Here is a 55,819-nt window from a genome sequence, read left to right as displayed (position 1 = left end):
AAGGAAGACGGTTCTCTTGTTGCATGGGGATGGGATGAATATGGCCAGTGCAGCGATGTCCCGGCAGGAACGGATTTTACACAGATTTCTGCAGGCTATTCTCACAGCTTTGCGATGAAGGGAGCTGCACCTTCGCCGGTTGCCTCCATAAAAGCCGAAAATTCCTGTTGTGAAGGATCCGATATCAGCTTCGATGCATCTGGTTCCTCCAACACACTATCTGATACCAGATATGAATGGGACTTTGGCGACGGAGGAACAGATTCCGGTATACTCGTTGATCACATGTATAAGGACAATGGCGAATATCGGATCACCCTGATAGTCACCAACCCTGACGGTCAGGCTGCTACTGCAACATCATCAGTTACCGTCTCAAATGTTGCACCTGTTATTATTTCAGTGTCAGTTCCCGGGTCGGTATCTGTTGATACAACTGTTTTGGCTTCGGCACTATTCTCAGATCCCGGCTTTGATACTCACGAAGCCTCGTGGGACTGGGGTGACCTGGCGGGAGGAGATATGACCGGCATCGTTGATGAAGGAACCGGGACTGTCTCAGGTTGTCATGTCTATACGAGAGAGGGAGATTGCGAGGTGAAACTGACGATAACTGATGATGATGGAGGGTCTGCAACCGAGTGTGTCATAATTACCGTAACGACGTCTGCACCACCACCCTCTACCCCTGAACCACCGGTAGTCCCTGAATTTCCAACTCTTTTTGTACCTTTTATGCTGATTTTAGGCCTTGCAGGAGTTGTTCTGCTGGAACGGCAGAAACACTAATTTTCAGACATTTTTCAGAGCTGGCCCTAACGGCGTCCCTCGACCCGCCCAGTTCAAAGATGGCATTTTGCTCTTTAATCTCCCTTCCAGCCTGATTTTCCTTTTACCCACTCCCAAAGCTTTAACCGAACGGGCAATACCCGATTACCGCATACCGCATCGGAAACCGGTTCGGCACGAACACGTATGACGTCACATGGCAGGCAAAGACCGGATTGAAACCTGAAACCGGCCTTTCAGGTACGGTGATCCGGGTCTGCCCATGTGGATACGGGTTATTGGCAGGGCGTCCTCAGGTCCAGAGATCGCGGCCGCGGTCCAGATCCGCGGGATCGAGCTCCATCAGCCGGTCCGGGTAGGTGGCGAAGAATGTCTGGTGATCGAGGCGATCTTCGCCGAACCTCACGATCCATGATTTGAGGATGTTTTTCGGTGCACAGATGGAGATCCTCCCTTCCCGGTATTTCTCCACCGCGTCAAGGAAGAATGCTTTCTCCTCGCGGGTCAGCCGGTCCCGGAAATGGCCGCCGGCATGGAGCAGCGCATTGACGTTTGCGGTGTACCGCGGTGCCGTGGCGAGTGCACGGGCGAGCTGCTCTCCGTAGCGCTCCATTAGCAGAGCGGGTGCGAGCCCGTCGTGATTTGCGACCGTTCTGCCCATCTCCCGTTCCTGTCTCTGATTATGTGCCAGGAGCAGCAGTTTGTTCTCCGAATGAAACCTGACAAGGGCACCCACGCTCCCCGATGCCCGCACCGTCCGGAACTCCGAAAAGGTGTAGAGCCTCGTGAGGAAATGATCCCGGATACGCATGTTCCGGAGCCTGCCTTCGTCCTCGACGGGCATTCCGGGGAACCTCTTGAGCACAGAACGGGCAAAGAACCCGTCCGTTTTGCCGATGCTGGCCCCCTTGTCCGTTTCCGCATAGACCCTTACCTCTTTCATCCCGCAGGAGGGAGACTTGTTCTTGAGGATGAATCCGTCGATATGGGGAAGCGTGTCGAGGAACGACTCGGCAAAACGGGCCATCTCGTCCGAAACGTCCCGTCCGGTTGCAGGCTGCACAAGGTACTGTGCCCCGCCTTTCCGGACAATGCGAATGGGATCACGCGGCACGCCGAGCCCTATCTCCACCTCCGGGCAGACCGGGATGAAGTCGACGAACTCCTTCAGCCGGTCCACGATATGGCTCCTGATCATGTCGCCGTTACAGCGACAGTGATCGAATTCGATACACCTGCTCACCACCGCAGTCGGGGTAACAAATTTCCTCGCCATGGCTTTCCTCTCCCTGTTTCTTAACGAGACGAAGTGACGACACGATCGTTACTAAGACTATTGAACGATTTGCCCGCCCTCATCGTATGGGGACCACAAACAGTGGTGGACACTTCGTTACTATTATACCACCGGAAGGGCAACATTAATCCGCACCTTTTTCACGTGCCGAGATAGTCTAGCCCGGGAAGGCGGGGGCCTCGAAAGCCTCTGGTGCTTGGCACCACGGGAGTTCAAATCTCCCTCTCGGCGTTTTAATGAAATTGAATACGGAATAGAGAGAAACTTCAGTCTTTCAAATGTTTATCCTTTCGCCGGGAAATTCAACGTATCGGATCTGTTACAGGTGAATGCCGACTACGGAGCGTATCAAGAGCCCGACGGCAAAGGAGAGTGCGGCGAAACTTATGCTGATCGCGGCCATTTCCACGAATCGTTTTGTGAAACTGAGGTCTTTGGAGACGGAAAGGTAAAAGGTAAAGACCGTGATGATGCCGAGCGCGATGGCAACCGTCATCAGCAGCGCCAGAACATACGATTGCACGAGCAGAAACGGAAGCACCAGCAGGATCACGGTCAGCACATACGCGCTCCCCGTGTAAAATGAAGCCCGAAGGGGGTCACGCGATCCTTCATCCGCCTTCTCGGAGAGATACGCCGATGCAGCCATCGAAAAAGAGGCTGCCACTCCCGTAATAAGCCCTGCAACGGCAATGATCCGGGTGTTCTGGAGCGCAAAGGAGAGGGCCGCAAGCGTGCCGGTCAGTTCCACCCGTGCGTCGTTCAGGTCAAGCACCACTGAACCGGCATAGCGCAGGCGGTCTTCGTCAAGGAGATCAAGAAGGGAGCGTTCGTGGGCCTCCTCATCCTCCCGGATGCTTCGTGTTTCGGGAATGACAGATTCCAAATCGGTATACAGTCGCTGCGCTCTTTTTTCCCCGTTTTCCATCAGTTTCAGGGCAAAAGTCAGCCCGAACAGGCGGGCAATCAGGGAATACAGCAGCACTTTAACGCGGTCGGGGCGGATGTCCCTGCCAGACTGCCGCATGCCGCTGCTCTTTCGCTGCTATCGCCTCGAGCACCTGCCGGTTGTGCGGGTTGCTGCTGGATGCCGCAAGGTGCGTGTAAATGCGGTTATTTCATTTTCCTGCAGGGAAAGAAGGCGTTCCATAACTCCAGCATCGGTCCGATCCATGAGCGCACCTTTGTTCATTCAACCATGTGAAGAGAGGCTTAAAGACTGTTGTGGCGGGATCCCCGTCCGGACAATAGGGGAAAAACTTTTCCGGTTCCGGAATCGAAGCACTCCTTATGAAACTGACCGAGAGGACTGCTGTCCCGGAGAGAGTCGGGCCCGACCAGTCTGTCAAGAGCCCCGGGAAGATCCCGCACCGCTGGATGAACGGGAGCGACACCCCATTCCGGTTATTCGTCGTCACGGTGCCGCTGCCGACACGCGAGATAAAACCGCTGTGATTACCATGGTCATCGAATCCGCCCCGAAGGCAATCGGTATCGTCTATGCTCTGCTTGCCGTTGTCGTCCTCGCCTCCCTCTGGTATTCCGGACGATTCTCCCGGCGTCGTGCCGCAAGTTTTCTTCTCGTCTCCGCCGCACTCGGATTTCTGATCTTCTCACCCGTTTTCCCTTATATGCTGCAGCTCCTTATCCTCCGGAATACCGGAGCGCTCGGCGTTCCGCTGCCCGCAGCGGCTGGCGGACTGCTTTTCTTCATCATCATCACCCTGCTCTGCGGGCGGATCATCTGCGGACATATCTGCCCGGTCGGGGCCGTGCAGGAGCTGATGTACCTGATCCCCCTCCCCCAAAACGGCCGGACTCTCACACCGCAGTCGATGGTCGTCCGCTTCGGGGCCTTCATCGTCATCCTCATAACCGGCGTGGGGTTCTCCGCAAACATCCTCGTCGCCCTCGGAATGAAGGATTTCTTCTATCTCACCCCGACGGGCGCGGGCTTCGTCATCTTCCTCGCGATCGTCCTGCTTTCGGCCACCGTGTACCGGCCGTTTTGCCGGTTCGTCTGCCCGTACGGTCTGTTGCTGGCCCTCGCCGCCGCACGGAGCCGGTGGAAGATCCGGCGGACGGATGCCTGCATCCGGTGCGGGAAGTGCGAGCGGGCCTGCCCCGTCAATGTCGCGGCAGAAGGCAACAGCCGTGCGGAGTGCTACCTGTGCGGCCGCTGCATGGAGGTCTGTCCCGTAGAGGGGGCGCTCGTGTACGGCCGCGAACCCTGACCAGCGAGCATAAAGCAGGGGGTGCCCACACGGTGAGAGATGACAGGGTACCGGGCCTGCCCGGACCCGCTGCGGCTGCGAGGGAATGAGCGGCGGGAGAAAAGCGCGTGATCGCCTCTCGTCAGATGCCGGCATCCCAAAGACTTCGCCATCGTAATATCCCGTGTGCTCTCACCGGGAGTGCATGACATTCCAGAAGAGAAGAACGCACGGGGCTCCGTGAGAGACCGTTTACGTCAGGGAACCGGCTGTGGATCAGGAGTCATTATCCGGGGTGACAAACCGATAATGCCCGTTCGGGATCGTCATCTCAAAGCAGGCGCCCGTTCCTTCGGTACCGGTCTCCCGGATTGTAATACCCGTAATTCCCAGGATATCCCGTGACAGGAAAAGCCCAAATCCGGTATTTTTTCCGAAATTCCGAGAGAAAATGCGGCCTTTAATATCGGCGGGCACGCCCACTCCGTCATCCTCGAAAAGCAGCCGGCCGTCCTCGCCGCTGGTAGTAAACGATACCGTAAAGCGGGTCACCTGTTCGCCATGCCGCAGGGAATTGTCCATTAAATTGAAAAAAACACGCTCAAGGAGCGGATCCGCATACACCTCAAGACCGTCCGCTGAGAGCTCAAGGGGGACATCGGCCGACGGCAGCTGCTCCCATGCCGTGCGCATGACGGTTTCGATGTGCTGCCACCGGGGAGCGGCTATGCCGATTTCCTCGTACATCCGGGTGAACATGATCTGCCGGGATACCGTATCGACGCATTCCATAACACGGTTGATCGAGGGGACGATCGCAGCATTCCCGGCAACCGATTCCCGTATCAGCTCAATATACCAGCGTATTGCCGTTATCTGGTTAAGGATATCATGCCGGGTGATGCCGGAGAGTATGCTGAGTTTTTTGTTTGCTTCCTGCAAAGCATCGAAAAATCGTTGTCTTTCGGTTATATCGAGGAGCGAGACGACATATCGTTCTGTGCCGGGGATGTGAGCAACGGTCACAGAGCAGTAAAGCTGATCGCCGCCCCGGCGCACAAACTGCATCTCGTAATTACGGGGGGCGTCTCGCGGATCGGCCTGCCTGCGCTGATGATAGGACCGGACCCGATCCCGATCTACCGCAGCCACGCAATCGGTCATTTTCATGCCCGTCATTGAATCCTGCGGATAATCGAGCAGTAAAGAAAATTCATGGTTGGCAAGGAGGATTCTGCCGTTATCCCCGACAATGGCGGTGGCTGCCCCGGTATTGTCAAATATCGTACGGTACAGTGCCTCACTTTCCCGGATCACCTGCTGGGTGTTGCGTTCTTCCGTGACATCAATGGCAATGCCCCGTATCCCGAGGATCTCAGTGCCATTCCGGATCGAGCTGGCGTGAATGACTACCGGAAACCTTTTTCCGCTTTTCGTAAGCGCCGTATATTCTCTTACCACCATATGGTCCCGATACACGTGTACAAGATTTTCCCGCACCCGATCGCGATCCTGTGGCACGATCAGATCCAGCATGCCAATACCCTCCGTTAATGCCTCTACAGGGTAGCCGTATGTTTCAAATGCCGCCAGATTAGCAAAGGTGATGCGCCCTTCCGTATCCGCCTCAAAAACAGGAAGCGGAAGAAGTTCCGTCAGCTCACGAAACCGCCGTTCGCTCTGTCGCAGTGCCAGCTCAATCGCCTTTTTTTCACTGATATCCGTCAGTGACATGACGGCGATGCCATCCGCGAGCATGGCAGCCGAAAGCAGAACATACATCACCCGGTCGTTTCGCCCGATGCGGATTTCCCTGCCGCTTACCGACGTATTCCGCTGTACTTCTTCTAAAAATGCCGTGCGTTCGGCAGTGTCCGGCCAGAGATACGCCAGGGAACACTGATTGGATCGGTCAGCACACCCGGCCACCATATCGGCGCAGATGCGGTTCGCGTCAAGTATCTCACCGGTAGTGACGTTCACAAGAAGGGTGCAGTCGGCGGAATTATTGAATATGGAGTGATATTTCATCTCGTTTTGCTGCAGGTCAGAGGCCAGCGACGAAACAATGACCCCGATAATCACATACACATAAAACTGCATGATACCCGCAATGAGATCGGGATCCGGATACGTCAGCAGGCCGAGAAGAGCAAGATAGCCAAGACCGGTGATGGTGGCAATCAGGGCGCCGCGACGAGGGTACCGGAACGCAAGAATAACAACCGGAAAATAACACAGGTGGGTGAGAACAACGGTAAGGCCGCCTGAGATCTGATGGAGGGCCACTTCGGAGAGGAGGATACTGAACAGCATGGATCCCACCAGCATGTAGCGAAGCCATTCCTGTTTCACCCGTAATCCTCCGGCACGATCCCTTGAGGCGTATGAGGAAATAAAAATTATTAATTATGCACGAAAAATACGAGAATTACTAAACTCATTCGGTCCCGCTTCACCGGATGAGGGGATCTGCCGTTCTTATCAAGAAGATCGGGCGGGGTGCTCCGGGTCCCGCCGCACCTCCGGGGAAGGCGGCGGTCAGGATTCTTTTCCGCTCTCCCGTGCCTCTGCAACCCGATATTCGTTCCCGGGAAACTATGGTGCTTTCGGATCCCGGCTGCCGACTACCCCTTGTTGGTCAAGAACAGGCTGAGTGACATCCCCGTAATCAATGCGACGAGCGCCTCCGAACGGAAATAATCCATCGAAAGCAGCGTTTCACCGGGTATGCCTCCCCAGAAATGTCCGAGTATCAGGGAGAAGATAAATCCGAGAATGCAGACGATGGCCAAATGCCTGACGCCGGTGCGGTAATCGGCGTACCTGATTCTGATGAAGATAAGAGCGGCAAGAATAAAGATCAGGAAAAATGACAGTCCCGCTTCGGCGGTGGCTGCTGCGATCGTCCTGGAAGAAAAAATCCCGAACTCCGCGATCACCAGGTACAGAATCACCATGCCGAGCGAATTTTCCCGGGTGAGATATTTCAACCGGTATGCGGCGGCGACAAGGGATGATGCTTCTGCCATGCCCGTACCGGGGGTGGCTGGCGTACCTGCCGCCTCCCCGCCGGGTATCGGTGGAGATTCTGGTACCAGCCTTTCCTGTTTGCGATGAGCCCATACGGCCGTTGCTGCCCGATACAGTGCGATTGAAACCGCGAATATGGCAATCAGCAGTCCCAGCGCACCAAAAAAAGCGACTTTCAGGGTGAACCCGGCTGCGAGACTCCTCCGGATAAAATCCAGCAGGAAGATGTGGGCAGAGATGGCGATTATCGCGAAAATGACGGTTTTTTTGGCGATCTCCAGGATGAGGGGGGTGACTTTCGAGAGAAGGACGGCACCGCCGTAGAGGAGCAGCAGCGTGATCAGGATAGCGATGAGATCGCCCGACCGGACGTGTGCCGGGAGGTTGAGGAGATACTCCATCCCCCAATCACGAACAAGCTGAAGAACCATTCTGCATCCGACCTGATACAGGAAACCCTGGGGAACCAAAAGGGATTAAGATATCTTCCACCATTGTTTACCGCCGAGAACCGGGACCCGGCCGGATTCAGGATATTCTCCGGTTCATCGGGGATGCTCCGGGTCCGATCGTACCAGGGATCAAACACGGTGATGGATTATCATAATACGGATCAGGCTCCAACGCTGAAATCAGTACGTGAACCCGAAACATCCTGTTCCGGGACGGAAAGGAGTGGCGATGGCGGGCGCACAATCCATCACGAGACAAAACCATGATGAAACCACCGGACGGAGAAGATAATTGTGTCAGCAGCAAAGCTCGGTGACGTTGCCTCCACGTCGCTCGTAACCCTGTACTGCCATGCAGTGGAGACGCAGTCTGAAAACCCGATTCTTTCCGATCCGAGGGCCGTTTTCATCGCCGGGGAGCTGGACGGGCGGCTCGCCGGATCGGACGACCGCCTGCACCGGGATCTCGTCGGCCGCTCGCTCGATCCCCGGCTTGTGGTGCACATCAGCCTCCGTGCGAAACGGTACGATGATTTTGTTCGGGAATTCCTCGCGAAATCGCCTGCAGGCGTCGTCGTCAACATCGGCTGCGGGCTCGACTCCCGGTTCCTGAGGACCGATAACGGGCAGGCGATCTTCTACGACCTCGATCTCCCTGAGGTAATTGCGCTCAAAGCGGAGTTCTTCGACGAAACCGACAGATACCGCTTCATCGCGTCGTCGGTCCTTGACGAGGGCTGGTTCGACCGCGTGAAGGCACATGACGGCCCGTTCCTGTTCGTTGCCGAGGGAGTCTTCATGTACCTGGACGCGGATGACGTAAAGGCGCTCTTCGTGAAGCTTGTGAAAGAGTTCCCCGGGTCCGAACTCGTCTGTGAAGTCTTCAATTCGCTGTGGCTGCGGGAGCCGATGCACGCGATGATGCGGGTCAAGATGCGGCGGGAGCTTCATCTCGGGCCGGACGCCGACTTTCGGTTCGGAATCCGCACAAGCCGGGAGCCGGAAGACTGGAATCCCAAAATCCGGTTCGTAGACGATTGGTCGTACTTCGACTCGGACGAACCGAAACTCGGATGGCTCAGGATCTTCCGGCATACGGAATTTTTACGGAAGATTCAGTGGACGGTCCGTTACCGGCTTGGCTAATGCGGATGCCTTCCGGGACCCGAAAACCCCGGGACATGATGCAGAAAGATGCCCGTTACCGGGAAGACTAATAACTCCCGTGGGTGATAGTCTGCCGGTGTTAGTGTGCACACGGAATCTGTTCCCCTGAAACATTCCGACGGCACGGGCATTGTCATTCCGGCAGGCCCGGTGAATCTTGTCGCGGTTATCGCCGCACACGGTATGGTCGGCTGCGGAGCGTTCGACATCGAAGCGCTCGGGAAATACCGGTACCCGGCAGCCCGTGTCCGGCCAACCCGGGGGCCGCTGATCGAATCGGTCGCTGATCTCCTCGCGGCGGAGGTGAAGGAGGCGAACGAGGCTGCCCGTGCCCTCGGCATCCGCCCGGAAATGAGCGGGAAGGATGCCCTCGACCTGTTGTCGTAGGGCTGATCGGCAGGAGTTCACATGAAACCGGAGGACCTCTTACCCGTTCTCACCTTCTCGGGTGCGGAGAAGCAGCTTGCCCGGAAGTTCGGTATCCCCGCCGATGCGATGATTCCCCTGTTTTTCTCATTCCGGTTCGGCGGGGGCTGGTGTTACGGGACAGAAGCCATCCGGACGATCTCCGTCGTGAAGCGAACGACCGTCTACGATGAAACAGCCCGGACGGGATTTTCCCGGGAAGAGATTTTTCTCTTCCTGAATCCCGTGTGCACTGCCCGGGAGGGAAACGTCCTGCGCCTGGAAAAGTGCGGTGAGGAAAAGACGCGCCTTCTCGTCGAGAGGCCGTTTTGGATACGGATACGCGCCGACAGGATACTGAAAGCAACGGTGAACCCTGTTGTGCGGGAGATCGCAACGGAAGAACTGGCCGTGCATGAGATGGATTTCGAGGGCTCCACTGCCGCGAACGCCGCTCATGAGCTTGAACACCTCGCCGACCGGGCAATTTCCGGAGTACACCTCTGGGAATTTCATTTCACATGAAATGCGGCACACCCCCGGATCCCGTTGCGGCATACAGGCGGCACACACTGATGGCGGAAGTAATATATTCTATGTTTTATAATAACGTGCTGCGGCGAATATCCCTAAAGGGGGAATTTGGGCTGCATAATCAGTGTGGAGAAGAGGGAGATCCGGTCCGGCACGGCAGTTCTCGGGAGCGGTGCAACTCTCCCCCTTCTTCATACCGGCGAGGTAAAGCGTATGGATTACGTGAAGGAAATTCCGGCAGGAAAACGGTGGGCGATCGCAACCCGTTCGGCCACAGCATTTCCATTCGTCTATGACAAGGCATTCCGTGAACTTGCCGGAGAGGAAATGTCCGGAGCAATCGACAGGATCGAGCGCCGGATATGGAAGGAAGCAGGAGAAGAACAGGCGGCAATAGCACGGGAGCTCGGGTGCCCGCGGAATAACGCCGCCAACGTAGCGTATACATTCAGCGCCCTCTCAACAGTCATTCTCGGTCCTGATCTGCAGGGATACGTAGAGGAAGGAGAGGGGGATACGGCTCGGATGATCACCACAAGCTGCCCGATGGAAAAAAACGGAAGAATCTTTCAGACCAATATGGAACAGGTCTGCAAGGACTGCTATACCTACACGGGCGCTGCCGTGAAGAGCCTGAATCCTGCCTACCGTGTCAGGTTTGAAAAGAGCATGTGTTCCGGCGATTCCGCGTGCGATATGTCCCTCGTGCCGCGGGAGCCCCGGTGACGGTACCACATATCAGGTGCGGGAAGAGGGAAGAGTATCCGCAACCCCGCTATCTACCGCCGGATCGACATACCTGCCGGTGTGATTGGTACTCCCTCACGCACCTGCAATAACCAGTGATTTTTTTTATTTCATTCCCGTATCTTCCCGAGCAGCCATGCCATATTCCGGCCGAGAATGCGCATCGTCCTGATGCCCTCCTCGTCCGTGTCGACGTCGCCGGGTTCAAGCCCGGTGCCGATGTTCCAGTAGGTCGAGCCGACGGTGATCATGCCCGAAATCCCGAAGAAATGGTTGATTGTATCGAAGACATGGATACCTCCCGCCCGGCGGACCGCGACAACTGCAGCACCTGCCTTCCGGGAGAAGGGGGAGTCGTTCGCCATCGCGACAAAACCGGCGCGATCGATGAGGGCCTTGGTCTCTGTCGAGACGTCGGCGAAATATGTCGGCGAACCGATAAGGATGCCATCCGCCTCTGCCATCTTTTCGATGCACTCATTCACGAAATCGGCATCAATCACGCAGCGCATATCCCTTGTCTCGAAGTACTTCCCGCACGCTGTGCAGCCGTGTACCGGCTTTCCGCCAATCTGCACAAGTTCCGTTCTGATCCCATCCCTCTCAAGCTCCGCAAGAACATACCGGAGCAGCCGTGCGGTGTTGCCGTCCTGCCGGGGGCTCCCGTTGAATGCGACCACCATCATACAGCTTTTCCATTTCCGCACCGGATGGTTTATACCTGCCGGGAAACCGGGAGCTGTTTTTCAGGAAAAAGGAGGGGCGGAGTGTCCGTCGGCTGTCTGCTCAGGAAAGGACGCGCTTCAGGCAATGGCGGTAATATCCCGGCGAAAAACATGGCATCATTCACCCTCCTCCGTTGCGGCGGGGAGCGTGAACCGTATCGCGACACCACGCGAGGGATCGCCTGAAATGCGGTCTTCCGCCCAGATTTTTCCTCCGTAACGAGAGACGAGCATCTGGGAAATGTGAAGGCCGAGGCCCCGTTTGCTGGATTTGCGGGCGACCGGATCAAAGCAGGTGAAGATTCGATGCTTATCCGCATCAAGAATCCCGGGGCCGGTGTCCTCCACAGATACACAGACGACGGAATCCCGCTGCTCTGTCCTGATGCAGATCTCCACCGCAGGACCCCCGAACTGAATACTGTTCGTAATCAGGTTGAAAAAGAGCTCAAAGAGCAACTCATCGGCGTATACAAAAAGCCCGGTTTTTTCCGCATCAATCCGCACGTCCGGAAACGCAGCGACCGCCTCCCTTATCCTGTCATCCAGCGAAATAACCCTGATCTTATCAGGCAACTCATTTATACGCCGGATAGTGGCGATATTATTGATTAGCTCGCTGCTCTGCCGGAGTGATTGCGCGATGATCTCCGCGAGCGAATCCGTCGGGCATCCGACATCATGTGCCGCCCGCACGTAGGCGAGCAGGGCATCGTTTGACCTGCGGATGCTTTTTTCAATGATATCAAGATACGAGCTTGTCTCTTCGTACGCCCGTTCGAGGGAGTCCTGGAGCATCCCCCGGAGAATCGTACCGCCAATCTCCTTCCCGATAGACTCAAGGGTTGCTTTCTCGTCCTCGGTAAAATGGTCGCTGGACCGGCGGGCGATATAGAGGGCACCTACAACAACCGAGTCGGTAATGAGGGGAATACCGGCAAGTGCATAGGCATCGACATCCTCCAGCATCCTCGACTCGATCAGGCCGGGAGGATACCCCGGGCAATTTTCTATATAGCGGGACTGGCCGGCTAAAAAGACGAGATTGTACGGCCAGTCCCTGATATTCACGGATTTCTCTTCACTGCAAAACATTTCGGGAAGCCCTTTCATGACGATCAGGTCGGCGGTCTTTCCATTCCGGTTTTTCAGGTATACACCGCCCGCATCGAAATCAAGCAGGAGAACGGTGTTTTCCAGGATGATTTCGAGCATCTCGTCTAGGTTTAAGGATGAATTGGCGAGCTGGATGATCTTATTGATCACTGTGATCTGGTTATTCCATGTGCGGATCTGCGCCTCCGCCTTCTTCCTGAGCGAGATATCGCGTATGATTGCCTGTGTCGCGGGCACACCGTCAAATTCTGAGGGCACGCTTGTGATCTCGCAATCGATGATTTTCCCGTCGCAACAGATGACCTGCAGTTCGGTTACCGGTCCCTTCCCCCCTTCATACCCCTCCCGGATCCGCTCGCGGGCGATCTCCCGGCATTCGGAAGTGATGTAGTCGAGAACGGGTCGCCCGATCAACTCCTCCGGATGGGAGGCCCCAAAGAGTACGACGGCAGCAGGATTTACGTAGGCAACAACCCAATTTGCATGGATTAACAGCGGATCAGGGAGATATTCGACAAAATGGCGGTATTGAGCCTCGCTCCGGATGAGCGACTCTTCGAGTTCGCGATGGAGTGTCAGGTCTCTCCCCGTAACCAGGCTGCGCTTTGTTCCGGGAATCAGGGTTGAGTTAATGAGAATATTATGAGTATCCCCTTTTTTATCGATGAACCGGACTTCATAGGTGCGGGGAAGCACATCGGGATCCTTCCGCCTGAGATCGTGGTTGTGCATCACAAACGTCCGATCGCCGGGATGGATGAATTCCGCGAGCGTCGAGACGCCCTCGATCTCGTCGAGGCTGCATTCCATCAGCTGCGCAAACGTGGAATTGGCATAAAGAATCGTCGCATTCTTATCAAGGACGAATGCGATGTTCCCGGTCGTTTCGAAGATATTCCAGTAGGGATCTTCCGGAGTGAAGAAACGAGTACCCACTCCAGCCACATTTTCGATTCGTTCGCCCCCTCCTGCCATCGCACCACCCGGCATCAGCTCACTTCCGCTTCACGCTGATGCCCGGATTGCAGAAAATTACTGATTACATGAAAATTCCTTTTCTGCACCTTAAATATATCCCATTGCGTTTTCCCTGCGATGAAACCGTAAAAGAAGCGAATCACCCCTCTTTTCGTGAGAGTTTCATTTCGGCAAACGGAATGATTTCATAATTCGCAATGCTCCCGTCCTGCGCATACCCGATGATCAGAAACAACTCGAGGTTTGTATGCTCGAGGGTTTTCGCCGCGATATTGCCCCCTTTTTGAACAAAACCAAGCGATGCCAGCTCTCCCATCAACAACCCGGAGTTGCCGCCGTACGTGGCGAAGAGGTTATCGATACGCTCTTTCATCTTCTTCTGGAGATCCCTGTTCACCGTCATGGGGAGACATTCATGAGGTATTCATATGAAGATTATGCTCCCGCCCGGAGGCGGCTACAGCAAGCCGCACAGGGGCCGGATCAGGTCCTCATCCTCGTGCCCGGGATCATTTATCCGTTCAGAGACAGGATACCCCTCCATGCGGTCCGACGGGCAGGGGGCAAGGATCTCATCCAGAGGGAGGACGTCCGCCATCCCGGAAAGCCAGCGTTCCTCGTCGGTTCGCCGGAGAATTGCAGGCATCCGGTCGTGCACGGCCGATACGAGTGAATTTGCAGGGGTCGTTATGATGGTGTAGGTCCGGCGGGCGGCGCCGTCCTCGCCCGGCAGGACACTGTACACACCGGCAAATCCGAACAGATTTTCATTGCGAAGCCGGTAGTAGAAGGGAATGCGCCGCCTGCCCTCCGCTTTCCATTCGAAGAAACCGCTTGCCGGGACGATACACCGGCATCCGATAAATGCGCGACGAAATGACGGCAGTTTGGCAACCGTCTCTGCCCGGGCATTGATCAGGCGGCGCGGGTGTGCATCGTCACGGGCAGAGACGGGAACAAATCCCCAGGTCATGGCTGTACACCGGCGCTCGCCTGCCCCGCATATCACCGGCATTACCTGACCCGGCACCACATTGAACCGTGAACGAAGGCCCATCGCCGGGATATGCACCCTGAATCTCTTCCCGAAATCACCGTCAACTACGAGAGAATACCGTCCGCACATAGTGTTTCCCGAAAAAAGACGTTGGCGCCAGAGATATATGACCTGTTCCCCTGAGAAACCTATTTTTAATCATGCCGCGACATCCCTGATATGCTATACTGCGCCCTGTTTTACTCCGGTGTCCGCCGGGTGTTTCCGGCGATATCAACGATACAGGGATGCATCGAAAGATATCCCGGTCTCCCCGCCCGGGCGGCATTCGGTGGCGACACCGCGGTACATGCCGCCGGCGGGAGGAAAGAATCCGGGAATGTACGAAGCGGAGCCTCTCTTACCGGGAAGAGGGCCGGGATGATAACCGGCGCTCGCATTCATCCGGAACCGGACAGTGGTGAAGCGTGAACGCCACGATGATTGATGTCCGGAATCTCGTCTATCGCTACGGTACGTTCACCGCAGTGGACGGCATCTCATTCCAGGTTCAAAAAGGCGAAATTTTTTCATTCCTTGGTCCCAACGGCGCAGGGAAAAGCACGGTGATCAATATCCTCATCACGCTTCTCACCCTGCAGGAGGGTGAAGTCAGGATTGCGGGCTATGATCTCGCCCGCGAACCGGAGAAGGTCCGGGAATCGATAGGGATAGTCTTTCAGGAGGTGACCCTCGACCGCGATATGACGGTCCGGGAGATCCTCGAGTTCCACGGCAGACTGTACAATCTCGAAAAATCGGAACGGAGACGGCGTATCGACGAACTCCTCTCCCTCGTCGAGCTCGAAGAAAAACAGGACGCCCTCACGAAAGAACTCTCCGGCGGCATGAAACGCAGGCTTGAAATCGCACGCGGGCTGATGACCCGGCCAAAGGTGCTGTTTCTCGACGAACCGACCCTTGGCCTCGATCCCCAGACCCGCATCAGGATGTGGGAGTACCTCACCCGGGTCAACCGGGAGGGGACGACGATATTTCTGACCACCCATTACATGGATGAAGCCGACCATCTCAGCAATCGGATCAGCATTATCGACCACGGAAAGATCATCGCGACCGGCACGACGTGGCAGCTGAAAAACGCGCTTGGCCGGGACAGTATCTACATAGAAACATCGGATAACGATGCGGCGCATACGATGCTGTCAACCGACAGCCGCGTCACATCAATCCGGAGGAAGAAGAAAGGGCTTTTCATCATGGTGGATGGTGACGGAACCCTGCTGCTTCCGGTCTTCATGGATACGCTGCGAGCCGGCGGATTGCATATTTCGGCTGTAAACCTGAAAAAACCCTCAATGGACGATGTGTTTGTCCATTATACCGGCAGGGAGCTGCGGGAAGGGGGAGTCGGGACGCCATACCGGGGGCGGCGGCCATGAATACGGGATTTCTGACGGTGTACTGGCGGGATATGCTCAGGTTCTTCAGGTTCAGGACACTCCTCATCTCATCGCTTGTCCAGCCCGCACTCTGGATGGCATTCTTCGGCATCGCCATGTCCAGCAGTTTCGACCGGATCAGCATGAGCGTCCCCGCCGTTCCGGGTGTGGAGGCGGTCGGGTACCTGACGTTCATGGCTGCCGGCATCATTGCGATGACGACCCTTTTTACCAGCCTTTTCGGGGGTATCGTGCTTCTGTTCGATAAAAACTGGGGCCTCATGCGCGAAATCCTTGCCAGCCCGCTCCCGCGGAGTCATATCATCATCGGCATCGCCCTCTCCGGCATGACAAAGTCGTTCATCCAGGCGATCATCATCATGCTCTTCGGCCTCGTGCTGGGCGTGGAATTTTTCCGTGGCCTGTCACCTGCAGGAATACTGGTGGCGGTTGCAGGCATCCTCGTATTTGTCGGGATGTTTTCCCTCGGCTTCCTCTTCCTGTCGGCAACGATCTCCATCTCCATGGAGAGCCCCGAGGGGCTGCAGGGGGTCATCACCCTCCTGACGATGCCGATCTTCTTTGCAAGCAACGCCCTCTACCCGACCGATGCATTCCCCCAAATCCTGCGCGACATTTCGGTTATCAATCCCTTAACCCACCTCATCACCGGGATCCGGTACTTTGCAATCGGAGAGAATTTTACCGCAATCGGACTCCATTTTACCACCACGCCCGGTGATATCCTGGTATCGTTTCTCGTGCTGATCGTATTTGCCGGCGTGATGTTTTCTCTTGCATGGTGGCGTTTTCAGAAAGCGGTCATAACATGAAAGACTGATATCCGGAACAAACCACTCTCCTGTATGGAGCGATGATTATGGTGCCGGATGTGACAATCAGGACGATGGAGAGGAATGATGTTGACGTGGCAATCCGCTAGGCAGGGAGGGAGGGGTGGAATCCCGGTGTCCACGACGCAGAGTGCTTCTACGCGATCGATCCCGCTGGTTTTTTCATCGCCGAATCAGAGGGAGAGCCTGTTGCCTCGGCTGCGGGAGGATATGCGGGGACAGGGCATCGGCGGAGAGAGCATCGGCACCGCCATCGCGCATGCGGGCGACAGGATTGTCGGTATCGACGGAGTGGCGGCCATGCAGCAGAAGTACAGGGACAGGAGCGGCTTTATGTTCGCGTTCCGGAGTATCCGTTTCGAAGGAACAGGGGGGTGTATTGATGCTGAAGGTCCCGTATAGGCAGCCTCCGTGCCTTTTGCGGAGATCGCGGCATATGACCTCCTGCACTTCCCGGCACCGCGTGAAACGTTCCTGCACTGCTGGCTGTCACGTCCCGGCTGCCATGCGTTCGTCGATCCCGGCGACGACGGAGGGGTTCTGGGGTACGGCGTTGCCCGACGATGTGAAAAAGGCCATAAAATCGGCCCTTTATGCGCAGATACGCCGGGAGGTGCCGACAGATTGTTCCGCGCCCTTGCCGCGGCTGCCCCGGGCCCCGTCTTTTTGGACGTCCCCGAACGCAACAGGGACGGCCTCCGCCTTGCAAAACGATTCGGGATGACGCCGGTGTTCGAGACCGTGAGAATGTACACACGGGCAATTCCATCGCTGCCTCTCGACAGGATCTATGGAATTACCTCGTTTGAGATGGAATAAAAACGTCGTACCCCGGGGTCTGTGGCATAGGCAACCGCCCACAAGGGAGGACAAATTCCTGTTTTCAGGAAGATTTCAGTCCAGTTCGTCGCGTTCCGCGATGAAGATGCGCAGGTCCGGATCATCGATCCGTATGCAGTCGTCGTACCCGTCACCCGTTGAATCCATGAGGAGGGAGATTTCTTCCCGCTCTTCAAGATCCGGCACGTCGAGGGGTTTAAACAGGAAACCTGAGCCGATTGTGCGTATACTCATTGCTCTACACAGTGGTTACGGGGAACATTTTATATAGTTTCTGGTAGGGGAAACCCCCGCTCCCTCTACATCAGGTGCTGTTTTGGAGAGATTGTATGATTTAAAGGGCATTCGCGTTCGGTTTACAATGTTTCCTTATTGTATCAACGCGACATCCGCCCGGCAGGAGGGAACCGGATAAACAGGGGACAGAGCTCTCTTTATTGACGTATCTGGAAATATTAAGGCCACAATTCAGGCGATTGCTTCCTGCCGGCCGAACAATGCCGCGCATATCACTTTCAGAACGCTGCGATGCCGAAGATCGCGATGAGCATGATCCCGTTTCTCAGGAGCGTGGAATAGAACATCACTTCCGTACCGATACGGAGCCCGAAAATACCGACATATGCCGGGCCGAACCACCGGGCCGTCCGGGTGACGCTCGAGAGCACGTTTCCCACAAGCATGGTGAGCACAAGATCGCGGGTGGAGATGACACCGCGTACATAGAGAGGTGAGGCAATACCGGCAGCGGCGATATAGTTGGCAAACTGGGCTGCGATGATGCCCACACCCTCCACCGGAACCGGAAAAAATCCGGACACCCCGCTCAGGGACTCCCCGAGGCGGTCGAACACCCCCGCCTCAATCAGCACGGCAATAATGATGATGGTCGGTATGGTGACGGCAAGAATCCGTGCCAGCGGTTTTTTTGCCGACTGCCGGACATTCGCGATCAGATCGCGCAGTTCCGGTCGTGGCTTCGCTTCGGGAATCCTGAATATGCCGTCCTGCTCCGGAAGAAGCGCCCGTCCCGCAACCATGACGATACAACTTTTCACCAGCCCGACAGCGGTGAGAATGAGGAAGTACAGTGCGCCCGCGACCCCGAGCAGCGGGATGTACACGGGCAGGAGAATACGCCAGTGCATCACGATTGCCGGAAACGAATTCAGGAGGGATGCGATGACAAGTTCCTTCCGCTCGATCCTCCCGTGATGGTAATGGTCCGCGAGCATGGCGTTTGCCGCGGTCGCGGAGACGAATGCCATGAGAAAACAGGCCCCACATTCCTGCGACAGATGGGAAAAACGTGTTACCGGGAGTACGAGTGCTGCAATCCGGTCCGTGATGCGGAGCGCGACGAGCAATTCTGCGAGAAGCACACCGGCCACCATAACAGGCACGCTCCGCAGGAGCAGCCCCCCCGCGAGCAGTGCCGCCTCTACAAACAGTCCGCCCTCCATTTCCGTTCTCCGTGACGCAATATGTGCCGAACGGGTGATTTATGCCTGTTCATCCGTATGAACACCGGAATCGGGGGATCCGTTTTCTTTTTTTACTCCCCTGCAATAGTGATTGCATGGAATTGGCATCAATGGAATGTACCCCGGATCAGGAAGGGCTCGCTCCGCTGACACGCCGTGAAATTGCCGATCTGAAATCGCAGGTACCGGACTGGAGGATAGAGGAGGGGCGCCTGATACGCCGGTTCGAAACGGCGCACTTCATGGATTCCATAGCACTCGTCACTGAAATAGCCCGCATCGCAAAAGAGCAGGAGCATTACCCGGACATCCGGATCACGGAGTACCGGCATGTCGATGTGATCTGGTACAGCTACCGATACGGTGGAATCACCCAAAACGACCTTATCATGGCTGCAAAAGTCTCGGCATTTGCACAATCCCGCAGTCTCTGATCAGGTTATTCCGAACGCCCGCTGCATGCGAGCCCGGATCGATTCCTTCGGGTGGGCACCGATAATCCGGTCCACGAGCTGTCCGTTCGAGAAGAGCATGAGTGTCGGGATTGCCGTTATCATAAACCGGCGTGATGTCAGCGGATTATCATCCGTATTGCATGTGCCTACCAGCACACTGCCCGCATAGTCGGCGGCGAGCTCTTCGACGACGGGGCTGACCATCCGGCATGGCCCGCACCATTCCGCCCAGAAATCAACGAGGACATGGGGGTTCCCGCTGATTATGGCCGGCAGTGTTTCATCCGTGACGACGACGACCCCATGCGTTTTCGTCCGGCCGAGAGAGGCCTGCATCCTGCGGAGTTTTTCCTCCCTGATGCGCTGGAGCTCGTCATCATACTCCTCGTCTCCTCCCATGGACGAGTACTTTTCAGCCGGAGATATTTATGCATGTAGGGTAGTGTCCCGGCCGACGGCGGACGATGCAAAGCTATATGAGCACAAAATCCAATGTAATAGAGTGCCCGGAGCGAGGTGGGGTAGTCAGGAAATCCCGACGGGCTCATAACCCGTAGACCGATGGTTCAAATCCATCCCTCGCTATTTTTCTATTTTTACGAACGTTTCTCAGTTTATTTTCTGGCTGTGTCAGACCTGACACCTAAAAAAAGCGGGAAAATCCCTTTAACGGTCAATAAACGTCGAAAGACCGGACTGATAGGTACCGGAGACAAAATCAACCCTGCGTTCGGAGCATCGCTCACAGCCGATGGGGAGCGGATATTCTCCGGTCAGACAGCCCAGACAGAGATCGGGGGCATCGATTCCCGTTGCCTTAATGAGCGCGTCGATCGAGACGTGGCGAAGTGACGATGCCCCGATGCGCTCCCGCACGGCCTCATTTTCCCGATCGCCCGCAATCAGTTCCTCGCGGGTGGGCATATCGACACCCAGGTAACAGGGTGCCTTGATGGGAGGGGAACCGATACGCATGTGAACCTCCGCCGCTCCCGCATCGCGCACGATACCGATGATCCGCCGTGATGTCGTCCCGCGTACGATGCTGTCGTCCACCAGCGCAACGGACTTGTCCTTGATATGACCTTTTACCGGATTGAGCTTGATGCGTACGGCGTTCTCCCGCGCTTCCTGAGAGGGCATGATAAAAGTCCGTCCCATATAACGGTTCTTCATCAGACCTTCGCGGTACGGGATCCCCGACTGTTCCGAGTACCCGATCGCATGTGCAATGCCCGAATCGGGAACAGGAGAGACAAGATCCGGACGAATATCATCCGCATCGGCAAGCGCCTGCCCGATCCGCCTGCGCACATCATAGACCAGACGACCGTCCACGACCGAATCGGCACGTGCAAAATAGATATATTCAAAGACGCAGTGCGCCGGATGGCGGCACAGGGCTATCTGCCGGCAGGAAATTCCGTCCGCATCGAGACGGACCAGTTCGCCGGGTTTGACATCGCGGATAAATGTCCCGTTCAGGGCGTCAATGGCCACGCTCTCGGAACAGACGACATATCCTGTCTCCGTCTTCCCGATGCAGAGAGGACGAATCCCCAGCGGATCCCGGAACGCATAGAGGACACCCTCGACAAGGATGACAACAGAATACGAACCGCGAAGAATACGCATGCAGTGAAGCACGGCATCTTCCATACGCCCCGATTTCCGGAGCTCGTCGACGATCAGGTTGCCGATCACTTCCGTATCAGTCGTCGAGCAGAAGATCTGACCCCGCTCCTCGAAGGCATCCCTCAGCTCTCCGGTATTCACCAGATTGCCGTTGTGGGTGATGGCGATGCGCTGTCCCCCGAATGTAAAACAGAACGGCTGGATATTTTCCGGTATCTTCTCTCCCGTCGTCGGGTACCGGACATGGCCGACACCTACCGGACCGAGAAGGCCGGAAAGGATTGATTCGTCAAATACTTCGGCAACAAGTCCGTGCCCCCGGTACTTGAAGAGGGTGGTGCCGTCGAACGTGGAAATTCCCGCACTTTCCTGTCCCCTGTGCTGGAGTGCATACAGCGCATAATACAGGGAAAAGGAGACACCGCCAGCATCCGCGATGCCAACGATACCACACATAATGTAAACCTTAGTGGGTGGGTATTCGCGATTTTTTGGATACCCAGGAGTATTTTCGTATCCGGCTGCTCTTTCCAAAACCACACGCCGAACAGATTTTATGCCGGGCGTGGAATGACGCTCTTCCGCAGCGTCTGCATACAATATGAACGGTCTTTTGCCGTTTTCCCATCGATGGTGTGCCTTTTGACATGTATAATCACTTCCTTACTCTACTGAGGGAGAGAGATAAATCACGTTGTCCCCGCGGACGATGAGGGTTCCATGTTTCTGAATCTTTCCGTTGATCTCTTCTTCAGCATTATCGAGGACGAGATTCATGTGGACATCATACCCCTGCAGAATTCCACGAATTTCCCTGCCGCCTTTCAGGCTGACAATGACAGGTTGCCGGTTGAGCGCCTGATCCAAAATTTCCAACGGTCTTCTGGTCATATGATTCACATAATTTCCTTGAGGAGTACTATAATTGGAGTCGGGTAACAGATAAAGATAGTGACGGAATGACTGCAGGGACCGGGGTCATGCACGACTGACACAGAGGTGAGAGAGAATTGGCTGGACTTTCCATAAAAAAACGCCACACAATACGAAAATCTGATGTTACGAAGCTTTACAAACGTCTCGAAGACGAGATCGGCGATGCGGCCTCCCTCTTCCGCTCGGAACGGGTCGAGATGGTCGAGACAGCGTCTGCGTTCACCCTGTACCTGATCGACCGGAAACCCCTTCTCATGGAGTACGGCGGGTGGGTTTTTCCGACGCTCCGGGGCGCGATCGACCGCCCGTTTTCCGAGCGCCATATCGAGGTCGACATGGGAGCCGTCGCATTCATGGTGAAGGGTGCGGATGTCATGCGGCCCGGGATCGTCGCCTTCTCCGATGACATTATAGCCGGTTCTCCGGTCGTAATCACCGAAGAACGCCATAAAAAACCGCTTTCGATCGGCATCGCACTGTACGATTCCGCCGCATTACGCGGTATGGACAGGGGAAAAGCGGTGCAGAATCTTCATTACGTTGGCGATGACATCTGGAGCCTCGAACTCTAGTCCGGTTTGCTGAAACAATACAATTAAATAAAATTCATTCTACACCTCTTTTCATGGCGAAATTCCTTGACAGCATCCTCGGCAAAGGTTCACCCGCATCCGAAAACGAATACATGGAACTTGATCTTGCCGCCTACGAGGCGGCGAATGACGAAGAGCCGGCCTCAATGTACGTCAAGATCGCAAGCATTGCCGATTTGAAAGAGACGCCCCGTATCAAAGACGAAATCTATAACGGAAACGTCGTCATCGTCGATGTCGGCAGGCTGAAGATGGACAAGATCACGTACGAGCGGGTCCTGAAAGATCTCCGTGAAGTGGCGAAAGACGTGAACGGCGATATCGTCGGGCTTGGCGACCAGAAATACGTTATCATCACCCCGATGTCCGTCAAGATCTCCCGCGAGAAGATCGGCGGAGGACTGTAGTGCGGCGTTCCATTCCCGGTCCCTGCCCGCAATGCAGAAAGGAGATTATGTTTGTTTACCAGACCGAAGAAATTCCGTTTTTTTCCGATATTCTCCTTATTTCAGCAGCCTGTGACTGCGGATATCGTTTTGTCGATACGATGATCCTCGGAGAGGGGGAGCCTGTCCGGTGGACGTACCGCGTGGATCAGCCGAAAGACATGGAAACCCGGGTCGTCCGCAGTACAACCGGTTCGATTGAGATCCCTGAACTCGGCATCTGCATCGAACCGGGGCCGGCATGCGAGGCATTCATATCCAATGTCGAAGGGGTGCTCGCCCGGATTGACGGTGTGCTCGATACCGTCCTTACATGGGCGGAGGGCGAAGAGCGTGAAACAACGCTCGCTCTTAAAGAACGCGTCGCGGCGGCCCGCGAGACGGCATTCCCCTTCACTCTCATCGTGCGCGATCCGGATGGAAACAGTGCGATTCTGAGCAGGCAGGCCGTGCAGGAGCCACTCGAACCCGGTGCGGAACACTGCACCGAGCACACCTGAATACGTGAGAGATAAACCGAAATATTTTTATACCGCTTTTCGCCACATACGCCGTACCGGAAGGTGACATCATGGCCTATCGATGGAAAAACAAGGTGGATGTGGACGAAGCGGTCGTTGTACTCATGAACTCCCTCGACGAAGAGGGCGGACTGGCGGACTGGCTCAAGCGCACGATTCAGCAGTCAATTAACGACTCGGAAGCGGAGCATGTGCGGTATTTTTTTGCGGAGATCAAAAAGCACGCCCCGGCATCGCTGAAGTATTTCGAAGACCCCCTGTCCTCGGGGTCAGACTAAACCCCTTCATTTTCAGTCGACATTAAAAATGGCGTATTAAATCTCTGTTCCCTGCAGCCGGACACCGGGTGATCCGCCTACGCTGCCGACGACGCGGGCATCCGGAATTTCCCGGAGCACGCAGGAGATGCTCGATTCAGGCACAATATACACGTATCCCATGCCCATATTGAACGTGCGGAACATCTCATCCTCATCGATCGAACCCACTTCCCGCATCCAAGTAAATATCGGCGGAACATCAAGCGGTGTTTCGATTGAAAAACCAAATTCCCCCAGCCTTTTCAGGTTCAGGAGCCCGCCGCCCGTGATGTGGCACATCCCGTGCACGTCGCACGCCGCCGCCACCCTGAGCGCCTCCGAGTAAATCCGTGTCGGTGTGAGGAGTGCCTGTCCGAGGGTCGTGCCGAACGGCATCCGGTCGTGGTAATCCGCATACAGTTCCACGAGTCGCCGGGCGAGCGTAAGACCGTTGCTGTGCACGCCGCTCGACGGCACGCCCACGATGAGATCGCCGTTCTGAATGCGGTCGCCGGTGACGACCCGCGATTTCTCCTGGATGCCGAGACAGGTGCCGGCCAGATCAAGACCGTTGACAAGGCCCGTGAGCGTGGCCGTTTCACCGCCGACAAGGCTCAGGTTCGCCATTTCCGCACCGGCGTTGAGGCCGGTACCTATCTGCTCCATTTTTTCAACGGAGAGCACGTCGGTGGCAATATAATCCACAAATGCGACGGGCTCGACATTCATCACATAGAGATCATTGACATTCATCGCAATACAGTCGATCCCGACGGTGGTCCAGTCGCCGAGAGCATCGGCAATGAGCATCTTCGTGCCGACACCGTCCGTTGCCAGTGCGAGAACATGGTCCCCGAATTCGATAAGGCCAGCAAAGTGCCCGACGGCGCTGTACATGGGGTAGTCTCCGCGCCGCCGGTACGTCAGCCGATCCACAAGGGCACGGACTGCAGCCGCCTCGAGGGTTATGTCGACGCCGGCCTCACGATAGGTATGGTTCATCGTCATGCTCCTCAGAAAGCCTGAATTCATCGTGCAGGACACGCAGGGCAACCGGCCCGTCGCCCGAACGGACGACAAACGAGACATTGACCTCGGAAGAACCCTGCGAAATCATCATCACATTCACGCCGGCTTTCCCGAGCGCCGTAAATATCCTGCCTGAAATGCCGGGTGTTCCTGCCATTCCCGAGCCGACGACGGCGACGGCAATGACGTTCCGGTCATAGAACACATCCCGCACATACCCGTTCTTCTGCACGCCGGACAGCGCTTCCATTGCGGTTATGAGGTGATCATCGTCAACGATAAGGGAGATATTTGCTTCCGACGAACCCTGTGAGATGAGCATGACATTCACATTGCTGTCCGCGAGAGCGGTGAAGATCGCTTTTGCGACGCCCGGCCTGCCGATCATCTGGGCTCCGCTGATGTTGATTAAGGATACCTTTTCGATGTACGAAATGGCCTTTACCACCCTGCGGTCACAGTGTTCCGTCCGAAACACACAGCTCCCCTCATGCGAGGGATTAAAGGTGTTTTTGACCCGGACAAGGATGTCCTTCTGCATTGCGGGCTCGATAGACCGGGGATGAAGCACCTTCGCGCCGAAATATGAGAGTTCCATCGCCTCGAGGTACGATACGCCGGGAAGGACACGGGCATCGGAGATGATGCGCGGATCTGCGGTCATCACGCCGTCGACATCCGTCCAGATCCATATCTCGTCCGCATCAATCGCCGCACCGACAACAGCGGCAGAGTAGTCGGAGCCGCTTCGTCCGAGAGTCGTGACAATCCCCTCCTTGGTGCATCCCATATATCCCATGATCACAGGCATCGAATCGACAAGCAGCGGTGCTATCCGGCTCCTGATATGCTGTTCGCTCTCCGTGAGAGCCTGGGCGCAGCCGTGCTGCGGGGTCGTGACAATCCCTGCCTCGCAGCCGTTGAATGCCATGGACGCGATACCCCGTTCGCGAATCGCGGCACTGACGATGAGGGCGGAGAGCCGCTCTCCGAAGGAGACAATGTAGTCCTTCGACCGCGGCGTCAGCTCCCGGAGCGTATGCACGGCATTGAGGATATTCCGGAGGTTTGACAGCCTTTCGTCAATGACCGCCAGTACGTCATCCGCCTGGCTCGGTGCGACGGCACTGACCACCTTCCGGTGCCTGCTCCGAAACGACTGGATGAAGGGATCGATCGGCGGTTCACCCTGTGACTCGATGACCTCCGCTGCAATCGCTATCAGTTCATCCGTAACACCGGACATTGCCGATACGACAACGGCAATTTCGTTGCCTGCCTTATGATAATGGTCCAGTATATCAACAACCCGGCTGATGCAGGTTTCATCGGCAACCGAAGTGCCGCCAAATTTCATTAAAAACCTCATTTTGGCTCACATCGCCCCTTACCATTTATTTATGTACCTATACAACGCACGTTATATTAAGATGCATGCAGATGACGTGGTAAACTGCCATGTGCTCGTCATCGGAAGCGGCGGTGCAGGAGCACGTGCCGCCCTCGAAGCGTCGCGCTATGGCGAAACAGTGCTGGTATCGAGAACGTTGACCGGGAAGGGGGGATGCACCACCATGGCAGAGGGCGGATACAATGCGGTGCTCCGGGAACTCGATTCCTGCCCGATGCATGTTGAGGATACGCTTCGCGGCGGAGCGTTCCTCAACGATCCTCTCCTTGTTGACGTCCTCGTACAGGAGGCTCCCGACCGGATGGCGGACCTGATCGCGTGGGGCGCCGTCTTCGACGTGACAGATGATCGCGAGATTGCCCAGAGGCCCTTCGGCGGGCAGCGGTTTCCCCGGACATGCTACGCGGGCGACCGGACGGGCCATGAAATGATAGCAACACTTGTCGAACGCCTCAGGGGATCCGGTGTCAGACAGCTGCAGGATACGGCGGTCATCGAGCTCCTGAAGGACGGGGATCGCGTGGCGGGTGCGGCGATGCTCGACAGGAACGGCGACCTTCTCATCTGCCGGGCCGATGCAGTTGTGCTCGCCACGGGCGGCGGGACACGTGTTTACGACATCTCCACCAACTGTGCCGCCGGAACAGGCGACGGATTCGCCCTCGGTTACCGGGCTGGTGCCGAACTGATCGATATGGAAATGGTGCAGTTCCACCCGACCGGTGCGGTCTACCCGTATGATGCCCGGGGCCGCCTGATCACCGAAGCGGTACGGGGCGAGGGCGGGGTGCTCCTGAACCGGGACGGAGAACGTTTCATGGCGCGGTACGATCCCGAACGGATGGAGCTTTCCACCCGCGACGTCGTCTCCCGATCCATCGCGACCGAGATCCTGGAGGGCCGCGGTACCCCGCATGGCGGAGTCTATCTGGATGTGAGCCACCTGCCGGCCCGCACAATCGAGGAGCGCCTTCCCGTCATGCTCGAGCAGTTCCTTGCGTTCGGGGTGGATATCAGGAAAGAACCGATGGAAGTGGCGCCGACCGCTCATCATATCATGGGCGGCCTCCGCATCTCGCCGGAGGGGCACACGACCCTGCCGGGACTGTATGCCTGCGGGGAAGTGACCGGCGGCGTCCACGGGGCAAACCGCCTTGGCGGGAACGCCCTTGCAGACACCCAGGTATTCGGAAAAAGGGCCGGAGAGAGTGCAGGAAAGGAAGCGATCCGGAGCGGGACCGTCGACCGGGCCCGGGTAGAGGAGCTCCGGGCACACCTCGATGGTTATTACGGGGGAACAGCTGCACCGGCCGTGATTGTCGCGCGGCTGCGGCAGGCAATGTGGGAAGGGGCCGGTATCTTCAGGACGGAAAAATCGCTTGCAGAGACCGGGCGGGTGATCGACGAACTGGCGGCCCTCACTCCCCGAGCTGCGGGTGCGCAAAACACCCTCGAGTGCCGGACCGTTGAAAACATGCTCGTGCTCTCCCGCCTGATTGTGCAGGGGGCGCTCCTCCGGCCGGAATCCCGCGGAGCCCACCTCCGAAAAGATATCGTTCAGGACTGGACGCCCGAACAATCGCCCTATGTGCACACCTACCAGTCGCTCTCCCGTGCCGGCATTGAAACCCGCGAGGTGGCGGCATGAAAAAGATGACGGTGCGGGTGTCCCGGTTCGATCCTGCAACCGACCGAAAACCGCATTTCGAGACCTATACCGTATCAGTGCACGAGGGTGCGCGGGTGCTGCATGTCCTGCACGCCATCCACGACACAATCGATCCGGGCCTGTCGTACCGGTACTGCTGCGAGGCCGGCCAGTGCGGCAGCTGTTCGCTCCGCGTCAACGGAGAGCCGGTACTCGCATGCATGCAGGAGGCGGAAGACGGCATGACAATCGAACCGCTGAACCTGCCGGTCATCAGGGACCTGACCGTCGAAATGGAGGATGTACTCGCCCGTCTCGCCCCCTTCCCGGCACGGGAGGATGCGGGACTTCCCACGAAAGGGGAGATCGAGGCGGTGAAACCGTTTCGCGACTGTATCGAATGCCTCAGTTGCGTCTCGGAATGCCCTGCCGTTGATGTGGCTTCATTTCTCGGACCGACCGCCATGTGCCAGGAGATGCGGATAGCCCTCGACCCGCGGGCCAGCCAGGACAGGATACGGAAAGCAATTGAGGAGGGGCTTTTCACCTGCACGACGTGCCAGCGGTGCCGGGATGTCTGCCCGAAAAATATCGAGATCCCCGGCAAAGCAATCGAAAAACTCCGCGGGATTGCAAACCGGCAGGGCCTCACCCTCCCCCGCCACCAGGACGTCGCCCGGCTCGTCGAGGAGACGGGACGGAGTGTCGACCGCACAAAAGCCACCTTCCTCGAACAGGTACCCGAAGTCATCGAACCGGACGGCCCCGTTCGCGGCGAGGTGGGATTCTTTGTCGGCTGCATGTACAACGGACGGCTTCCCGATACCGCTCTTGACATGATCGAAGTGATGAAGAGAAACGGCATCAGGCTCATCATCCCGCACGATCAGGTCTGCTGCGGGTCGCCCCTGATCCGTACCGGCCAGACGTCGGTGCTCCCCGCCCTTAAAAAGCGCAATATCGAGGCGTTTTCAAAGAGGGGGATCACCACCGTCATGACCATGTGTGCAGGGTGCGGCTCGACGCTGAAAAACGACTACGATACTCCGTTCACGGTAAAGGACGTCACGGAAATCCTCACCGAATACGGCATCGAACCACCCGCGTCACTCGACATCCGGGCCACCTACCATGATCCCTGCCACCTTCTCCGGGGACAGGGAATATCCCGGGAGCCCCGTGACCTCCTGAAAAAAGTGGTGCGGGAATTTGTCGAGATGCCGGCGCGGTGCTGCGGCGCCGGGGGCGGGGTCAGGTCGGGGCTTCCGGATCAGGCGGCCGCTCTCGGCAGGCAGCGCGATGAGGAGGTTAAAAAGACAGGCGCGGACGTCATTGTCACCGTCTGCCCGTTCTGCGAATTCCACATCGCCGAAAATACGGATCGTCCCGTGAAAAACATCTGCACCCTCCTCTTGGAGGGATACCGCGAGAAAGACCGGAAAAGCGCCGCAAAAAATGAGAGGTGAGTACCGGGCTAAAAACCGGCCTGCAGTTTTTTTTGAAATTAAGGGATTTTTATGGATCGGATTCGGCGGTGGCATTCGCACGCTCCGCCTTGAACTGGGCCGTCAGGTAAATGGACTGGATAATTTCTCCGGCATCCCCGGCGAGCTGGGCGTCTGCCGATCCCCTGAGGGCGGCGAGGGCGGGGAGGGCCGGTTCGCCAATCCGGATCAGCGCTGTCTTTACGGCGGCATGGCGTAGCTCATTCCCTGTTTTCAGCTGTGCCACGAGCGGATCGACAGCAGGAGCCCCGATACAGGCAAGGGTCAGGATTCCCCATTCCCGGGCAGCGTTATCTTCCGTCGAGAGTGACCGGATCAGGGGATCGATGGCGGGCTCTCCGATCTGGCAGAGTGCAGCCGCCGCCCATTGCGAAGCGGAGGGATCTCCCGATGAGAACACTCCGATGAGGGGGGATACTGCCGGCTCTCCCATTTCTGCGAGGTGCTGTGCCGCATCGTGCTGCACCGATGGAGTGTCCGCGTAGAGATCCGCAACCAGCATATCGGCGGGTGACTCCTGCATGCAGCCGGAGAGGCATGCTGCGACGAGGAGGAGCGCGGCCGGAAGCACACGAAGAGGCAGAGTGCACGTCATATCCATTGTATCGGCATGCAGACGGGAAAAAAGGCACGGAAAAAAGCAGGGGGCCGGGCCGGAGGACCCGCACTATTTCCTGAATGCAAGGCCCGCTGAGAACGCGGGCGCAAGCACCGCTCCCATGCCGACATATTCCCGCCTGAACGAGTCATAGGCAAACGGTGCAATCCGGCTGCAGTCGGGTTTACCGTCGTCCGCAATCACGGACTCATCAATTTTCACATCGAGGATTTCGCCGATGAACTGTGTATGGACGCCGATCTCCACCGTGCGGGAGAGAAGGCACTCAAGCACAACCGGAAACTCACCCACATACGGCGCGTTGACGTGGTCGCTCCGGACGGGTGTCAACCCCGTGTCTGCAAACTTGTCCGTGTCCTTTCCGGAGGCAATGCCGAAGTAATCTGCCTCGCGGACCTGCGCCGCCGAGGGTATGCTGATCGTGAAGGCCTTTGTCGCCATCAGGTTTGCATGGGTATGCCGCTGTTTCTGTACCGAGACCGCAACCGACGGAGGATCGGAGGAGCAGATGCCTCCCCACGCCGCTGTCATCGCATCAGCCCTGCCGTCCGCATCGTAACTGCCGATGACGAGGACCGGATGCGGATACAGCAGGGTGCGTGCACCGAACGACTGTTTCATGCCTTCAGGATTGCCCTCTCACCCGTGTTAAGATTTACGGACTGCCGCGCCGGAAGGGGTGTGCTACGCCCTGTTCGCGCCACCTGTCTGCCATACCATAACCATTATCCCCGGTCACCAGAAGTACATGATTAACGGACGGTATAGCCGGAGAGAGCACTATGACGGAAGATAACGGGGACCCGACGATCGTCCTTCGCGAGGAACCCGAATTTTTTGAGGAGCTTTCCGAGTACCTGGATGTGCTTTCGAGCAGCACGCGGCTTCGGATCCTGAAATCAATCGAGCACCGGCCCAAGGATGTCCGGGAGATTTCATCCGACATCAGGACAAGCTATGAAAACACGAAAAAACATCTCGATAAACTCCTCCGTACGGGTGTGGTGAAAAAAGAGGCGGGAATGGGTGCCGAAACATCAAAGGGCGTGCATCCTGTCTGGAAATACTCCCTGATTCCCGGTGGCATGGAGGCGATAATCCGGAATCTCGGGCTCTTTTCGAATATCAACATGACGCTTTCCGACAGCGACCTGCAGGCACGACTCGCCCGGGTGAAGGGGATGGTGTCCGGGGAGTTCTCCGGATCCCGCCCCGTGGTGATTGTCGTCGGCGGACCTGATGACGGAGCGGTCTACCCGGTGCAGGCGGAGGAAGTCGCCTTCGGTCGGCACGATTCCGCATCGGGGACACCCGATCCAAAACGAACGGTCGTCCTTTCGGACTACTACACGGCGGTCACGAGGATCACCCGGCCCCATGCCCGCATTGTGCTTCGGGACGGGGAGTATTTCATCGAGGACTGCGGAAGCACCGGTGGTACATTTAAAAACGCCGAACCGCTCCCCTCCCACCGCCTCCTGCCCCTCGGAGACGGGGATCTTATCGATCTAGCAAAAGGGGTGAAGGGTGTTCGACTGATCTTCATGCACCCGAAACAGGAGGACTAAATCCATCCCCCCATATCTCCAGCTATCCGGAAAGACAGGCGGGAGAAAACCTGGTGACGGAAGAAAGAGGGCGGGTCATGCCAGCGCGGAGCGCCGGCTACGGGAGCATGCGGCGCTGTGCGTGATCCTTCTATGCCTGTGCCTTGTCACTCTGGTATCCGCGTCGGAAAATACCGGAACGGCAGCCGAAATCCGGGAGGCAGGACCGGCGGATACGGCAGGGCGGGGCACTGCACAGGAGACTGCTGTCGCCACGGCCGGGACCCGGGACGTCAGCGCGGATCGGATTCCTATTGCCCGGGAAACATCTGCGGTGACGGGAACATCCCTTCCGGATCTGACAACCGTGGTGATGATCTTCGCCGTGACCGCCATCGCGGCGGGACTTGTCGTCAGGAAAGGTAAAAACGCCTGTTCCCGGTTCAGTATGGTCATCAGCGACCGCAGTGCACGGCTGCTTATTGCCGGATTCGGGTTCTTTGCCCTTGTATTTGCGGTCGGGTCGCTGTCCCTTACAACCTGGATCCGTGCCGTTAATACGGGCGGTGCGGCCGGCGTTGCCATCGCCATCCTGATGTGTGCCGTGCCGTACCTCGCATGGTCATCCGCACTTCTTGCCGTATATACCGCACAAAGAACACCGGCAATCCTGATCCTGCGAATCCATCCTGTCGTATCCGTTATTGCATGGGGTCTGCTCATCTCCCTCATCGCAAGCGTCTTTCCGGACATAATAAACCGGTGGAGTATTTCCGCCCTCATCGTGCTCTTCCCCCTCTCCGCACTCGCCGGCTGGGCAGCGCTCCGGAGCATTCTGCCGGTTTCTGATGATGACCGGGAGGAGGGGGGGAAGCCCCCCGTCCCGGCGGGTGCGGGAGAGGATGAGGAGGCAACCCGGATTGCCAGCTCTACCGTCACGCAGGCCTGCCTTCCTCCCGCCCTCCAGGAAAAATACAGCGATGTCATGTATGTCGGTAAGGGCGGTCTCGGCCGCGTATTCAGGGCACAAAGGAGGACGGACGGAAAAACCGTGGCTGTAAAGGTCCCGATCAGTTTTGATGAGCTGACCGGCAAATCATTCATGCGCGAGATGAGGATCTGGGAGACGCTCCGCCACCCGAACATCATCGAACTCTATTCGCTCAACATCCTGCCCGTACCTTACGTCGAGATGGAGTACGCCCGCGAATCGCTTGCAAATCTTGAAATCCCCCTGCCTCCGGAAGAGGCGGTGAGAATCGTGCTCGGTGTTGCCCGCGGTGTGGCCCATGCTCATGCGAACGGGGTGATACACCGCGACATCAAGCCGCAGAACATCCTGCTCTCCGGGGACGGCACCCCGAAACTGACCGACTGGGGGCTCGGGAAAGTGCTGGACGACGGTGCGAAAGAAACGAGCATCACAGGTTTTTCACTTAAATACGCGGCACCCGAGCAGATTGCGCCGAATACTTACGGGAAGACGGATGAGCGGTGCGATATTTACCAGACCGGCATCGTACTCTACGAACTCCTGACCGGGGAACCTGCCATCCCCGGAGACGGGGGCCTCGGCGAGGTGAGTGCCGCGATTCTGCACCACATTCCGGCTCCGCCGTCGTCTTTCCGGTCATATCTCGCTCCTTTTGACACTATTCTGAAAAAATGCCTCGAAAAAGACCCGGAAAATCGCTACCGGTCGATTGAGGATCTGATTGCCGCACTAATCTCCGTTCAGTTGCCAGTCACCGATACCGGAAAATCCGGTTTTTTGGAATAAACAGGAAATTTTAGGGGAAGAAGGTTCTTTTCAGCCTCTGCAATGCTCACGGCACGCTATCTCTGCCGCATCAGGTATTCATAGGCTTCGAGCGCCGCTTTCGCCCCGTCTCCTGCCGCGATGATCACCTGCTTTCCCCTGACCGATGTCACATCGCCCGCCGCGAAGACGCCCGGTTCGCTGGTATGGCAGTTGATGTCAATCGTGATCTCACCCATATCGTTGGTTTCCAAAAATCCATCCAGAAAGCCCGTGTTGGGATCGTGGCCGATGGCGAGGAAGAGACCTTCGACGGCGAGGTGCTTCTCCTCCCCCGTATTCCGTTCTCGGATTGTCACGCCGGAGAGCAGCGCATCGCCGTGGAGTGCGGTTACGGTGTAGTTTTTAAAGGTCATAATATTGCTTTTCGACTCATAGGGCGTGATATAGACCGGATCGGCACGGATTGAGCTTCTGACGATCAGGTACACCTCTGCCGCAATGGCGCTCATCTCGATTGCGGTGGTCAGGGCATAATTTCCCCCGCCCACGATCGCCACGTTCTTCCCGCGGAAGAGCGGGCCGTCACAGGTCGAACAGACACTTTCCCCGTGACCGATAAACCGCTCCTCGTTCTCAAGCCCAAGCCACCGGGGCCGTACACCGGACGTGATGATCACGGTTCTTCCGGAAAATACCTGGTCCGAGACGGTATCGACAACGAACGTGCCGTCTTCCTTTTTCCGGACACGCCGGACACTATCGAGTTCGATATGAATATTCAGTTCACGGACCTGATCCTCGAATTTTTTGATCAGTTCCCCGCCGGTGATCATGCGGTATCCCATGTAATTCTCAATAGCCCAGCTCTCCACCGCCTGCCCGCCGATATTTTCACTGATGATGATCGCACGCAGACCCTTCCGGGCGGCATACATTCCTGCGGTCAGTCCTGCCGGTCCGCCGCCGATGATCAGCATATCGAACGTCCCCTCGCGGGATTCGGATCCAAAGAGTTCGTTGAGGCGTTTCGCGTCGAATCCGATGACATACTCGTCATCCACAACTGTGACCGGGACCGCGAACTGCCCTGTCATTTCAACCATTTCCCGTGCCGCATCCCGATCGTCGCCCACGTCGATCTCTTCGTAGGGAACGTCATGCTTCTCGAGGAATGCCTTGACAAGCCGGCAGTACTGGCAGGTTTTGGTCGTATATACCTTCACCGGTGGCATAGTCCGGAGTTTATCAGTCAGCACGGATATATATGTCGGAGCAGTCCGAAAAAGAGGTGTCTGGTTTCAGACAATTTCCCGGAACATTCGTCCGGGGACATTGCAGATAGGGCAGTTTTCGGGAGGTTTGTTGAGCTCGATATTTCCGCAGACAGGGCAGAGATAGAGTGCCGAAAACTCAATGTCCTTCCCCGCACGAACCGCTTCGAGGGCCGCTGCATACCGTCCGGCATGGACCCGTTCCGCCTTCATGGCATGGGTAAAGACCGTTTCGGCTTCTGTCTTCTTCTCTGCCTGTGCCTCGGAAATGAATCGGGGGTACATCGTGGTAAACTCGTGCGTCTCGCCCTCCACACTTCCCGCCAGGTTCTGTTCCGTGGAGCCGACCATATTCAGCACAAAAAGAAGCCGTTTTGCATGGATTGCTTCCGCCTCCGACGCCGCCCTGAAAATCTTTGCCACGTTCGGGAAACCTTCCGAACCTGCTTTTTCTGAAAAAACGCTATATTTCCTGTTTGCCTGCGATTCTCCGGCAAATGCCTCCTGTGCATTCTCTTCTGTTGCCATGGCATAGTGTGTATCCGCATTCCGATAAAAAAGCATCCCCGGCAGGGGAAAACCAGCAGGGATATGATTTCTTACAACACAATTCCGGTAACGGGCACCAGCCATGAAACCGATCAGGGATCTGCCGGAACACGACCGGCCTCGCGAAATACTGATAAAGAAAGGTGCAGGAGCACTTACAGACCGTGATCTGATTGCAGCGATCATCGGGCGGGGAGTCAAAGGGCGGGATGTCTTTTCCATCGCCGCTGATATCGGGCGTATAATCAGGGCGAAGGGAGGACGGATCACTTTCAGCGACCTTGAGGGTATTACCGGTGTTGGCACGACGAAAGCCTGCCAGCTGGTCGCGGCGTTCGAACTCGCCCGCCGGTATCCGGTACGGGATCCCAACCACCGTATCCGGATTACCCGACCGGAGGATGTTAAACCCCTTGTGGCCGATCTGATCCCGAAAAAACAGGAACACTTCATCTGTTTCACGCTCAACGGCGCAGGAGAGCTGCTTGAACGGCGGACAATCACCGTGGGACTGCTGAACCACAGCCCGGTGCATCCCCGTGAGGTCTTTGCAGACGCGATTGCCGACCGTGCCGCATCGGTCGTCCTCGTCCACAACCACCCGTCAGGCTCACCTGAACCGAGTGCTCCCGATATCGCGATCACCCGGCAGCTCGCAGAGGCGGGTAACCTTCTCGGCATTGCCGTGCTCGATCATATCATCATCGCAGCCCGGGGGCATGTAAGCCTGAAGGAGAGAGGTATTCTCTGAAAAAAAGAGGGGTTCGGTTTACCCTTCGAGGGCCTTTTTAATCATTGTGCCCATCTCGAAAGCCCTGTCATGGGCTGCCTGCATCACCTCAGGGCGGGTGGTGATATCCTTGATCGTATCCATATCGTTCCGGAGCACCTCTCCCCAGTACGGGCAGTCGATGATGTCGCAGAATGCATGCATCGTCAGTTTTGATCCCTCGAAATCGTTCGGGACATTCATGCCGCCGATGGAGATGAACAGCGTCTTTCTGATGTCCCGGTGCTCTTTCGGGATGAAGGACTGGTGCCGTTCATATTTCGCCATATAATATACCTGAAAACGGTCCATAAATGACTTGAGGGCTCCCGGAATCCCCATTGTCATCACGGGAGCGGCGACGATCAGCCCGTCCATCTCCCTGAATTTATCATAGAACGGGATCATATCATCCTGGATCTTGCAGGTATCATGCTCGACGCAGTGAAAAATTTCCATACAGGGCCGGAACTTCAGAAACGGCACGACAACCTTCTCGACGTCGCATCCCGCCTCGGTTGCGCCGAGAATTGCCTGTTCAAGCAGGTGTGCGGTATTGCCGCCCACCCGCGGACTCCCAAGCAATGCAATAATCTTTGGAGGCATACTCTGGTATTCGCCGGGCCGGATAAAGATATTTTCATATACCGGAGGTCCGGGAGACCTCTCTCAAATATGTATTCCTTTACAAATCGGGGCAAAATGAAGCCCTTTCGTGCAGAAAGCACAATACATATATATTTTCAGCGACTTATCCGTCATCTGGTGATTCAGTGACGGAATCAGGAAAAACGAAACAAGCGAAGGCAGGCGAGAAGGTCGGCCCGGGCAAGTACATCTGTATCGACTGCGGACGTGAGATCAAGATCGACGAAGTCGACAAAGATCTCGTGAAGTGCCCCACCTGTGCATGCGAGACCTATGACTGCTTCCCGATGACGCACATCAGGCCCGACGTCAAGACCCCGGAAGATGCGAAGCATCCGCCAAAACGCTGACTGTCATTCCTTTCATAGCCGGGGGACCACCGTTCCCCATCCTTGCTTCAACTGTACAGCACAAATGAATATTCTCTCGTAGGGAGGTGTAATCCACAATGGTGAACGTTTCTTCAGAAGGTGAAGTCTACAGATGTGAAATCTGTGGAAATGTTGTTGTTGTAAAAGAAGTCGGTGGCGGCGAACTTGTATGCTGCGGTGAGCCGATGGTGCTCGAGGAGTGATACCGATGGATAAGAAGATGAAAGAACTGGAAGAGAAGATCGGAAAAGTCCCGAAAATTTTTCAGGAGCTCAAGGAGCTCGACCCGGATCTCTATAAAAGTGTCATGGGTCTCGACCAGATGATCTGGGCGGACGGCGCACTCTCAAAACAGACAAAAAAACTGATAGCAATTGCCATCGCGGCAGCGCTTCGTGACCAGCACGCAGTCCGGGCACAGCTCGCCGGCGCGAAACATCTCGGGATTTCCATGGCCGAAATCGACGAAGCGCTGAGGGTGACGTTCCTGCTTTCGGGTATGCCTGCATATGTCTACGGCAAGACCGCTGCTGAAGAACTGCTGAAATGAGGTGGGATATGGCAGAAGAGATTTCCTGCACGGCAATGCCGATCATCGGTGAGCCGGCACCGGAGTTCAGTGCGGAGACGACGCAGGGCCCCGTCAAACTCTCCGATTACCGGGGCTCATGGGTCGTACTGTTCTCGCACCCGGCCGATTTCACGCCCGTCTGCACGACAGAGTTCATGGCGTTTTCCAAAATCGCCCCCGAACTGGAAGCAATGAATGTCCGGCTAATCGGGCTCTCCATCGACAGCGTCCACTCCCATCTCGCGTGGGTACACAATATCAGGGAGAAGATGGGTGTCACCGTCACGTTCCCGATTATTGCCGATCTCACGATGCGGATCGCAAAGAGCTACGGTATGATCCATGAGGGGCAGAGCAGCACCGCCGCGATACGTGCGGTCTTCTTCATCGATCCCGAGGGCATCCTCCGGGCGATGATTTACTATCCGCTCTCAAACGGGCGCTATATGCCGGAGATCGTCCGGCTCATCCGGGCACTGCAGACAACCGACAAGTACGGCGTGGCGACACCCGCGAACTGGCAGCCCGGCGACAAGGTCGTAGTGTCTGCCCCGAAAACCGCGGAAGAGATGGAGAAACGGCTGCAGCAGGGGTATGAATGCAAAGACTGGTACCTCTGTTTCAAGGATATCTGATCCGGCCTTCTCCGGAGAACCTTTTTTTCCCCTCCCGGCGAACGGAAACGTTATGACGCTGAAAGTCCTTGCATTCGCGACAAGCCCGCGGCGGCAGGGGAATTCCGAGACCCTGCTGGACTGGCTGCTCGCATCAATGGCAGAGGAGGAGGACGTGGCGATCGAGAAGATCGCTCTTACCGACATCACCATCAACCCGTGCAGGGGCTGCAATGCCTGTGAAAAACTGAACCGGTGCATTCAGGAAGATGATCTGCCGCGGGTACTCGAATCAATCATCGAAGCGGACTGCATCATCCTCGCGTCACCCATCTTCTGCATGGGGATCTGCGCACAGGCAAAGGCACTTGTCGACCGCATGCAGGTATTCAGATCACGGAAATACGTGCTGAAACTCCCGGTGACTCCACCTGAACGGAAAGGCAAACGCCTCGGTGCATTCCTCTCCACGGCAGGTCAGAAATGGGACGTTGTCTTCGACGGGGCAATCCCCTCGATAAAGTGCTTTTTCCATCTCTCCGATGTACGGGACCGTGATATCTATTACCTCCTTGTTGACGGTGTGGACGAGAAAGGAGCGATCCTTGACCACCCGACGGCAGAGCCTGACGCCCGGAGGCTCGGAAAAGAGATCATAACCCGCCTTAAAATGCTTACAGGGGAAGTGGTCGGATGAGCATCACCGTCCTCGGGATCTCGGGAAGTCCGAGACGGCACGGAAACACCGAGACACTGCTTGACCGGTTCCTTGAAGGCGCCGCCTCGGCGGGCGGTGCGGTGAATAAAGTCGTTTTAAAAGACCTGCAGTACCGGTCATGCCAGGGCTGCAATGCCTGCCATAAAACCGGTGTATGTGTGCTGACAGATGATTTCACGACGCTGTTTGAAGAGATCCGGACGGCCGGCGTGCTCGCTCTCTCTTCGCCGATCTACTCGATGGGCATCACCGCCGAGCTCAAGGCGCTGATTGATCGCGGGCAGGTATACTGGGCACAGAAATTCGTTTTAAAAACGCTCTATTTTGATTACGAGCACATTAAACGCCACAAGGGCGTATTCATCTCCACAGCCGGACAGAACTGGGATCACGTCTTCAACGGAGCATTCCCGATTGTGACCGCGTTTTTCAACGATATGGGATTTGAATACTGGGACAATGTCATCGCAAACAACATGGATGAATATGGGGGCATACGGGGGCACCCGACCGCCCTCGACGAGGCATATGAGAAGGGGCGGGCGGTGGTGGAGCAGGTGGCCGCCCTCGGAGATGCTCCCGTCAGAATAAAAGACTGAGAAACTCTGATGTGTTAAACGAGGCAAATACGGCCACAAACGCAGCTACAATGAGTGCAGCGAAGACGAGCGGATTCCAGGCGAGCACTTTTCTCCCGTCAAGCACGCTCACCGGGAGCATATTGAACGCGGCAATCATCGCATTGACCTTGAATCCTATGAGACCGGTTATAAAAATCAGATTATAGATGTTTCCGCCACCCAGAACGATCAGCCCGATAAACGGGATGCAGAGGATAAGGTTCGTGACGGGGCCTGCAGCTGATATCCACCCGTTCTGCTCCCTGCTGATTGCATATCCCTGAATGACGGTAGCGCCGGGCGCGGCAAATACCACTCCCACCAGTGCGGCGAGCACGACCGCGACAAGCAGCATCTGGTTATCCTTCCGGAACTCGGCCCTGAAGCCATAGCGCATAGCGCAGAATTTATGGGCCATTTCATGAAGCACAAACCCGATTCCGACCGTTATAAGAGATATCGCAAAAAATATGACGAACTCCTGCAATCGCTCGACGCCTTCGAAACTCCGGGTAAGGTCGGTGAATATCAGGGTAAAGGCAAGACCTATCGCAAGCCATGCGATCAGGAGGTCGTGGCGTTCCCTCGGGGATATCTGTTCAAGCATGCATGTTCTGTGAAGAGTTTATCCGGTGATAACTTATGTGTGTGGATACATGCACACCGGTGACAAGAGTTTTTATTCCCCCCGCATAAGGTTTCTCTATGCCACTGGAAGAACTCAGGAACACCGTAGCTCTTATTGACAAGGAGATCATCGCCCTGATTGCACGGCGGCAGAAGGCTGCACGGGAGATCGGCGTCATCAAACATCGTGAGGGGCTTCCCATTCAGGATTCCGGACAGCGGGAGGCGGTGCTGGAGCGGGTGCTCGATGCCGCAGTTGAGCAGGGAATCGATCCTGCTGCTGTCCAGCGGATATTTTCGATCCTGATCGGGATGAGTGAAGAGACGCAGCGCGAATTCACCGGAGAGGGAAATCTCCCGTGATACGGTCACTCGTTCTTTGTGCTGTTAATATCGTAATGCCGGAGGAGATATTCACGAATTTTTAGGGATTGAAGACCTCCGATGTCCAGAAGGTTGACGATCCTGTCGATCTCCACCGTTAAAGGGAGGATTTTGTCAGCGACGTATCCGCCCTCAAGGTCGGCAATTCCGACGATTCCCTGCAGGGGATTTCGTATACTGTCGTTGAGGATCGAAAGCTGTTCCATGTTTTGCTCAATCTGGACAAGGGCAATCCGTTTCTGCTCCTCAACGCGGATAGCGTTAATCGCATAGGCGAGATCGTTTGCGAGCACCTGCAGGGATTCCAAATCCTTCTCTCCGAGTGCGGATTCCGGAAACAGGTATACCATGATGACGCCGCATGCCGTGTCATTGATGATCATCGGGATGGCGAATGCACAGGAAAGAGTTTCGGTGTCGCACGGGACGAGGGCAGGTATCCGCATGGAGAGAGCATCCCTGACCTCAGGGCGACGGAGGTGGCTTTCGTTCAGGGACGTACCGGACGGGTCGGAGATGGCGACGGGATGGATCTCACCATCCTCGAAAAGAGCGATTGATGCAATGAGATAGTGATCGAGATTTGATAATTCCCGGCATGCCTTTTCAAGGAGAATCCCGGCATCCCGCTCATGCACGATGAACTGGCTGATCGTATTCGCCACAGCAATGAGACGTTCAGCCTGCTTTATTACTGAAATATCCACCAATGAAACCACGCGTCGCAGTGTGCCCGGAATCAGGTCAACCGTGACCATCGTCTCATGCTCTATACCGGATGCATCTAAGATGCGTGCCTCATAGGAACGGGGTACATATTCCTTCCCCTCGGATCTCTTGTAAAAATATCCAAGGATGCGTTCGCGATCTTCAGGAACGAGGGCCCGGGTCCAGTAAGAGGTTCCCACCAGTCCGTTGAGCGGGTAGCCAAAGAAGGCTTCCAGCTTGCGGTTCGCCAGTACGATCGTGCCGTCATCCTCCAGGATCATCATGCCGGTGCCCGTCGTCTCAAAAATCGCCCGGTAAAAGTCCTCAGATCGGCGAAGCCTCTCTTCCACGTCCTTCCGGTCGGTAATATCGCGCCCGACCGACTGATACTCGTGAACAGAACCGTCCTCAGTAAAAAATGCATGATCGATCCACTGGTGCCACCTGACGGTGCCGTCCGGCATATACACCCTGTGCTCGATCATTGCTGACGGGTGCGAGGGAGTAAGGGCTGCAAAATGAGCGGTCACCCTCTCCTGATCTTCATCGGGAATGGCAGATTTGAACACGGAACCAACCAGATCGGTTGGATCCATCCCGAAATATCGTGCATACGCCTCATTAACAAAAAAAATCTTTCCTCCCGGAAAGAACCGGCAGATCAGTTCGGACTGTGTCTCGACGACGGCCCGGTACTGCTCCTCCTTCGTCTGCAGACGCAATGAAAGAAAGGATATTGCTCCACCGACAAGGACGAACATCGCAGCACGGCCCGCCGTGACGAGTGTCTCGGGCAGAAGGGGAGGGAGGAGCAGGATTACCGCAGCGAAGTACAACAGGGCGATTGCCGCAGATATCACAACCCCTTCCCGGGGGTACCGGTAGGAGGCGAGAACCACAGGAATATAGAGGAAGTGCGAAATCAGCACGGTAATGCCAAGTAAGAGGGAAACTGTGACAATGCCGGCTGTGATGAAAAAGCTGCTTACAATCAGGAAATTCCACGAATCATACCACGCCGCCGGTTCCCACGGATGTGACATCTAATTCGAGGAATTATGTATAGGAGTTAATAGTAATTGTCATTTAAAATTCTGATTGCCGAATGGCGGAATTCTGATCCGTGAGATACCGATCAGGATGTTATTTCCCCATACCGTAATGTTTTACCAGGAACTCCCGGATCTTGGTTGATTCTACCCATCCGATATCAAGCCGGTGGATAATCCTGTCGATTTCCTGCGCCTGGCCGAATATTTTATCCGCCAAATCGCCTCCCTCTATGTCCGCAAGGCCGACAATAGCCTGAAGGGGATTTCTGATATGGTCGTTTAATACTGCCATCTGCTCGATATTTCTCTCAATCTGCTCAAGTGCAAGCCGTTTTTCGGTTTCGATCGCGATCGCCTTAATGGCAAACGCCAGATCCTCGGCGAGTGTCTTCATCGATGCGATATCCTGATCATGCATGAGCGCCTGCGGGTACATATAGAATGAGAGAATGCCTTTCACGTCGTTTTCCACCGCCATCGGCACGATCAGGAGGGCGTTGAAAGGGTGCATTCCATCCTCCTCAGAAAACGTTTCAAACATGACATTGCCGCTCTCGACGGCGTCCGAAAACAGCCGGCTTTCGAAGCCTGAGAAATGCATGCCGGTGAATCGCTCATCCGAAATGGCGACCGGCCTGAGAATTTCCCCATGCTTTAGCGCGATTGATACGACGAAATACCGGTTCAGGCGCCCGAACTCATCGCAGGCGCTGATGAGAAGATCCGTCACGTTCCTCTCGTGGACAATGAGCTGGTTAATGGCGTTTGCGACGGTAATGAGGCGTTCTGCCTGCTTTTGAGCCGTTAAATCGAGAATGGAGACCACACTCTGCCGTGTCTCGGGGATCATGTCAACGGTCAGCATGACATCGCGCCGCATCCCCTGCTGATCGATAATCCACGTCTCATAGGATCGCGGGGGGAAGGGACCGCTGCCGCGCCGATCGCGGTGGTAGAGCCTGAGCCGTCCGCGCTCCTCCTCCTCGAAAAGGTCGAGGGCTGGTTTCCCTTCCAGATCTTCACTGAAAAATCCAAAACGTGATGAGAATTCGCTGTTCGCACGCCATATCGTCCCGTCTTCATTCAGGATCATCGTAGCGCTGCCGGTTGTTTCAAAGACCGTGCGGTAGAGATCTTCCGATCTCCGGTGTGCTTCTTCCGCATCCTTTGTCGCGGTAATATCGCGCCCGACCGACTGGATTTCCCTCAAGGTGCCCTGTTCATCGAAGAATCCCCTGTCAATCCATTGCTGCCACCGCACGGTTGTGTCGGGCATGATAATGCGGTGTTCAATAACCCCCGTCGAGGATTCGGGTGTCAGCGATGAAAGGAGCGCATCCAGCCGCACACGGTCTTCCGTGGGAATACAGGGTTTGAAACGTGTTCCGATAATCTCGTCACGGGTTTTTCCGACATACCGGCAGTATGCATCGTTCACGAATACCTGCGTGCCGTCAGGGAGAAAGCGGCTGATCAGCTCGGTCTGATCCTCGACGACCGCCCGGTACCGCTCTTCGCTTTCGCGGATCGATGCCTCCGCATCCTTAAGGCTGGTGATGTCGCGGATGACGGTAACGATGCGTTCTACCGTTCCATTCTCAGAAACCGGGATCTTTGTCGTGTGCGTCACGACCTGCCGTTCTTGGATCTGCGTCCTCTCTTCGGTCTCAAGCGGCCTGCCGGTCGAGAAAACCTGCCGGTATTCTTCTCCGACAGACGGCGGGAGGAAGGGAAACACCTCATCAAACCGTCGGCCGATCGCGCCGGCCAGGTGCGATATTCCCAGATCACGGCACCATCGCTGGAACACCCGGTTGAACAGCACGATTCGCATGTCACGGTCAATGACGTGAATGGCATCAGGCATGGAGTCCAGGATTTCGACATACCGCTTATTGGCAGCCCGGATCTCCTCGGTTGTCCGTTTCCTGTCGGTGATGTCGACCATTGCTACAATATAGGTGTGCTGATCAAGCACCCCTCCGGAGAGCAGGAGCCACAGGGGAGAACCGCCGGAGTCTGAAATCGATGTTTCAAATCCCCGGACCGTCCCGTTACGGCGAAGTTCGGCAAAAAAGCGTTCCCGGGCGGGGGCGTCGGTCCAGAACTTCGCTACCGGAGTGCCGTTCGCCTCGCCATAGGGATATCCCGCGATCCGGGCACACTGCCGGTTAGCCTCGAGGATAATGAGATCCGGCTCCCCGATCAGGCACATGCCCGCTTCCGAGTAGTCAAAGGTGCCATGGTACCTCAGCTCCCGCTCCCGGAGACGCGTAGAGAGAAACACGACAACGGCGGCTATCAGGATGAACATCGCGCCACGGCCCAGTGTAATGATCAGAAGGGAAAGATCGGGGCTTGCCAGCACTGCGACATCCGCAACATACAGGACAGCAATTGCGAGAGAGAAGAGAATCCCCCGCCGGGTGAAATGGTATGCGGTAAGAATGACCGGGATATAGAGAAGATGGGAGAAAAAAACGTCGATTCCAAAGGAGAGCGTCGTGGATATGACACCGAAAGACAGAACAGTACTGGCGAGAATAAATATCAGCCAATTGCTCTCATTCAGTCTTCCTGAAGGCGGAATGCTCATCAAAGATGCCCCCGCACAACCATACGGGACGGATGATATATAAAATCTTTCTTTGTTTTAAAAGAAAACCGATGAATTCAGGAGATTTCCGGATCCCCGTCATTCTGTACCATTGTTCCGATCCCGTCATCGGTGAAGAGTTCAAGGAGCAGGCCGTGCTCCCTGTTGCCGTTGACGATATGGGCGGACCTGATACCGGACTGCACAGACTTCGTACATGCCTTCAGTTTCGGGATCATCCCTCCGACAATGGATCCGTCCGCCATCATCGCCTCAGCTTCATGCGCACGGAGACGGCGGAATGTCCGCGTTCTGCCGGCATTCATCACGCCGTCGACATCGGTGAGATTGACGAGCTTATAGGCCTGGAGCGCAATTGCAATCTCACCTGCCGCTGTATCCGCGTTGACATTGAGATCCTGTCCGCTCCGGTCAATCGCAAGCGGGGCGACGACGGGGATATAGTCGTTTGCGAGAAGCACGTCGAGGAGCCGGGCATTGACTTCCACCACCTCGCCGACATGACCAAGATCGACCTCCTGCTCTTCGTCCCCGATCTGCACCTTCTGGAGATCTAGTTTTTTTGCAACCAGCAGGCTGCCGTCGTTGCCCGATATGCCGACACCCCGCGCTCCGAATTTTGCGATCAGGGAAACGATTCCCGAATTGATCTTTCCCACAAGCACCATCTGGGCTATTTCGAGGGTCTCACGGTCTGTGATCCGGAGACCTGAGACGAATTTCGGCTCTTTTCCCATCGCCTGCATTTTCTGGGTGATCTCCGGGCCGCCGCCATGGACCAGCACGACTTTCATGCCGACATAATGCAGCAGCACGGCGTCCTGAATGACGGTGTCAAGTACGGCAGGATCGACCATCGCATGCCCGCCGAGCTTTATAACGATCTTTTTTCCGTGGAACTGCTGGATGTACGGCAGCGCTTCCGTTAAAATATCCTCTCTCTTCATGTCGTGTACTTCCCGTTTATCTCTACATATTTCCCGGTGAGATCGCATCCCCACGCCGTCGCCTCTCCGCGGCCTTCATGCAGATCCAGGTCAAAGACGACAGTTTTTCCCCTCATTGCCTCCTTCGCCCTGTCCGTTTGGGCAACAATCTTCCCATGTTCGACAAGGGAACACCGGCCTTTCCCCTCCCCGATTGAGAGCGAGATGTTATCCGGGTCGAATAGAACACCGGCACGCCCTGCGGCTGCGATAACACGTCCCCAGTTCGGGTCCATGCCATAGACAGCCGTTTTCACGAGAGGGGAAGCGATAACGGTCCGGGCGACGGACTCGGCATCCTCCTCGGATGCAGCGCCGGAAACCCGCATCTCTATCAGTTTCGTCGCACCCTCGCCGTCCGCAGCGATCTGCTGTGCAAGCATGATGCAGAGTTCTTCGAGTGCCGCGGTGAATTCCTCCGGATCCGGCGTCCCCCGCAGCCCGGTCGCCGTACAGAAGACGATATCGTTGGTACTCGTATCGCCGTCCACGACAACGCGGTTGAAACTCCGGCGGCAGGCACCGGTAAGCGCCTCCTGCAGCACCGGCAGCGTGACATCGGCGTCGGTATAGAGGAATCCGAGCATTGTGCCCATATTCGGTGCAATCATCCCGCTCCCTTTGACGATTCCCCCGATGGCAAAGGTATCCCGGGTGACAAGCGCATGCTTTTCCACAAGGTCGGTGGTCATGATCGCCCGTGCGGCCGCCTCCTCGGCTGCATCGCTTCGTGCAAGGGAGGGTGCAATCCGGCGGCACTGATCACCGATCAGATCGAGATCCAGGTAGCGGCCGATCACACCGGTGCTCGCGACACCAATCCGCGAGGGAACGGTGCCGAGGGCTTCGGCACCGAGTGCCGCCATGGCACGGGCGTCGGCATACCCCCTCTCCCCGGTATATGCATTGGCACACCCGCTGTTCGCGATCACCCCGTGGAGCCGTCCGTCCGGGTCGCGCTCTTCGCGCATCAGCCGCACCGGGGCCGCCTGAACGAGGTTCCGCGTGCAGACGACCGCGGCGATTCCGGACGCCCTGATCAGGGTAAGGCCGAATTTGCCTTCCTTAATGCCGGTGGCAGTAACCCCTTCCACGGCACAGATGGACTTCATTCCTTATCGCCCCGCTCTGCGGGATCCTCGTATCCTGCACCAATGGCACGGACGATATCGAGACGGGTGACGATGCCCGCAAGCCGTCCCTTCGCAAGCACCGGAAGGCGGGCGATACCTTCCCGAAGCATCAGTGACGCCGCCTCCTCGATGGTGGCATCGGCATCAACCGCGATCACGTCAGATGTCATAACGTCCTGCACATGTGTCGATCCTATGTCGGAAAGCGCTTTTTTTGTCTTTTCCCAGTTGATAAACTCGCGTATCGGTACCTCGATGATCTCAAGCGGGGACGGGAGCCAGAGATCGTTTGATATGTCCCCGGTAGAGAGCAGGGTGAGGATATCAGACTCCGTTACTATCCCGACAAGACGCTCGCCGTCAACCACGGGGAGACCTCCGATCCGGTTTTTCCGTAATAGACCCGCCGCTTCGCTCACAGTCGTCTGCATGGAGACGGTGACGGGGTCGGGGGTCATCGCATCTTTCACTTTCATAATATCCACCTCAGGGGACGAGCGGCACACCGGTCAGACCGTCGGTCTCCCGGCATCCTGTCATCAGGTTGAGATTCTGGATAGCCTGTCCGCTTGCACCCTTGACAAGGTTATCGATTGCCGAAACAACAACGACACGCTTTCCCTCGCATTCCAGCGCCACGTCACAGAAATTGCTCCCCCTGACAGCCGCAAGAGAGGGCTTCTGAAGGCGCACGAAGAATTCATCCCCGTACCATGACCGGTAGAGCGCTTCAGCCTCCTCCTGTCCGATCGGCTCGTCGAGGAGAATATGGGCGGTTGTAAGAATGCCGCGGTTGGCAGGCACGAGATGGGGGGTGAAATAGCATTCGGCCGCAGAACCGAGACGTGAGATTTCCATTCGCATCTCGGCAACGTGGCGGTGGGTCGTCCATTTGTACGCCGTGAAGTTGTCACCGACATTAGGGTAATGGGTGGTTGCGGACGGATTCACACCGGCTCCGGAGACACCCGTCTTCGAATCGAAGATGATCGTCCGGGCGCGGGATGCGAGCGGCGCGGCGGCAAGCGTTGCGCCTGTCGGGAAACACCCGGGATTGGCGATGAAGGAAGCCCCGGTAATCTCGTCACGATGCAGTTCGGGAAGGCCGTAGGGTGCGGTGAAATACCGGGTATGGGGCACCCCGTAGATGGTTTCGTACTCCTCTTTCGGGAGGCGGTAATCAGCAGAGAGATCCACCGTTTTTATCCCCCGCTCCACCAGTTCGCCTGCATACTGCATGGCAGCCGTATGCGGCACCGCAAGAAACACTGCATCTGCATCAATGGCGTCCACTGCCGGATTGGAAAACGAGAGATCGGTAAAACCCCCGAGATGAGGATGCACCGCCGTCACCGGTTTCCCCGCAAGCTTCCTCGACGTTGCGCACACCACCGAGGCCCGGGAGTGGGAGAGGAGGAGTCGAATCAACTCCCCTCCGGTATACCCGGATGCGCCGATAATCGCAATATCCATGCTGTACTATCCCGTTAAAAAATGTTAATCCTTTCTGGCATACCGTTCATGCAGCCGTCTGGCAAGAATTTCCATCCGGCCCTTCCCTTCGACGGCGGAGACAAGGCCGGGAGGAAACGATGACAGGCCGTAGGCTGCTCCCGCATATGCCCCGCAGATGAACCCGATCGTATCGGTGTTCCCCCCGACATGTGCGGCAACGGACAGCAGTTCCTCCACGCTCCGGTACCGTGCGATCAGGAAGAATGACAGCGGCAGTGTCTGGTAGACCGTGACGTCATTTCCGAGTACCGAGAGAGCCGCATCGAGGCTGATTCCTTCCGCCTCGAGGTCGAGTGCCGTACCTATCCGTTTACCCAGCACCGTATCTTCCAGCTCTGCATTCTTCCGCGCAATGGAAAGCGGATTTTTCATGCCCCTCTGGACGGATGAGATCAGGAAGGCACATGCGACTGCGGCGGCGTGGGCGGCGGGATGGCTGTGCGTCACACCGCAGGCACTGACCACACGTTCACGAAGCGTGATGGGATTTTCGCAGATGAGAGCGAAGGGGAGGGCTGTGGCGACGCATCCCGCCGTGGCGGAGTAGATGCCTCCGGCTTCGCCCTTCCCGGCGGTGATATGCTCACATGCCGCCGCAATGGTGGCGTCCGGAAACCGGAGTTTTCCCGCGGCAAACATGCGGCAGAGTTCGTCTGCATATTCCGTTTCCGAATACCTGCCATCAGCAAGAAGTTCTGCGATGATGAGCATGATCTGGGTATCATCGGTATACTGCCCGGGAAGAAGATCCGCGTTCGGATGCCACCGCGACGGACGGGTAAAGCAGCCGGTGGTATGCCGGAGCGAGGGAGGGGATGTCTCGTTCGGCATCCCGAGCGCATCACCCACCGCCGCTCCGACGAGCGTTGCCGTCATCACATTCAGCATTGAATGACTATTACGTACCGCGAATGATATGTGTTTTCCGCATTCGGCCTCCGCCTGTTCCATGCGGAAAAACGGACGCTAATCCGACACGGCCGTGTTTCGAAGCGGGAATGCTTTCATCCTTCACCCATTTCCCCTCTATCCCGGAACCGGGAACCCCTGATCCCCGGGCCGCTCTTCCTTTTATCAAAAAAAATAACCTGAAAGGATGAATTTTTAAAATATATTAGACTATAATCTCATAATGTTTTCACAACGCATCTTCAGGTCCGACTTCAGGGAGGTGCTTGAGGAAGAACTGGACCGGCGTGATATGAGCATCAAGGAGCTCTCCGAGAGAGCAGGCATACCCGCAGCAACCATCTACAAGATCACATCGGGTGCCCGGGACCCGCGCTTCTCAACGGTGCGGGCCATCGTGAACGCTCTCGACCCGAGAGAACAGGACTTTATCGCGCTAATCGCAGCAAAATTTCTGCTCGACGAGGTCACCGCACGGAACGTAACGCCGACCGGGAAAACCGTGAAAATCCGCGGGTATACCGCCTATACCATGGACGAATGCATTGTCGCCGCTGTCAGGGCCGAGAAAGAAGGAGCGCTCGGTATCATCTGCGCCCCGATTCTTGCGTCGCTCATCGAACGGATCGTGGATATCCCCGTTGTGATCATGAAGCCGAAACCCGATACCATTCTCGATGCCTTTGATGCACTCGTTCACCGCCTGGAATAACGGTCATCCGTGCCGGAGGGGCTTTCTCTCAGCCATGCGGTACCCGGAGACAACAGAGATGGAATCCCCGAAGCGGTCCTCGATCGCCTGATCCCCGACGTCAATCCAGAGCACCGGCGTCCTCTCCAGTTTCCGGGGAGTCGCGACGACGATCAGTCCGCCGGTGCCTACCCGGGAAAGCACCTCCGCACTGATCTGCTGGTTGCCCCTGCCAAGGACGAACCCCTGCGCTCCGATAGGGCTGATCACAATTTTTGCACGAGGATACGTATCAAGGAGGCGGAGTATCTCCCGCTCACCGAGATCCCTCCCCACGATCGTTTTCCGGTAGATCGCATCCACACCAAGCAGCGTCTTTTCCAGACCAAGAGACCGGGCAATCTCCGCCGTTGTCGTACCCGCTCCCAGCAGGTAGAGGGTGTCGTCACGCATAATCCCGCGGACAAACGCCGCGATTGCACCCTGAGATTCCGCTTCGGTCCTGCTTTCGGCTACCCACTTACATGCCTGCCGGGCTTCCGGCAGGTCCGGCACTACCGCGTACCCGTACAGGCGGATACTGAGAATTCCATTCCGGTACGCCGTCTCGTCGACATCCACCACCTCGGCGTCGGCAACCGTGGTCTCGCCTGCCTGCCGGACGATCGCCGCCGCATTGGAGGGGGTCGTGGCAAAGACAGCGGAGTACATCTTGACGCCTGCCGGAATGCCGAGAACGGATACCTGCCGTCCCACGGCATCGAGGACATCCCGCGCCGTGCCGTCGCCACCGCAGAATACCAGCAGATCTACTTCCCTGCCGAGCATCTCCCTGCAGGCACGCCGGGTGTCCTCCGCCGACGTCGTCTCCCCCGCCGGGCTATAGACGATTTGGTGGCTGATTCCCGCTTCTGCGAGGGCATCGCCACCCATCGGGCCTGAACATGCCAGTACGCAGAGATCAGCGTTCCGTATCCCTTTCAGGAATTCTGCCGCCCGTACCGGGGCGACGGGGACAGCACCACGCTCCCGCGCCTTCCCCGCCTGACCGTCCGTCCCCTTCAGCCCCACACGGCCGCCCATGCCGGCGATCGGGTTGACGATGAAGCCGATGGTGATCATGGCCTGCCCGCATCCCGATCCGCTTCGATACGATCACCTGAACCGGATACGATGTCGCTGAGACCGTTCGTCATCGGGATTCCACCGTCCGTTCAACCGGGATCATCCTACCTTCGGCAGATTGGCAAGCGACTCCTTAATCAGCTCTGCAGGATATTCGTAATCGACCAGGCCGCCTGCGAAGTACGATTCGTAACTGGAGAGGTCAAAGTGGCCGTGGCCAGAGTTGTTAAAGACAATCGTCTTCTCCTCTCCCGTTTTCCGGCACTCAAGCGCGACATCGATGACCGCCTTGACCGCGTGGGCAGCCTCCGGCGCGACGATGATTCCCTCCGACCTCGCGAACGCAACCGCCGCATCGAACACTTCGTTCTGGTAATATGACCGGGAGCTGATCACGCCGTCGTGCACCAGACGCGCAACGAGCGGTGCGACCCCGTGATACCGGAGCCCTCCGGCGTGGATGGCGGGCGGGATGAAGTCATGGCCCAGTGTAAACATCTTCAGAAGCGGCGTCAGCCCCGCAACATCTCCGAAATCATAGGCATAAAGCCCTTTCGTCAGTGTCGGGCAGGCTGCGGGCTCAACGGCGATAATTTCCGTACCGGTGGTTTTTCCTGTCAGGATGTCACCGGCAAACGGGAAACAGAGCCCTGCGAAGTTCGAGCCGCCGCCGACGCACCCGATCACCACGTCAGGGTACGTATCGGCACGTGCAAGCTGCTCCTTTGCCTCCAGCCCGATCACCGTCTGGTGCAGGCATACGTGATTGAGTACCGACCCGAGCGCGTAGTTGGTGTTCGCGTGCGTTGCCGCATCTTCGACGGCCTCGGAGATCGCAATGCCGAGACTGCCCGGCGTGTCGGGGTGCTCGCGCTGCACTTTCTTCCCCGCTTCGGTGCGGTCGCTCGGGCTCGCCATGCATTCTGCATTGTATACCTGCATCATGATCTTCCGGTACGGCTTCTGGTCATAACTTGCCCTGACCATATACACCGTGCAGTCTATGTCGAAGAGCTGCGTGGCAAAGGCGAGAGCCGATCCCCATTGTCCGGCACCGGTTTCGGTCGCGATCCGCTCGATTCCTTCTTTTTTATTGTAGTACGCCTGCGCCACCGCCGTATTCGGCTTGTGGCTGCCCGGAGGGCTCACTCCTTCCCACTTGTAGTAGATCTTCGCCGGAGTTTTCAGGTACCGCTCCAGCCGGTACGCCCGATACAGGGGGCTGGGCCTCCAGAGGCTGAGAATGTCCCGCACTTCTGCGGGGATGTCGATAGCGCGCTGTGTGCTCACTTCCTGCCTGATCAATTCCATCGGAAAGATTGGACGGAGATCATCGGGAGTGATGGGCTGCCCCGTGCCCGGATGGAGCACCGGGTCAAGCGGAGTGGGGAGATCCGCCTGTATGTTGTACCATTTGGTCGGTATCTCACCCTCATCAAGGAGGATCTTGGTCTGCATACCAGTCACTGTACTTTGTATATATATAGTCATTGTGGTGCTAACATGTACATTGCTGTACCGGATAGCCAGTACCCGGCGGTGCCATTGCTCCTGTACCGGGCAATGGCTTATATGAAGGGAGGCGGGAATATCTCCTCGGTGAACTGGAATGCAGGGCGCTGAAATGCTGAATAGTATGCTGGGTGAACTGGACAAACTCGTCAATGCAAATGCGATCATTGGCGACGCCATCGATGCGGGTGACAAAACGATTATTCCCATCGCCGGGTTCGGGTTCGGATTCGGTGCCGGTGAAGGAAGCGGCGGTGAAAAATTAGGTGGAGGCGCCGGTTCGGGAGCAGGCGGAAGCGTCTCTCCCGTGGCGATTGTCATCGTTCATAAGGACGTCAAAGGACCTGAATCAGTGCAGGTGCTTTCCCTGAAAAAGACGAATCCCATCTCCGAGATTATCGGAACGCTGGGAGAAGCTGTCATCCCTCAGATGGCCGACGTGGTGAAGACAGCCGTAGCCGGCCGTGGCGAAAAAAAGGATGAAAAGGCTGCCGACACCGGCGTGACCGAATCCGGGGACGATACCGCCTGAAAAGTAACCGGAGCCAGGGGTGAATCTCCTCTTTGCCGTCGCCGTAATAGCAGCCATCGCGATTGCGGCTGTCATCACCGCTCTCTATCTTCTCCGTATCGAGATAAGCGGATCGCTGGAAAGGTGCGGCACGACCACGGTTACCGGAACGGTGCGCTGGGGGGCGTTGGCCGCCGAGTACCGGACGGAGGGGGCCGGCATTTTCAGGCTCCTTCTCTTCGGCCATCCCGTCTACCGGAGGATCGATACCGGCGGAAGGAAAGAAGAAGCCGCTTTGCCCGGGGAAAAACAGCCTCCCGGAGAACGGGGAGGCCTGCCCTCACCGGACGAAGCGCTATTCCTGCTCCGCATCCTGAAAGAGCCGGCAATGGTGCTCCTTCGGTCTCTCTCTGTCAGGGACCTGCTCTGCGATGTCAGGTTCGGGACGGGGGAAGCCTGCACCACCGGACTTGTATTCGGATATTTCTGGACCATGAAAGGGATACTCTCCCCGTTGGGACAGGTGAGACTGCACATGGATCCTGACTTCTCCCGCCCGGTCTGCGAAGGCAGGCTTTCTGTGGCGATCGGCATTGAACGACCGCTGCTCGTGCTCGTTGCCGCCGGAAAACTGCTTGCTTTTCCCGAGGTGCGCGCGATACTGTGGAACCGGCCGGGAGCGGCGCCATGACAGGACAGCCGCTCCTGTCCGCGGGACGACCGGTGCGCCTCCCCGGGAAGACCATTATCCCGATCATCCGCCGCCATTCGTCGGCATCACCCGGTTTCCTCATCTATATCGCACGCGCCGTCGCTGTCTGCCTTGTGGAGCCGGACGGAACGCATCTTATACCCATACCGGGGGAGAGCATTCCCGATATCGCGCTGCCGCCGGCAGTACGGCGGGTGCTGGAAAGGGAAGAGCGCAAGCTCTCCAGGGACGGACCGTAGTCTATGGATCGCGTGAAAAGAACCGGGACGGCCATGCCTGCACTTTATCCCACCAGATTGATGCGTATAATGTCGCACCGCGAACTGCAAACCCTCCGTTCTCGGCCTTGTTGACCTGCGCGAGATACGCTGCAAGGATCGATTGCTGCCGTGCATTTCTCACGCCGAACCGGGGTGCGAAAAATGCCATCGCCTCGTCCGGATCCGAAAACCGGTACTCCTTGTCAAGCGGTGCCATGAGCACATGCGGCCGGATTCCCATCTGGTAGAGCACGTTGATGAGGCAGTCCGATTTCGGGCCGGAACAGAAGGGCTCGCCGTGAAGCAGTTCCCAGAGTTCTCCGTACATCCGTTCCCAGAGTGGCTCGTCCGCGAACCAGAACAGGTACACCCCGCCCGAGGCAACTGCATTCATCTTTTCAACCGCCGCCCGGATGTCGTCCATGGAGAGGGAAAACGATGCGACCACCAGATCATAATCCGGATCAAGGTCTGTCGCGGGATCGACATCCTCCCACCGTTTCCGGACGATAGCGAGAGATGAAATTCCGGCTTCCCGGGCTTTTTTCTGCAATATCGCGGCCATACCTTCCGCCGGTTCGACAGCTGTCACCTCCGCGCCCCTCAGGGCGAGCGGGATGGCGAGTGTTCCCGGACCCGCTCCGATATCGAGCACCCGGACTCCGGGAGCAGCCGGGAGCAGCGACAGCGTCTCTTCGATCCGGGTCCGGTATCCGCGGTCGACATCATGCGCATACCGTTCTGCCTGCTTCCGCCGTTCCCAGTGTCGCGACGCGTCGATGCCCTTCCGTGACCGGTGGCTCATCTCTTTTCGGATCTGCCAGATCCGGTTCCAGTCGATGAATTTCGCCTCGTCATCGCATGTCATGGCAGGATACTCTCCTCACTCATACCGGAGCGCTTCAATCGGGTTCAGGTTTGCGGCCTTCCATGCCGGATACACGCCCGACAGCAGGCTTGTTCCGATACCAAACAGCATGCCGTACGGAATGTAGATGAGGCTTGAGGGTTCGAACAGAAACGTTGTATTCCCGTCGAGCATAACGAGCAGGGCAAGGTACCCTCCTGCAAAACTCAGCACCCCACCGATGGCGGACCCCACGAATCCGAGCAGGAACGCCTCGTAGAGAAACATCCTCATCACCTCGTACCGCCGTGTTCCGATGCTCCGGATGATTCCGATCTCCTTGATCCGTTCGGTCACCGACATCATCTGGACGTTGAAGATGCTCACCCCGGCAACGAGGAGGGATATCCCGCCGATCGCCGTCGTGAAGGTGGAGATGCTGTTGAAGGTGGTGATGATCGTTTCGAGGATCATCCGGGTGTCGAAGACGTCCACCACCGTATCGCGTTTATTGAGCTGTATCTCGACCGCATTCTTTACCGTGTCGATGTCGTTGATATCCCGCACCTTGATGATGACCTGATCGAAATCGTCTTCGTCATACACCGCCGAATACCACC

The 55,819-nt window shown here is 56.8% G+C and carries 62 protein-coding genes, 2 tRNA genes and 2 pseudogenes; 34 read left to right on the top strand and 32 right to left on the bottom strand.

All coding sequences use genetic code 11. From position 1 onward, the window contains the following. Window positions 1–1,081 precede the first annotated feature (1,081 nt). Window positions 1,082–2,065 carry a cytoplasmic protein gene (locus APR53_08545; protein KQC05231.1) on the bottom strand — a complete coding sequence of 328 codons (984 nt, stop codon included), beginning with the start codon at window positions 2,063–2,065 and terminating at the stop codon, window positions 1,082–1,084. 167 nt (window positions 2,066–2,232) lie between these two features. On the opposite strand from APR53_08545, the gene APR53_08540 reads away from it, so the two are divergent. Further along, window positions 2,233–2,317 (top strand) — tRNA-Ser (locus tag APR53_08540). Between the two features lie 88 nt (window positions 2,318–2,405). Here the strand turns inward: APR53_08540 and APR53_08535 are convergent. Continuing rightward, a pseudogene (locus tag APR53_08535) lies at window positions 2,406–3,278 on the bottom strand (hypothetical protein). 268 nt (window positions 3,279–3,546) lie between these two features. Here APR53_08535 and APR53_08530 point away from each other — a divergent pair. Then, complete coding sequence (locus APR53_08530; protein ID KQC05234.1) at window positions 3,547–4,320, top strand: 4Fe-4S ferredoxin; 774 nt, start codon at window positions 3,547–3,549, stop codon at window positions 4,318–4,320. A 255-nt stretch (window positions 4,321–4,575) separates the two neighbouring features. On the opposite strand, the gene APR53_08525 is transcribed toward APR53_08530, so the two are convergent. Both APR53_08525 and APR53_08520 read right to left on the bottom strand, forming a co-directional pair. Beyond that, window positions 4,576–6,630 carry a hypothetical protein gene (locus APR53_08525; protein KQC05230.1) on the bottom strand — a complete coding sequence of 685 codons (2,055 nt, stop codon included), beginning with the start codon at window positions 6,628–6,630 and terminating at the stop codon, window positions 4,576–4,578. 296 nt (window positions 6,631–6,926) lie between these two features. Then, window positions 6,927–7,763 (bottom strand): hypothetical protein, encoded by an 837-nt coding sequence (locus APR53_08520; protein ID KQC05229.1) that lies wholly within the window; start codon window positions 7,761–7,763, stop codon window positions 6,927–6,929. 63 nt (window positions 7,764–7,826) lie between these two features. Here APR53_08520 and APR53_08515 point away from each other — a divergent pair, with 63 nt between their 5' ends. From APR53_08515 to APR53_08495, 5 genes are all read left to right on the top strand, one after another. Continuing rightward, the gene (locus tag APR53_08515) at window positions 7,827–8,051 is read left to right on the top strand and encodes a hypothetical protein (protein ID KQC05228.1); all 225 of its coding nucleotides are present in this window, start codon (window positions 7,827–7,829) and stop codon (window positions 8,049–8,051) included. Window positions 8,052–8,078: 27 nt separating this feature from the next. Then, window positions 8,079–8,930: a hypothetical protein gene (locus APR53_08510; protein ID KQC05227.1), complete on the top strand. Its 852-nt coding sequence runs from the start codon at window positions 8,079–8,081 to the stop codon at window positions 8,928–8,930. A gap of 105 nt (window positions 8,931–9,035) precedes the next feature. Further along, window positions 9,036–9,338 carry a hypothetical protein gene (locus tag APR53_08505; protein ID KQC05226.1) on the top strand — a complete coding sequence of 101 codons (303 nt, stop codon included), beginning with the start codon at window positions 9,036–9,038 and terminating at the stop codon, window positions 9,336–9,338. Window positions 9,339–9,359: 21 nt separating this feature from the next. After that, window positions 9,360–9,881, top strand: a complete 522-nt coding sequence (locus tag APR53_08500) for a hypothetical protein (protein KQC05225.1) — start codon at window positions 9,360–9,362, stop codon at window positions 9,879–9,881. 135 nt (window positions 9,882–10,016) lie between these two features. After that, window positions 10,017–10,616 (top strand): hypothetical protein, encoded by a 600-nt coding sequence (locus tag APR53_08495; GenBank protein KQC05224.1) that lies wholly within the window; start codon window positions 10,017–10,019, stop codon window positions 10,614–10,616. A 131-nt stretch (window positions 10,617–10,747) separates the two neighbouring features. On the opposite strand, the gene APR53_08490 is transcribed toward APR53_08495, so the two are convergent. The 4 genes from APR53_08490 to APR53_08475 form a co-directional block, all read right to left on the bottom strand. Next, complete coding sequence (locus APR53_08490) at window positions 10,748–11,323, bottom strand: FMN reductase (GenBank protein KQC05223.1); 576 nt, start codon at window positions 11,321–11,323, stop codon at window positions 10,748–10,750. A 156-nt stretch (window positions 11,324–11,479) separates the two neighbouring features. Then, window positions 11,480–13,468 carry a hypothetical protein gene (locus APR53_08485; GenBank protein ID KQC05222.1) on the bottom strand — a complete coding sequence of 663 codons (1,989 nt, stop codon included), beginning with the start codon at window positions 13,466–13,468 and terminating at the stop codon, window positions 11,480–11,482. Window positions 13,469–13,595: 127 nt separating this feature from the next. After that, window positions 13,596–13,859: a hypothetical protein gene (locus APR53_08480; GenBank protein KQC05221.1), complete on the bottom strand. Its 264-nt coding sequence runs from the start codon at window positions 13,857–13,859 to the stop codon at window positions 13,596–13,598. 54 nt (window positions 13,860–13,913) lie between these two features. After that, window positions 13,914–14,582 (bottom strand): hypothetical protein, encoded by a 669-nt coding sequence (locus APR53_08475; protein KQC05220.1) that lies wholly within the window; start codon window positions 14,580–14,582, stop codon window positions 13,914–13,916. 90 nt (window positions 14,583–14,672) lie between these two features. Here APR53_08475 and APR53_08470 point away from each other — a divergent pair, with 90 nt between their 5' ends. The 5 genes from APR53_08470 (at window position 14,673) to APR53_08450 (ending at window position 17,568) form a co-directional block, all read left to right on the top strand. Then, complete coding sequence (locus APR53_08470; protein KQC05219.1) at window positions 14,673–14,924, top strand: hypothetical protein; 252 nt, start codon at window positions 14,673–14,675, stop codon at window positions 14,922–14,924. Continuing rightward, window positions 14,921–15,895, top strand: a complete 975-nt coding sequence (locus APR53_08465) for a daunorubicin ABC transporter ATP-binding protein (GenBank protein KQC05218.1) — start codon at window positions 14,921–14,923, stop codon at window positions 15,893–15,895. Before APR53_08470 ends, APR53_08465 begins: the two co-directional genes overlap by 4 nt. Further along, window positions 15,892–16,728 carry a multidrug ABC transporter permease gene (locus APR53_08460; GenBank protein KQC05217.1) on the top strand — a complete coding sequence of 279 codons (837 nt, stop codon included), beginning with the start codon at window positions 15,892–15,894 and terminating at the stop codon, window positions 16,726–16,728. Before APR53_08465 ends, APR53_08460 begins: the two co-directional genes overlap by 4 nt. Window positions 16,729–16,959: 231 nt before the next feature. Continuing rightward, complete coding sequence (locus tag APR53_08455; GenBank protein ID KQC05216.1) at window positions 16,960–17,151, top strand: hypothetical protein; 192 nt, start codon at window positions 16,960–16,962, stop codon at window positions 17,149–17,151. 9 nt (window positions 17,152–17,160) lie between these two features. Beyond that, the gene (locus APR53_08450; protein ID KQC05215.1) at window positions 17,161–17,568 is read left to right on the top strand and encodes a hypothetical protein; all 408 of its coding nucleotides are present in this window, start codon (window positions 17,161–17,163) and stop codon (window positions 17,566–17,568) included. Window positions 17,569–17,643: 75 nt separating this feature from the next. Here APR53_08450 and APR53_08445 read toward each other — a convergent pair whose 3' ends face one another. Next, window positions 17,644–17,823 carry a hypothetical protein gene (locus APR53_08445; protein ID KQC05214.1) on the bottom strand — a complete coding sequence of 60 codons (180 nt, stop codon included), beginning with the start codon at window positions 17,821–17,823 and terminating at the stop codon, window positions 17,644–17,646. Window positions 17,824–18,104: 281 nt separating this feature from the next. Further along, window positions 18,105–19,052, bottom strand: coding sequence for a nucleoside recognition protein (locus APR53_08440; protein ID KQC05213.1), 948 nt, complete (start codon window positions 19,050–19,052; stop codon window positions 18,105–18,107). Between the two features lie 131 nt (window positions 19,053–19,183). On the opposite strand from APR53_08440, the gene APR53_08435 reads away from it, so the two are divergent. Beyond that, window positions 19,184–19,507: a hypothetical protein gene (locus tag APR53_08435; GenBank protein KQC05212.1), complete on the top strand. Its 324-nt coding sequence runs from the start codon at window positions 19,184–19,186 to the stop codon at window positions 19,505–19,507. On the opposite strand, the gene APR53_08430 is transcribed toward APR53_08435, so the two are convergent. Beyond that, window positions 19,508–19,927: a thioredoxin gene (locus APR53_08430; GenBank protein ID KQC05211.1), complete on the bottom strand. Its 420-nt coding sequence runs from the start codon at window positions 19,925–19,927 to the stop codon at window positions 19,508–19,510. A gap of 111 nt (window positions 19,928–20,038) precedes the next feature. Between APR53_08430 and APR53_08425 the strand changes: the two genes are divergently transcribed. Next, window positions 20,039–20,113, top strand: a tRNA-Met gene (locus APR53_08425). Between the two features lie 81 nt (window positions 20,114–20,194). On the opposite strand, the gene APR53_08420 is transcribed toward APR53_08425, so the two are convergent. Together APR53_08420 and APR53_08415 are read right to left on the bottom strand one after the other, a co-directional pair. Beyond that, entirely contained in the window at window positions 20,195–21,619 is a 1,425-nt protein-coding gene (locus APR53_08420; protein KQC05210.1) for an amidophosphoribosyltransferase, read from the bottom strand. 207 nt (window positions 21,620–21,826) lie between these two features. Then, window positions 21,827–22,054 carry an RNA-binding protein gene (locus APR53_08415; GenBank protein KQC05209.1) on the bottom strand — a complete coding sequence of 76 codons (228 nt, stop codon included), beginning with the start codon at window positions 22,052–22,054 and terminating at the stop codon, window positions 21,827–21,829. Between the two features lie 119 nt (window positions 22,055–22,173). Between APR53_08415 and APR53_08410 the strand changes: the two genes are divergently transcribed. The 4 genes from APR53_08410 (at window position 22,174) to APR53_08395 (ending at window position 23,937) form a co-directional block, all read left to right on the top strand. Next, window positions 22,174–22,671 (top strand): RNA-binding protein, encoded by a 498-nt coding sequence (locus tag APR53_08410; GenBank protein ID KQC05208.1) that lies wholly within the window; start codon window positions 22,174–22,176, stop codon window positions 22,669–22,671. Window positions 22,672–22,724: 53 nt separating this feature from the next. Continuing rightward, the gene (locus APR53_08405; GenBank protein KQC05207.1) at window positions 22,725–23,099 is read left to right on the top strand and encodes a hypothetical protein; all 375 of its coding nucleotides are present in this window, start codon (window positions 22,725–22,727) and stop codon (window positions 23,097–23,099) included. Beyond that, window positions 23,099–23,638: a hypothetical protein gene (locus APR53_08400; GenBank protein KQC05206.1), complete on the top strand. Its 540-nt coding sequence runs from the start codon at window positions 23,099–23,101 to the stop codon at window positions 23,636–23,638. The genes APR53_08405 and APR53_08400 overlap by 1 nt, the downstream gene beginning before the upstream one ends. Before the next feature lie 71 nt (window positions 23,639–23,709). Beyond that, entirely contained in the window at window positions 23,710–23,937 is a 228-nt protein-coding gene (locus APR53_08395) for a hypothetical protein (GenBank protein KQC05205.1), read from the top strand. Window positions 23,938–23,973: 36 nt separating this feature from the next. Here the strand turns inward: APR53_08395 and APR53_08390 are convergent, their stop codons facing one another. Next, window positions 23,974–24,966, bottom strand: a complete 993-nt coding sequence (locus APR53_08390; GenBank protein ID KQC05204.1) for a phosphoribosylaminoimidazole synthetase — start codon at window positions 24,964–24,966, stop codon at window positions 23,974–23,976. Continuing rightward, window positions 24,941–26,344 (bottom strand): aspartate kinase, encoded by a 1,404-nt coding sequence (locus tag APR53_08385; protein KQC05203.1) that lies wholly within the window; start codon window positions 26,342–26,344, stop codon window positions 24,941–24,943. Before APR53_08385 ends, APR53_08390 begins: the two co-directional genes overlap by 26 nt. A 73-nt stretch (window positions 26,345–26,417) precedes the next feature. On the opposite strand from APR53_08385, the gene sdhA reads away from it, so the two are divergent. Together sdhA and APR53_08375 are read left to right on the top strand one after the other, a co-directional pair. Beyond that, window positions 26,418–28,046: a succinate dehydrogenase gene (gene sdhA, locus APR53_08380; protein ID KQC05202.1), complete on the top strand. Its 1,629-nt coding sequence runs from the start codon at window positions 26,418–26,420 to the stop codon at window positions 28,044–28,046. Further along, window positions 28,043–29,512, top strand: a complete 1,470-nt coding sequence (locus APR53_08375) for a succinate dehydrogenase (protein ID KQC05201.1) — start codon at window positions 28,043–28,045, stop codon at window positions 29,510–29,512. Before sdhA ends, APR53_08375 begins: the two co-directional genes overlap by 4 nt. 49 nt (window positions 29,513–29,561) lie before the next feature. On the opposite strand, the gene APR53_08370 is transcribed toward APR53_08375, so the two are convergent. Further along, window positions 29,562–30,152 (bottom strand): hypothetical protein, encoded by a 591-nt coding sequence (locus tag APR53_08370; GenBank protein KQC05200.1) that lies wholly within the window; start codon window positions 30,150–30,152, stop codon window positions 29,562–29,564. 66 nt (window positions 30,153–30,218) lie between these two features. Beyond that, entirely contained in the window at window positions 30,219–30,791 is a 573-nt protein-coding gene (locus APR53_08365) for a flavoredoxin (GenBank protein KQC05199.1), read from the bottom strand. 161 nt (window positions 30,792–30,952) lie between these two features. On the opposite strand from APR53_08365, the gene APR53_08360 reads away from it, so the two are divergent. After that, window positions 30,953–31,738, top strand: a complete 786-nt coding sequence (locus APR53_08360) for a hypothetical protein (protein ID KQC05198.1) — start codon at window positions 30,953–30,955, stop codon at window positions 31,736–31,738. A 121-nt stretch (window positions 31,739–31,859) separates the two neighbouring features. Further along, on the top strand, window positions 31,860–33,497 hold the full coding sequence (locus APR53_08355; protein ID KQC05197.1) for a hypothetical protein: 1,638 nt from the start codon (window positions 31,860–31,862) through the stop codon (window positions 33,495–33,497). Between the two features lie 56 nt (window positions 33,498–33,553). Here APR53_08355 and APR53_08350 read toward each other — a convergent pair whose 3' ends face one another. After that, window positions 33,554–34,711, bottom strand: coding sequence for a glutaredoxin (locus APR53_08350; GenBank protein ID KQC05196.1), 1,158 nt, complete (start codon window positions 34,709–34,711; stop codon window positions 33,554–33,556). A gap of 66 nt (window positions 34,712–34,777) precedes the next feature. Continuing rightward, on the bottom strand, window positions 34,778–35,278 hold the full coding sequence (locus APR53_08345; GenBank protein ID KQC05233.1) for a rubrerythrin: 501 nt from the start codon (window positions 35,276–35,278) through the stop codon (window positions 34,778–34,780). A gap of 103 nt (window positions 35,279–35,381) precedes the next feature. On the opposite strand from APR53_08345, the gene APR53_08340 reads away from it, so the two are divergent. Further along, a complete protein-coding gene (locus tag APR53_08340) occupies window positions 35,382–36,050 on the top strand; it encodes a hypothetical protein (GenBank protein KQC05195.1) in 669 nt (222 codons plus the stop codon). A gap of 18 nt (window positions 36,051–36,068) precedes the next feature. Here the strand turns inward: APR53_08340 and APR53_08335 are convergent, their stop codons facing one another. Further along, window positions 36,069–36,674 carry an NADPH-dependent FMN reductase gene (locus tag APR53_08335; GenBank protein ID KQC05194.1) on the bottom strand — a complete coding sequence of 202 codons (606 nt, stop codon included), beginning with the start codon at window positions 36,672–36,674 and terminating at the stop codon, window positions 36,069–36,071. Window positions 36,675–36,841: 167 nt separating this feature from the next. Here APR53_08335 and APR53_08330 point away from each other — a divergent pair, with 167 nt between their 5' ends. The 6 genes from APR53_08330 (at window position 36,842) to APR53_08305 (ending at window position 39,589) form a co-directional block, all read left to right on the top strand. Further along, window positions 36,842–37,066, top strand: coding sequence for a hypothetical protein (locus APR53_08330; GenBank protein ID KQC05193.1), 225 nt, complete (start codon window positions 36,842–36,844; stop codon window positions 37,064–37,066). A 98-nt stretch (window positions 37,067–37,164) separates the two neighbouring features. Continuing rightward, the gene (locus APR53_08325) at window positions 37,165–37,290 is read left to right on the top strand and encodes a desulforedoxin (GenBank protein KQC05192.1); all 126 of its coding nucleotides are present in this window, start codon (window positions 37,165–37,167) and stop codon (window positions 37,288–37,290) included. Window positions 37,291–37,295: 5 nt separating this feature from the next. Beyond that, window positions 37,296–37,637 carry an alkylhydroperoxidase gene (locus tag APR53_08320; GenBank protein KQC05191.1) on the top strand — a complete coding sequence of 114 codons (342 nt, stop codon included), beginning with the start codon at window positions 37,296–37,298 and terminating at the stop codon, window positions 37,635–37,637. Beyond that, window positions 37,634–38,293, top strand: coding sequence for a peroxiredoxin (locus tag APR53_08315; GenBank protein ID KQC05190.1), 660 nt, complete (start codon window positions 37,634–37,636; stop codon window positions 38,291–38,293). The genes APR53_08320 and APR53_08315 overlap by 4 nt, the downstream gene beginning before the upstream one ends. Window positions 38,294–38,345: 52 nt before the next feature. Then, window positions 38,346–38,969 (top strand): NADPH-dependent FMN reductase, encoded by a 624-nt coding sequence (locus APR53_08310; GenBank protein ID KQC05189.1) that lies wholly within the window; start codon window positions 38,346–38,348, stop codon window positions 38,967–38,969. Next, a complete protein-coding gene (locus tag APR53_08305; GenBank protein KQC05188.1) occupies window positions 38,966–39,589 on the top strand; it encodes an NADPH-dependent FMN reductase in 624 nt (207 codons plus the stop codon). The genes APR53_08310 and APR53_08305 overlap by 4 nt, the downstream gene beginning before the upstream one ends. Here APR53_08305 and APR53_08300 read toward each other — a convergent pair. Next, entirely contained in the window at window positions 39,573–40,217 is a 645-nt protein-coding gene (locus APR53_08300; protein ID KQC05187.1) for a peptidase M50, read from the bottom strand. The two genes, APR53_08305 and APR53_08300, sit on opposite strands and share 17 nt — an antisense overlap. 98 nt (window positions 40,218–40,315) lie before the next feature. Between APR53_08300 and APR53_08295 the strand changes: the two genes are divergently transcribed. Further along, the gene (locus APR53_08295) at window positions 40,316–40,600 is read left to right on the top strand and encodes a chorismate mutase (GenBank protein ID KQC05186.1); all 285 of its coding nucleotides are present in this window, start codon (window positions 40,316–40,318) and stop codon (window positions 40,598–40,600) included. A gap of 5 nt (window positions 40,601–40,605) precedes the next feature. Here APR53_08295 and APR53_08290 read toward each other — a convergent pair whose 3' ends face one another. The 7 genes from APR53_08290 to APR53_08260 all read right to left on the bottom strand — a co-directional run bounded on the left by APR53_08290 (window position 40,606) and on the right by APR53_08260 (window position 49,520). After that, the gene (locus APR53_08290; protein KQC05185.1) at window positions 40,606–42,372 is read right to left on the bottom strand and encodes a hypothetical protein; all 1,767 of its coding nucleotides are present in this window, start codon (window positions 42,370–42,372) and stop codon (window positions 40,606–40,608) included. Window positions 42,373–42,472: 100 nt separating this feature from the next. Further along, complete coding sequence (locus APR53_08285; protein KQC05184.1) at window positions 42,473–44,977, bottom strand: hypothetical protein; 2,505 nt, start codon at window positions 44,975–44,977, stop codon at window positions 42,473–42,475. 77 nt (window positions 44,978–45,054) lie between these two features. Next, entirely contained in the window at window positions 45,055–45,945 is an 891-nt protein-coding gene (locus APR53_08280; GenBank protein KQC05183.1) for an acetylglutamate kinase, read from the bottom strand. Then, a complete protein-coding gene (locus APR53_08275; protein ID KQC05182.1) occupies window positions 45,942–47,096 on the bottom strand; it encodes an ornithine acetyltransferase in 1,155 nt (384 codons plus the stop codon). Before APR53_08275 ends, APR53_08280 begins: the two co-directional genes overlap by 4 nt. Next, window positions 47,093–47,593: a histidine kinase gene (locus APR53_08270; protein KQC05232.1), complete on the bottom strand. Its 501-nt coding sequence runs from the start codon at window positions 47,591–47,593 to the stop codon at window positions 47,093–47,095. The genes APR53_08275 and APR53_08270 overlap by 4 nt, the downstream gene beginning before the upstream one ends. Before the next feature lie 10 nt (window positions 47,594–47,603). Next, window positions 47,604–48,590 carry an N-acetyl-gamma-glutamyl-phosphate reductase gene (locus APR53_08265; GenBank protein ID KQC05181.1) on the bottom strand — a complete coding sequence of 329 codons (987 nt, stop codon included), beginning with the start codon at window positions 48,588–48,590 and terminating at the stop codon, window positions 47,604–47,606. Window positions 48,591–48,614: 24 nt separating this feature from the next. Beyond that, window positions 48,615–49,520 (bottom strand): hypothetical protein, encoded by a 906-nt coding sequence (locus APR53_08260; protein KQC05180.1) that lies wholly within the window; start codon window positions 49,518–49,520, stop codon window positions 48,615–48,617. Window positions 49,521–49,764: 244 nt separating this feature from the next. On the opposite strand from APR53_08260, the gene APR53_08255 reads away from it, so the two are divergent. Then, on the top strand, window positions 49,765–50,253 hold the full coding sequence (locus tag APR53_08255; protein ID KQC05179.1) for an XRE family transcriptional regulator: 489 nt from the start codon (window positions 49,765–49,767) through the stop codon (window positions 50,251–50,253). 3 nt (window positions 50,254–50,256) lie between these two features. Here APR53_08255 and APR53_08250 read toward each other — a convergent pair whose 3' ends face one another. Both APR53_08250 and APR53_08245 read right to left on the bottom strand, forming a co-directional pair. Continuing rightward, on the bottom strand, window positions 50,257–51,354 hold the full coding sequence (locus APR53_08250) for an ATP-NAD kinase (protein KQC05178.1): 1,098 nt from the start codon (window positions 51,352–51,354) through the stop codon (window positions 50,257–50,259). Between the two features lie 102 nt (window positions 51,355–51,456). Continuing rightward, window positions 51,457–52,815, bottom strand: a complete 1,359-nt coding sequence (locus APR53_08245) for a tryptophan synthase subunit beta (GenBank protein KQC05177.1) — start codon at window positions 52,813–52,815, stop codon at window positions 51,457–51,459. Between the two features lie 178 nt (window positions 52,816–52,993). Between APR53_08245 and APR53_08240 the strand changes: the two genes are divergently transcribed. The 3 genes from APR53_08240 to APR53_08230 are packed head-to-tail and all read left to right on the top strand — an operon-like array spanning window position 52,994 to window position 54,331. Further along, window positions 52,994–53,401: a hypothetical protein gene (locus APR53_08240; protein ID KQC05176.1), complete on the top strand. Its 408-nt coding sequence runs from the start codon at window positions 52,994–52,996 to the stop codon at window positions 53,399–53,401. Between the two features lie 19 nt (window positions 53,402–53,420). Then, the gene (locus APR53_08235; GenBank protein ID KQC05175.1) at window positions 53,421–54,071 is read left to right on the top strand and encodes a hypothetical protein; all 651 of its coding nucleotides are present in this window, start codon (window positions 53,421–53,423) and stop codon (window positions 54,069–54,071) included. After that, window positions 54,068–54,331 carry a hypothetical protein gene (locus APR53_08230; GenBank protein KQC05174.1) on the top strand — a complete coding sequence of 88 codons (264 nt, stop codon included), beginning with the start codon at window positions 54,068–54,070 and terminating at the stop codon, window positions 54,329–54,331. The genes APR53_08235 and APR53_08230 overlap by 4 nt, the downstream gene beginning before the upstream one ends. A gap of 1 nt (window position 54,332) precedes the next feature. Here APR53_08230 and APR53_08225 read toward each other — a convergent pair whose 3' ends face one another. Beyond that, window positions 54,333–55,220, bottom strand: a complete 888-nt coding sequence (locus APR53_08225; GenBank protein KQC05173.1) for a hypothetical protein — start codon at window positions 55,218–55,220, stop codon at window positions 54,333–54,335. Window positions 55,221–55,235: 15 nt separating this feature from the next. Then, window positions 55,236–55,819: pseudogene (locus APR53_08220) on the bottom strand.

This window comes from Methanoculleus sp. SDB, assembly GCA_001412355.1.
Taxonomy (GTDB): domain Archaea; phylum Halobacteriota; class Methanomicrobia; order Methanomicrobiales; family Methanomicrobiaceae; genus LKUD01.
The sequence above is the reverse complement of the archived record's forward strand: the minus strand, read 5'-3'. Positions and strand labels throughout refer to the sequence as shown.

What these genes read in the sequence shown, in the direction of transcription:
- APR53_08360 (KQC05198.1), top strand. Translation starts at nt 30,953, where the DNA reads ATGACGGAAGATAACGGGGACCCGACGATCGTCCTTCGCGAGGAACCC.
- APR53_08455 (KQC05216.1), top strand. Translation starts at nt 16,960, where the DNA reads ATGCGGGGACAGGGCATCGGCGGAGAGAGCATCGGCACCGCCATCGCG.
- APR53_08430 (KQC05211.1), bottom strand. Translation starts at nt 19,927, where the DNA reads ATGGGAGGAGACGAGGAGTATGATGACGAGCTCCAGCGCATCAGGGAG.
- APR53_08470 (KQC05219.1), top strand. Translation starts at nt 14,673, where the DNA reads ATGCTATACTGCGCCCTGTTTTACTCCGGTGTCCGCCGGGTGTTTCCG.
- APR53_08230 (KQC05174.1), top strand. Translation starts at nt 54,068, where the DNA reads ATGACAGGACAGCCGCTCCTGTCCGCGGGACGACCGGTGCGCCTCCCC.
- APR53_08390 (KQC05204.1), bottom strand. Translation starts at nt 24,966, where the DNA reads ATGACGATGAACCATACCTATCGTGAGGCCGGCGTCGACATAACCCTC.
- APR53_08415 (KQC05209.1), bottom strand. Translation starts at nt 22,054, where the DNA reads ATGACCAGAAGACCGTTGGAAATTTTGGATCAGGCGCTCAACCGGCAA.
- APR53_08260 (KQC05180.1), bottom strand. Translation starts at nt 49,520, where the DNA reads ATGCTGAATGTGATGACGGCAACGCTCGTCGGAGCGGCGGTGGGTGAT.
- APR53_08520 (KQC05229.1), bottom strand. Translation starts at nt 7,763, where the DNA reads ATGGTTCTTCAGCTTGTTCGTGATTGGGGGATGGAGTATCTCCTCAAC.
- APR53_08275 (KQC05182.1), bottom strand. Translation starts at nt 47,096, where the DNA reads ATGAAGTCCATCTGTGCCGTGGAAGGGGTTACTGCCACCGGCATTAAG.
- APR53_08440 (KQC05213.1), bottom strand. Translation starts at nt 19,052, where the DNA reads ATGGAGGGCGGACTGTTTGTAGAGGCGGCACTGCTCGCGGGGGGGCTG.
- APR53_08295 (KQC05186.1), top strand. Translation starts at nt 40,316, where the DNA reads ATGCCACTGGAAGAACTCAGGAACACCGTAGCTCTTATTGACAAGGAG.
- APR53_08305 (KQC05188.1), top strand. Translation starts at nt 38,966, where the DNA reads ATGAGCATCACCGTCCTCGGGATCTCGGGAAGTCCGAGACGGCACGGA.
- APR53_08310 (KQC05189.1), top strand. Translation starts at nt 38,346, where the DNA reads ATGACGCTGAAAGTCCTTGCATTCGCGACAAGCCCGCGGCGGCAGGGG.
- APR53_08270 (KQC05232.1), bottom strand. Translation starts at nt 47,593, where the DNA reads ATGAAAGTGAAAGATGCGATGACCCCCGACCCCGTCACCGTCTCCATG.
- sdhA (KQC05202.1), top strand. Translation starts at nt 26,418, where the DNA reads ATGCATGCAGATGACGTGGTAAACTGCCATGTGCTCGTCATCGGAAGC.
- APR53_08340 (KQC05195.1), top strand. Translation starts at nt 35,382, where the DNA reads ATGAAACCGATCAGGGATCTGCCGGAACACGACCGGCCTCGCGAAATA.
- APR53_08545 (KQC05231.1), bottom strand. Translation starts at nt 2,065, where the DNA reads ATGGCGAGGAAATTTGTTACCCCGACTGCGGTGGTGAGCAGGTGTATC.
- APR53_08370 (KQC05200.1), bottom strand. Translation starts at nt 30,152, where the DNA reads ATGGATATGACGTGCACTCTGCCTCTTCGTGTGCTTCCGGCCGCGCTC.
- APR53_08530 (KQC05234.1), top strand. Translation starts at nt 3,547, where the DNA reads ATGGTCATCGAATCCGCCCCGAAGGCAATCGGTATCGTCTATGCTCTG.
- APR53_08500 (KQC05225.1), top strand. Translation starts at nt 9,360, where the DNA reads ATGAAACCGGAGGACCTCTTACCCGTTCTCACCTTCTCGGGTGCGGAG.
- APR53_08285 (KQC05184.1), bottom strand. Translation starts at nt 44,977, where the DNA reads ATGAGCATTCCGCCTTCAGGAAGACTGAATGAGAGCAATTGGCTGATA.
- APR53_08480 (KQC05221.1), bottom strand. Translation starts at nt 13,859, where the DNA reads ATGACGGTGAACAGGGATCTCCAGAAGAAGATGAAAGAGCGTATCGAT.
- APR53_08365 (KQC05199.1), bottom strand. Translation starts at nt 30,791, where the DNA reads ATGAAACAGTCGTTCGGTGCACGCACCCTGCTGTATCCGCATCCGGTC.
- APR53_08350 (KQC05196.1), bottom strand. Translation starts at nt 34,711, where the DNA reads ATGCCACCGGTGAAGGTATATACGACCAAAACCTGCCAGTACTGCCGG.
- APR53_08420 (KQC05210.1), bottom strand. Translation starts at nt 21,619, where the DNA reads ATGTGTGGTATCGTTGGCATCGCGGATGCTGGCGGTGTCTCCTTTTCC.
- APR53_08445 (KQC05214.1), bottom strand. Translation starts at nt 17,823, where the DNA reads ATGAGTATACGCACAATCGGCTCAGGTTTCCTGTTTAAACCCCTCGAC.
- APR53_08395 (KQC05205.1), top strand. Translation starts at nt 23,710, where the DNA reads ATGGCCTATCGATGGAAAAACAAGGTGGATGTGGACGAAGCGGTCGTT.
- APR53_08280 (KQC05183.1), bottom strand. Translation starts at nt 45,945, where the DNA reads ATGAAGAGAGAGGATATTTTAACGGAAGCGCTGCCGTACATCCAGCAG.
- APR53_08405 (KQC05207.1), top strand. Translation starts at nt 22,725, where the DNA reads ATGGCGAAATTCCTTGACAGCATCCTCGGCAAAGGTTCACCCGCATCC.
- APR53_08460 (KQC05217.1), top strand. Translation starts at nt 15,892, where the DNA reads ATGAATACGGGATTTCTGACGGTGTACTGGCGGGATATGCTCAGGTTC.
- APR53_08300 (KQC05187.1), bottom strand. Translation starts at nt 40,217, where the DNA reads ATGCTTGAACAGATATCCCCGAGGGAACGCCACGACCTCCTGATCGCA.
- APR53_08245 (KQC05177.1), bottom strand. Translation starts at nt 52,815, where the DNA reads ATGCAGACCAAGATCCTCCTTGATGAGGGTGAGATACCGACCAAATGG.
- APR53_08525 (KQC05230.1), bottom strand. Translation starts at nt 6,630, where the DNA reads ATGCTGGTGGGATCCATGCTGTTCAGTATCCTCCTCTCCGAAGTGGCC.
- APR53_08225 (KQC05173.1), bottom strand. Translation starts at nt 55,220, where the DNA reads ATGACATGCGATGACGAGGCGAAATTCATCGACTGGAACCGGATCTGG.
- APR53_08290 (KQC05185.1), bottom strand. Translation starts at nt 42,372, where the DNA reads ATGTCACATCCGTGGGAACCGGCGGCGTGGTATGATTCGTGGAATTTC.
- APR53_08255 (KQC05179.1), top strand. Translation starts at nt 49,765, where the DNA reads ATGTTTTCACAACGCATCTTCAGGTCCGACTTCAGGGAGGTGCTTGAG.
- APR53_08335 (KQC05194.1), bottom strand. Translation starts at nt 36,674, where the DNA reads ATGCCTCCAAAGATTATTGCATTGCTTGGGAGTCCGCGGGTGGGCGGC.
- APR53_08265 (KQC05181.1), bottom strand. Translation starts at nt 48,590, where the DNA reads ATGGATATTGCGATTATCGGCGCATCCGGGTATACCGGAGGGGAGTTG.
- APR53_08385 (KQC05203.1), bottom strand. Translation starts at nt 26,344, where the DNA reads ATGAAATTTGGCGGCACTTCGGTTGCCGATGAAACCTGCATCAGCCGG.
- APR53_08435 (KQC05212.1), top strand. Translation starts at nt 19,184, where the DNA reads ATGGAATGTACCCCGGATCAGGAAGGGCTCGCTCCGCTGACACGCCGT.
- APR53_08485 (KQC05222.1), bottom strand. Translation starts at nt 13,468, where the DNA reads ATGCCGGGTGGTGCGATGGCAGGAGGGGGCGAACGAATCGAAAATGTG.
- APR53_08315 (KQC05190.1), top strand. Translation starts at nt 37,634, where the DNA reads ATGAGGTGGGATATGGCAGAAGAGATTTCCTGCACGGCAATGCCGATC.
- APR53_08240 (KQC05176.1), top strand. Translation starts at nt 52,994, where the DNA reads ATGCTGGGTGAACTGGACAAACTCGTCAATGCAAATGCGATCATTGGC.
- APR53_08345 (KQC05233.1), bottom strand. Translation starts at nt 35,278, where the DNA reads ATGGCAACAGAAGAGAATGCACAGGAGGCATTTGCCGGAGAATCGCAG.
- APR53_08375 (KQC05201.1), top strand. Translation starts at nt 28,043, where the DNA reads ATGAAAAAGATGACGGTGCGGGTGTCCCGGTTCGATCCTGCAACCGAC.
- APR53_08325 (KQC05192.1), top strand. Translation starts at nt 37,165, where the DNA reads ATGGTGAACGTTTCTTCAGAAGGTGAAGTCTACAGATGTGAAATCTGT.
- APR53_08250 (KQC05178.1), bottom strand. Translation starts at nt 51,354, where the DNA reads ATGATCACCATCGGCTTCATCGTCAACCCGATCGCCGGCATGGGCGGC.
- APR53_08490 (KQC05223.1), bottom strand. Translation starts at nt 11,323, where the DNA reads ATGATGGTGGTCGCATTCAACGGGAGCCCCCGGCAGGACGGCAACACC.
- APR53_08475 (KQC05220.1), bottom strand. Translation starts at nt 14,582, where the DNA reads ATGTGCGGACGGTATTCTCTCGTAGTTGACGGTGATTTCGGGAAGAGA.
- APR53_08320 (KQC05191.1), top strand. Translation starts at nt 37,296, where the DNA reads ATGGATAAGAAGATGAAAGAACTGGAAGAGAAGATCGGAAAAGTCCCG.